The sequence below is a fragment of the Streptomyces sp. NPDC054961 genome, from assembly GCF_053609145.1.
This window is the reverse complement of record NZ_JBSGWY010000002.1, coordinates 110,598-154,650: the sequence shown is the minus strand read 5'-3', so window position 1 is coordinate 154,650 and position 44,053 is coordinate 110,598. Positions and strand designations below refer to the sequence as shown.

Genomic DNA, 44,053 nt, shown 5'->3' with positions numbered 1-44,053 from the left:
GCCCCCGGGCGGCGCCCCCGCCCCCCGGGGGCCCCCGGCCCCCGGGGCGGGCGGGGGGCCCCGGGCGCGGGGGGGGTCGGCGGCCCGGGGGCGCGCCCGCCCCGGACACGTCCTAGTGCCGCGCCCGGCTCCGGGCGCGGAGGGTGTCGGCGACCGCCTTGGCGATCTTCTCGGCGTCCAGGGACAGCTCGCGGAAGTTGCCGCTGATGGGGTTGGTGAACCCGGTGAAGTAGAGGCCGGGGGCCTCGGCCGGGGTCCGGGCGCCGTGCACGCGGGGGCGGCCCCGGCCGTCCAGTACGGCGAGGTTGCCGACGAGGCCCTCCAGCGCGCGGCGGTATCCGGTGGCCGCGATCACCGCGTCCGGGGTGATGCGGGAGCCGTCCGCGAGGACCACCTCGGCGCCGTCGAAGGAGTCGACCGCGGCGACCGGCTCCACGCGCCCGGCGCGGACCGCGTCGATCAGGCCGACGTCCTGGACCGGGATCGCACCCTGCTTCACCCTGCTGTACAGGCCGGTGGTGGGGCGCGGGAGCCCGTACGGCGACAGGTCCGGGACGGAGATCCGGCCGACGATCGCGCCGAGCCGGTCGACGAGGGCGACCGGGAGCCTCCGTACGAGGATCCCCGTGCGCTGGGCCGGCCAGCCGGCGGTGGAGCGGCGCAGGATGTGGGGGGCCGTGCGCACGGCGAGCCGGACCCGGGCGGCGCCGCCCTCGGCGAGGTCGACGGCGATCTCCGCGCCGGTGTTGCCGACGCCGACGACGAGGACGTCGCGGCCGGCGTAGGGGGCGGGGTTGCGGTACTCGGCGGCGTGCGCGAGGTCTCCCTCGTACTGCTCCCGGCCGGGCCAGTCGGGGATGACGGGCGTGTGGTTGAACCCGGTGGCGATCACCACCGCTCCGGCGGCCAGCGTCCGGCCGCCCGAGGCGTGCAGGGTCCAGCCCGCGCCGTCGGCGGAGCGCTCGATCCGGGTCACCTCGATGCCGGTGACGAGCTCCAGCTCGTGGAACTCGGCGTACTTCTCCAGGTACCGCACGACGTTGTCGCGCGCGACCCAGCGTCCGAAGCGGCGCGGCATGCCGAGGCCGGGGAGCGCGGAGAGGCGGCGCGTGGTGTGCAGGTGGAGCCGGTCGTAGTGCCGCCGCCAGGAGGCGCCGACTGCTTCCGACTTCTCCACGACCACCGCGCGGACCCCGCGGGCGCGCAGCGCGGCGGCGACGGCGAGGCCGCCGGGGCCGGCGCCGATCACGTAGACCGGGCGGGGCTGGGTGGACATGTCGAGTGCTGCGGGGGCTCCGGGCATGAGGTGTGAGCGTATCGATCCACGGCGCCGGTGGGTCTCGGACGAGGAGGGAATCGATTGCGGATCGATCACGGGGCCCTTGTGGGATGGGCCCCGATCCGCTGAACTGACGATGCGTCAGGAGCGTTGCTCCACCGACGCGCAAACCAAGGAGCGGAGTGACGTGGTGAGCGACACGAGTGTGACGACCGGTGCGCGGTTCGACCTGCCGGAGATCGACGACTTCACCCGGCCCTACTGGGACGCGGCGGCCCGGGGCCGCCTGCTGCTGCGGCGCTGCGGCGAGTGCGGGAAGGCGCACCACTACCCGCGGGAGTTCTGCCCGGCGTGCTGGGCCGGGGAGGACCGGGTGACGTGGGAGACGGCGAGCGGCCGGGCGGCGCTGTACACGTGGTCGGTGATCCACCGCAACGACCTCCCCCCGTTCGGCCGGCGCACGCCCTACGTGGCGGCGGTGGTGGACCTGGCCGAGGGGCCGCGGATGATGACCGAGGTCGTGGACTGCGACGAGGCCGCCCTGCGCATCGGCATGCCCCTGTCGGTGACCTTCCGCGAGGCCGCCCAGGGCGTCTGGACGGCGGTCTTCACCCCCGCCCCCTGATGCGGGGCCCCGGGCCGCCCGGGGTCAGGGCCACAGCAGGTGGCGGGTCCAGGGGGCGTCTCCCGTACGGGTGTACTGGAGGCGGGTGTGGCGGCGGGCGGCGTCGCCCTGGAAGAACTCGACCTCGGTGGGCGAGAGCACGTACCGGGTCCACGTCGGAGCCGGGGCGTCCGGCTCCGCGCCCGCGCGGTCCCAGGCGGCCGCCGATGCGCGGGCCAGTTCCTCGGGGGAGGACAGCACCTCGCTCTGCCGGCCCGTCAGCGCCGCCGCGAGCGCGCCCCGCGAGCGGACCGCCAGGTCGGCACGGCTCTCCGCCGCGCCGCACGCCGTGACCCGCCCCCGGATCCGGATCTGACGGGCCACGGCGGGCCAGTAGAACCCCAGCGCGGCCTCCGGCCGCCCGGCCAGCTGCCGCCCCTTCGCACTGGTGGAGTGCGAGGCGAAGTGCCAGCCGCGCTCGTCGGCCTCGTGCAGCATCAGCGTCCGCACGTCGGGCCGCCCGTCCGCATCCACCGTCGCCAGACTCATCGTGTGCGGCTCGGGCTGCCCCGCCTTGGCGGCGTGCGTGAACCACTCCTGAAACAGCGCCAGCGGCGCGTCCGGCGCGGCGGCCGCATCGAAGACGGGCAACGGCCCGTCCCAGACGCGCAGGGAGTGCAGGATGGCGTGGAACTCGTCCGGGGAACGCCCGTGATCGCTGGTCATAGACATGCCCCCAGGCTAGAGGGGCGCCCCGAGCCCCCTGCCGCTCCGCGACCGGCGTAACGAGCGGCGCCCCGCCCCGCCCCCACCCGCGCCCCCCTCAGTCCCGCCCCAGGATGACCGTCCCCGAGGAGCAGAACCATCCCCCCGTGCCCGAGGCGAGGGCGACGCGGGGGAGGGCCCCGTCGCGCTTGAGGACCTGGCCCTCGCCCGACTCTCCGCGCAGCTGCCGTACGGCCTCGACCAGGAGGAACAGGCCGCGCATGCCGGGGTGGCAGGCGGACAGGCCGCCGCCGTCCGTATTGACCGGGAGCTCGCCGTCGCGGAGGAGCCGGCCCTTCTCGACGAAGGCACCGCCCTCGCCCTTGGCACAGAAGCCGAGGTCTTCCAGCGTCACCAGGGTCATGTACGTGAAGGCGTCGTAGATCTCGGCCAGGTCCACGTCCGCCGGAGTGAGCCCGGCGCGGGCGAAGGCCTGGCGGCCGGACACCGCCGCGGGGGAGACCGTGAAGTCCTCCCACTCCGACATCGTGGTGTGTGACACCGAGGTGCCCGAGCCCAGGATCCAGACCGGCTCCTTCGCGGTGTCCGGTACGTAGTCCTCCGCCGCCAAGAGCACCGCGCAGCCGCCGTCCGAGCGGATGCAGCAGTTCAGCTTCGTGAAGGGGTCCGCGATCATCCCCGAGGACAGGACGTCGTCGACCGTGATGGGGTCGCGGAACATCGCGTCCGGGTTGGTGGCGGCGTTCGCCCGCGCCTGGACGGCCACCTCGGCGAGCTGCTCGAGCGTGGTGCCGTACTCGTGCATGTGGCGGCGCGCGGCCATCGCGTACTTGGAGACCAGCGTGTGCCCGTACGGCACTTCGAACTGCAGCGGTCCCCGCGCGCCGAAGGAGAGGTTCGATGTCCGGCGGCGCGCCTTGATGTCGGCGCGCGCGGTGGACCCGTAGACGAGGAGCACCACGTTGGCGTGGCCGGCCGCGATGGCGTCGGCGGCGTGAGCCGCCATGACCTCCCAGGTGGAGCCCCCGACCGACGTGGAGTCGACCCAGGTGGGCCGCAGGCCGAGGTACTCGGCGACCTCGACCGGCGCGAGGATCCCGAGGCCGGCCGAGGCGAAGCCGTCGATCACCGAGCGGTCGAGGCCCGAGTCGGCCAGGGCCCGGCGGGCGGCCTGCGCGTGCAGGGCGTACGGGGTGGGCCCGTCCACCCGGCCGCAGTCCGACAGGGCGACGCCGACGACGGCGACCCGCCGACGGCCTCCGGGCGATGCCGATGAAGCCGAGGAAGCCGGCGAAGGCAAGGAAGGCGAGGAAGGCATGGCCCGACCGTACATCTGACGGCCAGTCAGTTCTAGTCCACGCGACGGCACCCGCACACCGAGGTCCGCCACCCCCTGTGCATCTGGCGCCACCCGCCCTAACATGACGGCCCGTCAGATACGGGGAGGAGCCCGACGATGGATGCCGCCTTCACCGCGGAGCAGGACGAGATGCGCCGTACCCTGCGCGAGATCCTGGGCAAACGCTGTGGCCCGGACGAGGTCAAGGCCGCCGTCCGCACCGCTGCCGGACACGACCGCGAGCTGTGGCAGCAGCTCTCCCAGCAGCTCGGACTGCCGGGCATCGCCGTAGCCGAGGAGTACGGCGGGGTCGGCTGCACCCCCGCGGACCTGGCCCTGGCCTGCGAGGAGACCGGGCGGGTGCTGCTGCCCTCGCCCCTGCTGGCCACCGCCGTGCTCGCCGCGCCGCTGGTCGCCGCCCTGGGGACCGGGGCCCAGCGCTCCGCCCTGCTGCCGCCGCTCGCGGCCGGCGGGCTCACCGCCGCCCTCGCCGTACCCGGCCCGGCCCTGGGCACCGCCCTCGCGCTGACCGGGGACGACGCCGGAGGCGACTGGGCGGGCGGCGGCCGCGCCGGCGGGGTCCAGGCCCGCGCGGTGGACGGCGGCTGGCGGCTGTACGGGGAGGTCGCCCAGGTGCTCGACGGGCACAGCGCCTCGCTGCTGCTGGTCGCCGCGCACACCGGAGGCTTCGCCCGCAGCCGTACGCTGCTGTTCCTCGTACGGGAGGACGCGCCCGGCCTTGTACGGTCACGGCAGGCGACCCTGGACGAGACCCGCCCCCAGGGCCGCGTCCAGCTGAGGGACGTGGAAGCCGAAGTGCTCGGCGAAGGCCCGGACGACCCCGGCGTCGTGCTCGCCGCGCTCGCCGCCACCGGACGCACCGCCGCCTGCGTCCTGGCCGCCGAGGCGGTCGGCGCGGCCGGACAGGCGCTCGCCCGCACCGTGGAGTACGTCCGCCAGCGCGAGCAGTTCGGCCGGGCCATCGGCTCGTTCCAGGCCGTCAAGCACCGCCTCGCCGACCTCTACGTACAGGTCCAGGCGGCCCGCTCCGCCGCCTACTACGCCGCCTGGGACCCGGCGCAGGGCGGACTCGCCCTCGCCCAGGCCCTGGAGGCCCTGCGGATCACCTCGGGCGAGGCGATCCAGCTGCACGGCGGCATCGGCTTCACCTGGGAGCACGACGCCCACCTCTACTTCAAGCGGGCGGCGGCCGACGAGCTGCTCTTCGGCCCCGTCCACCAGCTGCGCGCCCGTGCCGCCGACGCGGCAGGCCTGTTCACCCCCGTCCCCCGGAACGAGAAGAAGAAGGAGGTGGCAGCGTGATGTCCACGGCTCCCGGCGAAGGCAAAGGCGCAGGCGAAGGCAAAGGCGCAAGCACCGGCGGCGGCGCCGGCGCCAGTGCCAGCGTCGGCGTCAAGCTCATGCAGAAGGTCTCCTCGACCCTGCTGTTCGCCAAGATCGCACCGCACTTCATCCCCGCCATGGACAAGGCGGTGCACAAGCTGACCCGCGGCAAGGTCATCCTCAGCGCCCAGATGCTCCCCGGCGTGATCCTGACCGCCAAGGGAGCCAAGACGGGCGAGCCGCGCGTGACCCCGCTCGCGTGCATGCCCGAGCGGGACGGCGTGACCTGGCTGCTGATCGGCTCGAACTTCGGCCGCCCCGGACACCCGGCATGGACCGGGAACCTGCTGAAGAATCCGGACGCGGAGGTGAGTTGGAAGGGCGAGGACATCCCCGTGCGCGCCCGCCTGCTGGCGGGTGAGGAGCGCGAGGAGGCGTGGCGCGCGGCGCTGAAGTTCTGGCCGCCGTACGCGACGTACCAGGCGCGCATCGAACGCGAGATCCGGTTGTTCCGCCTGGAGCGACGCTGATCGCGGCGGAAGTCCTGGAGGCGACGCGCAGTTGCCCGCCCTGTAAAGGTGCTGGAGCCCGCACGGTGAGGGTGGTGAAGCCCGCACGGTGAGGGTGGTGAAGACGGCGGGCCCTGTGGTCAGGGTCCGCCGCTACTTCGTCGGCTTCTTGCCCGTGATGCCCAGGTGGACGAGCAGCGCCAGGTTCGGCTTGAGCTCGGCCTGCTTGACGCCCCAGGTCTGGAACCCCTTCTGGTGCGAGGCCACCGCGGCCAGCATGGCGACCAGCGAACCGGCCATCGCCGCCGGGCTGACGTCCTTGTCGACCTTGCCCTTGGCCTGGAGTTCCTTCATCGACTCCGTAAGGGAGTTGGTGACGGAGTTGAGGATCTTCATGCGGATCTTGTAGAAGCGCTTGTCGCCCTCGGCCGCGCCCAGGTCGACGACCCGCAGGATCGCGTCGTTGCGCCGCCAGAAGTCCAGGAATCCCTCGACGAGTTCCTCGGCGGCCGCCCATCCGGCCTTGCCGACCCATGCGCGTCCCTCGACCAACGCGGTCAACTGCGCACCCTCGTTGGCCATGCGCTCCGCGATCTCCAGGACGGCGCCCTCGACGTCCGGGAAGTACTGGTAGAAGGTCGCGGGGGAGGTGCCGGCCTTGCGGGCGACGTCGATCACCTTGACGTCGCGGTACGGCGAGGAGCTGAGCATCTCGCTGAGGCAGTCAAGCAGCTTCTGCCTCGTCGCCTGACCGCGCCGACCGGCAACGCGGCCGTCGACGGTACGTACTTGTCCTGTCATGCCGTCAGCTTACCGAGGGGTGATGGGGGCGCGATTCGGCCGCCTGCAAATGGGGTCACGGGGTGCCTGGCCTGGGCGTACACCGGTCCCACCCGGCCCCGACGGCGATTTCCGGCCGAGCGGACGCCCCGGGCGCGCCCTCCGGGTTCCGGGCGTATCCCCCGAATAGTCTTATCAACAGGCTGTGGACAAGTTTTCGGGCACATCATGATCCGGAGGTGCATGGCCGGGCGAGTGGGGCGGATGCCTCACATCCCCGCACAACGGAAGGAACCGGGCTCATGGCCGCATTCGCGGAAGGCGCACCCTGCTGGGTCGACGCCTCGCTGCCGGACGTGGAAGCGGGCAAGCGCTTCTACGGTGAGCTCTTCGGGTGGACCTTCGCCGAGGGTGCGGGAGCACAATACGGCCATTACACCCAGGCCTACAGCCGCGGCCGCAACGTCGCCGCCCTCGCCCCCAAGCCCGACGGCCGCATGCCCACCGTCTGGGGGGTCTACCTCTACACGACCGACGCGTACGCCTGCGCCCAGCGCATCCGCGCCGCCGGCGGCCAGCTGGTGATGGACCCGATGCCGGTCGGCCCGTACGGGACCGCCGCGATGGCCGCCGATCCCGGCGGGGCCGTCTTCGGGCTGTGGCAGCCCGGCACCCACCACGGCTTCGACGCCCAGCAGGAGCCGTACACGTACTGCTGGACCGAGGTCTACACACGGGCCCGCGACGCCGTCGACGTCTTCTACGCCAAGGTCTTCGGCTACGTCCCCCAGGACCAGGACGAAGCGGGCGGCTCCGAATACCGCGTCTGGTCCCCGCCCGGTTACGCGCCCGGACCGGACAGCGCCGTCATGGGCCGCAGCCTCATCACCGACGCCTTCCCGGCCATCATGCCCGCGCACTTCCTCGTGTACTTCGCCGTCCCGGACTGCGACCAGTCCGTGGCCATGGTCCAGCGGCTCGGCGGACGGGTCACCGCCGATCCCTTCGACACTCCGTACGGGCGGATCGCGGTCGTCGCCGACAACCAGGGCGCGGTCTTCGGTCTGTTGTCGGAGCCGCGCACGAAGCCGGCCCCGTAACCGGACTCCCGGCCACTTCCCGGCCGCTTCCCCACCGTTTCCCCACCGTTTCCCGACCGTTTCCCGACCAGGTCCCGACCGGTCCACCACCAGTCCACCACCGGTCCACCACCGGAGTCCCGCCCGTCCCCGACCACTCGCCCCACCCGTTCCCGACCGCCCCCCGGCCCGTCTCCCGGCCCGTCCCGCGCCCCGCCGCGCACCCGCCCGGGGAGCCCGGCGCGTGCAGCCTCACACGAACCCGCCCGCGTACCCGGGGCCGGACGGAGCGCGGGCCTGACAGAATCGGGGTGCGCGACTGCGGGCGGAGCCCGCGGTGAGACGCCGCACCCGCCGACCGCCGGGTACCGGCGCGCTCGCCGGTGGCGTGCTTGGCGAAGGAGCGGGCCCGCGCACGGAGCCCGTACGGGGATGGGTGTGGAGGCGAGTGGTGGAGCAGCTGACGCAGCACGACCCGAGACGGATCGGCCCCTTCGAGGTGCTGGGACGGCTCGGGGCCGGCGGCATGGGGCTGGTCTATCTCGCGCGGTCGGCGTCCGGACGCCGCGTGGCGATCAAGACGGTCCGCACCGAGCTCGCCGAGGACCAGCTGTTCCGCGTGCGCTTCACCCGTGAGGTGGAAGCCGCCCGCGCCGTCTCCGGCTTCTACACGGCGGCCGTGGTCGACGCCGACCCCCGCGCCGCCGTGCCCTGGCTGGCCACCGCGTACGTGCCGGCGCCCTCCCTGGAGGAGATCGTCCACGAGTGCGGGCCCATGCCCGCCCAGGCCGTACGGTGGCTCGCGGCCGGCATCGCCGAGGCCCTGCAGTCCATCCACGGGGCGGGACTGGTCCACCGCGACCTGAAGCCGTCGAACGTGCTCGTCGTCGAGGACGGCCCGCGCGTGATCGACTTCGGCATCGCCAGCGGCGTCTCCAACACCCGCCTGACGATGACCAACGTCGCCGTCGGCACCCCCGCCTACATGTCGCCCGAGCAGGCGAAGGACTCGCGCAGCGTCAAGGGCGCCAGCGACGTCTTCTCGCTCGGCTCGACGCTCGTCTTCGCCGCCACCGGGCACCCGCCGTACCACGGGGCGAACCCGGTGGAGACCGTCTTCATGCTGCTGCGCGAGGGACCCAACCTCGCGGGCCTCCCGGACGAGCTCCGCCCGCTCATCGAATCCTGCATGCAGATGGACGCCACGAAGCGGCCCACCCCGGCCGACCTCCAGGCGCAGCTGGCCCCGCACCTCTTCGAGGGCGGCGACGAGAGCGGCACCGCCTCGGCGTGGCTGCCCACCCGGGCCGTCGCGATGATCGAGGCCAGGCGGGCCGGCCACCGCAACGCCGCCGCCGCGGCAGCGGCCGCTTCCGCCGCCGCGGCCGCCTCCGCCGCCTCGGCGGCCGTCGTACCGGCGCCCGCCCCGGAATCCCCGGGCCGGCCCGGCTCCGCCCCGCCCTCCGGGCCCGCCACGCACCGCCGCCAGCGCGGCGGAGCCGACCCCTGGACGGACCCGCGGACCGGCCAGGCCGTCCCGCAGCGCCCCGAGCACCCCCCGATGACTCCCTCCGGCGAGCCCGTCCGCCTCGGCGGCTCCCCGGTGCCGATCGGTCCCGGCCCGCACGCGTCCGCGTCGGCGCCCGCCGCGCACGCCGTCGCCGCGAACTCGGCGACCGGCTGGATCCGCCCGCCGGGCGGCGGCCCGGCGTCCGCGGTCTCCCCGGCCTCCGGTCCTTCCGCGCCTGCCGTACCCGGCCCGGGACCGGCTCCGGACAGCGGCCGCTGGCGCCCGTGGCGCTTCCGCATGTCGAACGAGGTCTGGGGCACCCCGACCGTCGCGGGCGACATGCTCTACGTCACCTCCTTCGAGGTCCACGCCCTGGACGTGGCCAGCGGCCGCCGCCAGTTCAAGACGCGCGACGTCGCCTGGTCCATGGCCGTCTCCGACCACCGCATCCATGCCTCCGACGGCCCGTCCCTCTACGCCCTCGACGCCGCCGACGGCTCCGAGCGGTGGCGGCTGTCCACCGACGCCTGGGTGTACGCCCTGCGCGCAGACCGGGGCACGGTCGTCACCGCCACGCGCGGCGGCGGCGTACAGGCCTGGGAGGCGTCCAGCGGGCAGAAGCTGTGGGAGCTCTCGGGCGCGCAGAGCGACTTCGAGACCAACGAGGCGTCCCCCGTCCTCCACGACGGCACGGTCTACGTGTGGCAGGACGCCCGGCTGCGCGCCCTCGACGCCCGCTCCGGCCGCGAGTCCTGGTCGTACCCGGTCGGCGACGCCGGCTCCTGCGGAAACGTGCCCGTACGGGTCACCCCGGCTCCCGACGGCAACGTCTACGTCGCCGCGGGCACCCGGGTGATCTCCATCGACCGCGCCTCGGGCCGGGTCCGCTGGCACTTCGAGGCCCCCGCCGTGTTCCTCGCGCCCCCGGCCTTCGCGCCCGGCGCGGCGGTCACGGGCGGCGGCGTCTACCTCGCGGACTACCTTGGCACCGTCTACGCCCTGGACGCGGCCAACGGCAAGGACCGCTGGCGCATCGCCACCGAGCCGCGGCAGTCCGCCGACCCCGTCCTGGTCGCGAGCGGCAACGTCCACCTGGGCGCGGGCAGCGCCCTGTACACGCTCGACGCGGTCACCGGCACCCCGAAGTGGCGGTTCGCGGCCGGCGGCGAGATCACGGGCGCCCCGGCCGTCATGGACGGCCGGGTCCACTTCGGCTCCGCCGACCACTGCCTCTACACCCTGGACGCGGCGGGCGGCCAGCTCCGCTGGAAGCTCGCCACCGGCGGGGAGATCACGGGAGCCCCGGTGGCGGAGGCGGGCGTGGTGTACGCGTGCAGCAAGGACCGCTGCGTCTACGCTCTGGACGCGGCGAAGGGCACGGGCACGCGTACGGGGGGCTGAGGGGCGGCTCCGCCGGGGCTCCGGACGCCCGTCCGACGCCTCCCGCGACACCCGCTCGGACCGCGTTTCGGGCCCCTCGGACGCGCGCGGCGCACCGGGAGTGACAGGATGGACCCCATGAGCAACGTATTCTTCGACATCACCATCGACGGCCAGCCCGCCGGCCGCATCGTCTTCAACCTCTTCGACGAGGTCGTCCCGAAGACCGCCCAGAACTTCCGCGAGCTCGCCACCGGCCAGCACGGCTTCGGCTACGCCGGCTCCCCGTTCCACCGCGTCATCCCGCAGTTCATGCTGCAGGGCGGTGACTTCACCAACCAGAACGGCACGGGCGGCAAGAGCATCTACGGCGAGAAGTTCGCCGACGAGAACTTCGAGCTGAAGCACACCCGTCCGTACCTGCTCTCGATGGCGAACGCCGGCCGCAACACCAACGGCTCGCAGTTCTTCATCACCACCGTCGTCACCCCGTGGCTGGACGGCAAGCACGTCGTCTTCGGCGAGGTCGTCGAGGGCCAGGACGTCGTGGACGCGATCGAGAAGCTCGGCACCCCCTCGGGCTCCACCCGCGGCAAGATCGAGGTCGCGGCCTCCGGCGTCGTCGAGGCCTGATCCCCACCCGCCTACACGGCTGGCCGGCCCCGCCCCCTCCGGGGGTCGGGGCCGCCGTCATGTCCGCGCGCGGACGAGGGCCGGGGGCCCCGGCGCGGGCCCGGGGTGCGGGTGCGGTGGGCCTGGCGTAGCGTCGGGACCGAGACCCCGTCCTCGGAGGACCGGGCACGATCCGTAACGCACACGGTGCACTCGGTTCGCCGATGGGTCTCATCGGAGCGGCGGCCGCCGTCCGGAGCCCCTTCCGTGCCTGGTGCGACGGCCGTCACGGACGCGATCACCGCGTCCAGGAGCTCTTCACGGCCGCGCGCGTCACCGACGCCACCCGGACCCGTCCCCGCCCCCGCCCCCGGCGGCCTGGCCCACGCCGCCGCGGGACCGGTAGGAGACGGGCCGCCGAAGCGGAACTGAGCCCTCCTGATGAGGGGCCCGAAACCCCTGGTACGGTGCCGCAATTGCCCACGGGGAGAGGGGTGGCCATGAAGGTCACGGGACGGCGTGTCCGGTTCGCGGCAGTATTGGTGGGAGTGGTGCTCGCGCTGACGGGCTTCTCGTCGACCGGCGGAAGCGGCAGCGGGAAGAGCAAGAGCGGTGGGGGCGGCTGCTCCAGCTCCAAGAGCAAGCCCAAGACCAAGAAGCACTCCTCCGGCAGCTCGGGCAACGGCACGAGCACGACCGCCGCGCCCACACCCACCTCGACCGGTCCGCTCGCGCGCGCGGAGGTCGTCACCTGCGCCGGTCCGGGCCGCGCGAAGGCCACGGTGAAGGTCACCTCCGAGTCGGCGTCCGGACGCGCCTTCCGCGTGCCGCTGGTCTTCGAGGGCGCGTCCGGCCGGGTCGACTCGGCCTCCGTCGACGTCGAGCTCAAGGCGGGCGAGAGCCGGACCGTGGAGCTGCCGATGGCGAGTGCGGACAAGGCCGGCGACGTCCAGCGCTGCGTCGTCGGACGGATCGACCTCGTCCCGTCCTCGGCCTCCTCCTCCACGCCCGGCTCCGGCTCCGGCAGCGTCCCGAAGCCGAAGCCCACGAAGAAGACCGGCTAGGCCGGCCGGCTGGGCCGACCGGGCGACGGCGCCGGACCGCGGCCAGGTCGCCGGGACGGGTCACCCCACCCGCGGCCCCGTCACCGCGACCGGATCACCACGGCCCCGTCACCGCGGCCGGGTCACCGCACCCGCGGCTCCGGCCCCGGGCTCCGCCGTCCCGCGAAGAGCTCCGCCTGCCGCTGGGGCGCCAGGTTCCCCAGCGCGATCAGCGCCGGCGCCTGGGACAGTGCCTGGTGCAGCGCCGCCTGTTTGGCCGACCACAGCGCCCGGACCGTGCCCTGCACGGCCTCCGTCGGGAACCCGGCCATGGTCTCGGCCGCCCGCAGGGCCGCGGGGAGCAGCCCGGCCGGCTCGGCCAGCTCCGAGACCAGCCCGATCTCGTACGCCCGCCGCGCGGACACCCGCTCCGCCGTACCCATCAGGGACATCCGGGCGGCCTCGCCGAACGGCATGCGCTGGGCCATGTACACCGCTTCGTAGGCGCTGACCATGCCGTAGCTGGTGTGCGGGTCGAAGTACGTCGCCGTGGTGGAGGAGACGATGAACTCCGATTCGCCCAGCAGGTAGAACGCCCCGCCGCACGCCATGCCGTTGACGGCGGCGACCACCGGCTTCCACAGGTCGTTCGCCTTCGGGCCGATCGCGAGGAGCGGGTCGTCCACCGAGTACGGGGACGAGGGCTGGCGGACCGAGACGCCGCGGTCGATGCCCGTGCAGAAGGCCGCCGCTCCGGCGCCCGTGAGCACGACCGCCCGTACGTCGTCCTCGTAGCGGAGCTCCCGCCACACCGCCGCGAGTGCGGCGGCCGTCTCCAGATCGATCGCGTTGTGCTTGCGCTCCCGGTCCAGGGTGAGCACGGCGACCCCGGTCGCCTTGTCCCGCTCCACCCGGAGCCCCTGGCCGGCCGTCACGACTTCTCCAGCACCCAGCGCGGCACGGCCACCCCGCCCGTCTCGGTGAACACCACCTGGACCCGCGCCCCGATGCGCAGCCGCGCCGGGTCCACGGAGTCCAGCGGCGCGTCGGCCGAGGTGACGAGGTTCCCGACGAGGCGGATGTGCGGGGCGTCGGCGAGCTCCACGAGGATCACGTTGTACGGGGCCTGCGCGGCGTACGCGGGAAGCAGCGGCGGGTGCGGGCGCACGTAGGACCAGATCCGGCCGCGTCCGCTCATCAGGCGCCACTCGGAGTCGAAGGACCGGCAGTGCGGGCAGCAGGGGCGGGGCGGGAAGCGGAGTTTCCCGCAGGCGGGCTCGGCGCAGGCCTGGACGCGGAGCTCGCCCCGGGCCGCGTACTCCCAGAAGGGGGCCCCGTCCTCGTCGGGGACGGGGAAGAGGAGTTCGTCCGAAGCGGCGGCGGTCGTGGTGGTCATGGTCGGCAGCTCCTCAGGCGCGCAGCAGGATCGCGGACGTCGGGACACCCTCGCCCGCCGTCACCAGGCAGGTCGAGGCGTCGGGCACCTGGGCGGTGGAGATGCCGCGCAGCTGCTTGACGCCCTCGTTGATCAGGTTGAAGCCGTGGACGTAGGCCTCGCTCAGGCCGCCGCCGCCGGTGTTGATGGGCAGCCGGCCGCCCATCTCCAGGGCCCCGCCCTCGGTGAAGGCGGCGCCCTCGCCGCGCCCGCAGAAGCCGTAGCCCTCCAGGGAGAGCGGGATCAGAGGGGTGAAGGCGTCGTAGATCTGGGCGACGTCCACGTCCGCCGGGCCGAAGTCGGCCTGCTTCCACAGGTGGCGGGCGGCGGTCCAGGCGGGGCCGGACAGGGGGTCGTCGTTCCAGTAGTTGACCATCCCGTGGTGCTGGGCGGGCAGGCCCTGGGCGACGGAGTGGACGTAGACGGGCTTCTGGCGGCAGTCGCGGGCGCGCTCGGCGCTGACGATGACGCAGGCCAACGCCCCGTCCGTTTCGAGGCAGTTGTCGAAGAGGCAGAGCGGGTCGCTGATCATGCGGGAGGTCATGTACATCTCGCGGGTCAGCGGGCGCTCGTACATCATCGCGGCCGGGTTCTCGTTGGCCCGGTTGCGGCAGGCCATGGCGACGTTGAAGAGGTGGTCGCGGGTGGCCCCGTACTCGTGCATGTAGCGGCGGGCCAGCATCCCGATCTCGTCCGCGGGGCGCAGCAGCCCGAAGGGGCGCGTCCACTGGCCGGGGGTCGGGAGCTGCACGGCCGTGTTCTTCCACGGGCGGGGGCCGGAGCCGCGCTTGCGGGAGCGCCAGGCGACGCCGACGGTGGCCTGGCCGGTGGCGACGGCCGAGGCCAGGTGGCCCACGGTGGCGCAGGAGCCGCCGCCGCCGTAGCCGATCTTGGAGAAGAAGGTGACGTCGCCGGCGCCGATGGCCTTGGCGACCTCGACCTCGTCGGTCTCCTCCATCGTGTAGGAGGAGAAGGCGTCGACCTCGGAGGGGTCGATGCCGGCGTCGGCGAGCGCGGCGAGGATCGCCCGGCACGCCAATTCCTTTTCGGACTGCGGCAGTTGTTTGGCAAAGGCGGTTTGGCCGATGCCGACTATCGCCGTAGCGTCCTTGAGCGTTGCCGCCATCGCCACCTCCGGGGTGCACCAGTACTGACAGCGGCGAAGGCTACAGCTAATCTGACGGTTAGTCAGCTACTGGTGTCGCAGGGAGGGGCGGGCGATGGACGAGGACGGGCACGGGGTCGCGGGCGCGACCGGGGGCGGGGCGGCGGGGACCGGGGCCGGGACGGGGTCCGAAGCCGCGGGTCCGGACCCCCGGCCCGCTGCGGGATCCCCCTCGGGGGACCGGCTCGCGGAGCTCCCCTGGAGCAGCATCGGCGCCCTCGTGCGCGACGCCGCCACCCGCTACGCCGGCCGCGAGGCCGTCGTCGACGGCCGCGTCCGCATCGACTACGCGCAGCTCGGCGAGCGCGTCGAGCGCGCCGCGGCCGCCTGCGTGGCCGCCGGGGTCGCGCCGGGGGACCGGGTCGCCGTCTGGGCGCCCAACACCCTCGAATGGATCGTCTCCGCACTCGGCGCCGTCTCCGCGGGAGCCGTGCTCGTTCCCCTCAACACGCGCTTCAAGGGCACCGAGGCCGCCTACGTCCTCCACCGCAGCCGCGCCCGGCTCCTCTTCGTCACCGGCACCTTCCTCGGCACCTCCTACGTCGCCTCGCTGCGCCGCGCCGCCGCCGAGGGCGAGGGCTCCGGGCCCCTGCCGGGCCTGCCCCACCTGGAGCAGGTCGTGGTCCTGTCCGACGACGCCCCGGACTCCTTCCGCACCTGGAAGGACTTCCTGGCCGGAGGGGACTCCGTACCGGCGGAGGCCGTCCGCGCCCGCACGGACGCCATCCCCGCCAGCGCCCCCTCGGACATCATCTTCACCTCCGGCACCACCGGCAGCCCCAAGGGCGCCGTCATCACCCACGCCCAGTCCCTGCGCTGCTACGACGTGTGGAGCGAGCTCGCCGGACTGCGCGAGGGCGACCGCTACCTGATCGTGAACCCCTTCTTCCACACCTTCGGCTACAAGGCCGGCATCATCGCCTGCCTGATGCGCGGGGCCACGATGATCCCCCAGCCCGTCTTCGACGTGGACACCGTCCTCGCCAACATCGCCGCCGAGCGGATCTCCGTACTCCCCGGACCGCCCACGCTCCACCAGTCCCTCCTCGACCACCCCCAGCGCGACCACCACGACCTCTCCGCGCTCCGCCTGGTCGTCACCGGCGCCGCCGTCGTCCCGCTCCAGCTCGTCGAACGGCTCCGCGGCGAACTGCGGATCGCCACCGTCCTCACCGCGTACGGGCTCTCCGAGGCCAGCGGCATCGTCACCATGTGCCGCCGCGGCGATCCCGCGGAGGTCATCGCGGCCACCTCCGGGCGGGCCATCCCGGGCACGGAGCTCCGGATCGCCGGGGCCGACGGGCGGGCGCAGAACACCGGACAGGCCGGGGAGGTGTGGGTGCGCGGCCACAACGTCATGCAGGGCTACTTCGAGGACGAGGCCGAGACCGCCGAGGCCATCACCCCGGAGGGCTGGCTGCGCACGGGCGACGTCGGTGTCCTCGACGCCGCCGGGAACCTGCGCATCACCGACCGGATCAAGGACATGTTCATCGTCGGCGGCTTCAACGCCTACCCCGCCGAGATAGAGCAACTCCTCGGCCTGCACCCGGACATCGCCGACGTGGCGGTGGTCGGCGTCCCCGATCCGCGTCTCGGCGAGGTCGGCAAGGCCTACGCGGTCCGCCGCCCCGGCGCGGTCCTCACGGCCGACGACCTGATCGCCTGGTCCCGCCGCGAGATGGCCAACTACAAGGTCCCGCGCCAGGTGGAGTTCGTGGCGGAACTCCCGCGCAACGCGAGCGGCAAGGTCCTCAAGCGCGAACTCCGCACCCGCTGACGGCGGGGGCGCTCAGTTCCCGTGCGCCCCGGCCGCCCCGCCCGCCCCGCCCGTGTCGTCCGTCCCGGGCGGACCGCAGTCGTTGCAGCGGCCGCCCCGGGTGGGGCTGCGGTAGGCACGGTCGCACCCGTCGCAGATCTGGAACGGATCCGGCGCCACGAAGGCGGCCCGGCGCGGGGCCGGGACCACCACGGGCGGCAGCTGGGCCGCGAGCCGGTGGGCGATCAGCCCGGCCGGGTTGCGCGGGAGGTCCGGGAGGTTCGCCGTCAGGGCGCCGACCAGCGCGTGCACGCTGACCCCGCGCTCCAGCCAGGCCTCGACCCCGCCCGCCAGGTACGCGATGTCCCGCGCCCCGAGCAGCAGCCGGGGATCGGTGAGGCGGAGCTCGGCGAGGATCTCGGTCGCGAGCCGGCGGCGGAGCGCGTTGTCCCGGTCGAGCGGTACGGGAACACGGGCGGCCGCCGGGCGGGCGGCCGCGTCGGCCGGTGGCGCCGCCGCTCCGGCCGGTGCCGGTGCCGGTGTGGGTGCGGGTGCCGGTGTAGGTGTGGGTGCGGCTGGTCCGGGCTCGGGCGCCGGGGCGGCCGTCGGCTCCGGGGCCGGTGCGGGCTCGTCCGCCGTTGCCGCAGCTGGTGGCGGTGCCGGATCGGGTACGAGGTGGGGCCGCCGCTCCACCGCCGGCGGGGGAGGGGCGTCGATGACGGCACGGGGGTGGTTGTAGGACACCGTACGGGTGACGATCCGCCCGCCCGGCAGGCTCTCCAGGGATCGCTCCAGGTACCCGAACCGCACCAGCTCCCGGAGCCCGCCCGCGATCGAGGTCTCGCCCAGCGGAAGCCGTCTGGCCAGGTCCTTGATGCCGATGGGGGTTCCGGCGGGCAGCGATTGGATGTAAATCCCCAGGATCCGCGCGACCGCCGACATCTCGGGGTGCTGGATCAGGTCGTTGCTGATCACCGTGAACCGGCCGGTGAGGCGGATGTTGGAGTGGCGAACGCCGTATGTCGCGCGGGTGGGCGCGGTAAACTGCACCGAAGCCATAGGGGAAGGTCTGCTTCCTCGTTGGTCAGGCCCTCGATCGGGATTCGCAGTCCCGGCGGGGGCCGTCTCATGTCTGGGTTGTCGGGGCGAGCATATGCCAGACAACCACCCTTAAATCCAGCCTAGTTGTGCGATTCACCCATGTGGGTGACCGGCCGTGCCGCGGGAGGCTGGAGGGGTCTGGCAAGCGGTTCTTTCTCTGAGTACTTCCACCAAAAGAAGCATCGTCCGCCACCGGGACGCGACCCGACACGTCCCGGCGACAGCGCACCCCCGCACCACCGTTCGAATCCGCGGCCCCCTCCCTCCAGCCCTCCCTCCCTCCCTCCCTCCCGCGAACCGGTCAGGAATGGAGAAGCAGGTCCCGGGGGGCCGGTCGTAGCGTGGAACGCATGGACATCACACTCGCTCAGTGCTTCATCGCCGTCGACGACCACGACAAGGCCCTCGGCTTCTACCGGGACGTGCTCGGACTGGAGGTGCGCAACGACGTCGGGTTCGAGGGGATGCGCTGGGTCACCGTCGGGTCGCCCGCGCAGCCCGGGGTGGACATCGTGCTCGAGCCGCCCGTCGCGAACCCGAACGCATCGGCCGCCGACAAGGAGGCCATGGCGGAGCTGCTGGCCAAGGGGCTGCTCCGCGGGGTGGTCTTCGCCACCGGCGACTGCGACGCGACCTTCGAGAGGATCCGCGCAGCCGGCGGCGAGGTGCTCCAGGAGCCGATCGACCAGTTCTACGGGGTCCGCGACTGCGCGTTCCGTGACCCGGCCGGCAACATGCTGCGCTTCAGCCAGCCCCGCGGCCGGTAGGAAGCGCGGACGGAGCGGGACTCCTCGCGGCCACGCCGATCAGATAGACAGAGGGCTCGCGCCCGACGGATGGAGACAGCCAGGATGAGCAAGGCCCCGAGCAAGGCCCCGCACAAGGCCCCGCACAAGGCCCCCGGCCAGGCCGCGGAGGCGGTCGTCCCGCACGTCGCCGACAGCCACGGTCTGATCCGCGTGCACGGCGCGCGCGAGAACAACCTCAAGGACGTCAGCGTCGAGATCCCCAAGCGCCGGCTCACCGTGTTCACCGGCGTCTCCGGGTCGGGCAAGAGCTCGCTCGTGTTCGACACGATCGCCGCTGACTCGCAGCGGCTGATCAACGAGACGTACAGCGCCTTCGTCCAGGGCTTCATGCCGACGCTGGCGCGCCCCGAGGTCGACGTGCTCGACGGACTGACCACCGCGATCATCGTCGACCAGCAGCGCATGGGCTCGGACCCCCGCTCCACCGTCGGCACCGCCACCGACGCCAACGCGATGCTGCGCATCCTCTTCAGCAGACTCGGCACGCCGCACATCGGCTCGCCGGGCGCCTTCGCCTTCAACGTCCCCTCCGTCCGCGCGAGCGGGGCGATCACCGTCGAACGCGGCAACAAGAAGACGGTGAAGGCGACCTTCAGCCGCACCGGCGGCATGTGCCCGCGCTGCGAGGGCCGGGGCAGCGTCTCCGACATCGACCTCACCCAGCTCTACGACGACTCCAAGTCGCTCGCCGACGGCGCGTTCACCATCCCCGGCTGGAAGTCCGACAGCTTCTGGACCGTACGGGTCTACGCCGAGTCGGGGCTCCTCGACCCGAACAAGCCGATCGCCGAGTTCACCAAGAAGGAGATGCAGGACTTCCTGTACCGGGAGCCGGTCAAGGTGAAGGTCGAGGGGGTGAACCTCACCTACGAAGGACTGATCCCCAAGATCCAGAAGTCCTTCCTGTCCAAGGACCGCGAGTCGATGCAGCCGCACATCCGCGAGTTCGTCGACCGTGCGGTCACCTTCGCGACCTGCCCCGAGTGCGAGGGCACCCGGCTCAGCGAGGCCGCCCGGTCCTCGCGGATCGGCGGGACCAGCATCGCCGACGCCTGCGCGATGCAGATCAGCGACCTGGCGCAGTGGGTGCGCGGCCTCGAGGACGCCTCGGTGGCGCCCCTCCTCGAAAAGCTGCGGCAGAGCCTCGACTCGTTCGTGGAGATCGGGCTGGGCTACCTCTCGCTCGACCGGGCCTCGGGCACGCTCTCGGGCGGCGAGGCCCAGCGCGTCAAGATGGTCCGCCACCTCGGCTCCTCGCTCACGGACGTCACCTACGTCTTCGACGAGCCCACCACGGGCCTGCACCCCCATGACATCCAACGGATGAACGACCTGCTGCTGCGGCTGCGCGACAAGGGCAACACGGTGCTCGTCGTCGAGCACAAGCCCCAGACGATCGCGATCGCCGACCACGTCGTCGACCTCGGCCCCGGCGCCGGCCAGGCGGGCGGCACCGTCTGCTTCGAGGGCTCCGTGGCGGGGCTGCGCTCCTCCGGCACCGTCACCGGCCGCCACTTCGACGACCGGGCCGCCCTCAAGGAGACGGTGCGCAAGCCCACCGGAGCGCTGGAGGTCCGCGGGGCGACGGCGCACAACCTCCGCGAGGTTGACGTGGACGTCCCGCTCGGGGTGCTCACCGTGGTCACCGGCGTCGCCGGATCCGGGAAGAGCTCGCTCGTGCACGGTTCGCTGGTCGGCGCGCCGGGGGTCGCGGGCGAGGGCGTGGTGTCGATCGACCAGACCCCGATCCGCGGTTCCCGGCGGAGCAACCCGGCGACGTACACCGGACTCCTCGAGCCGATCCGCAAGGCCTTCGCCAAGGCCAACGGGGTGAAGCCGGCGCTGTTCAGCGCCAACTCCGAGGGCGCCTGCCCCCAGTGCAACGGCGCAGGTGTCGTCTACACCGACCTGGCGATGATGGCCGGAGTGGCCAGTACCTGCGAGGAGTGCGAGGGCAAGCGGTTCGAGGCCTCGGTCCTGGACCTCCACCTCGGCGGCCGCGACATCAGCGAGGTGCTCGCGATGTCGGTGACCGAGGCCGAGGAGTTCTTCGGCTCCGGCGAGGCGCGCATCCCGGCCGCGCACGCCATCCTGAGCCGGCTCGCGGACGTCGGGCTCGGCTACGTCAGCCTCGGGCAGCCGCTCACCACCCTGTCCGGCGGCGAGCGGCAGCGGCTCAAGCTGGCCTCCCGCATGTCGGAGAAGGGCGGGGAGGGGCTCGTCTACGTCCTCGACGAGCCGACCACCGGCCTTCACCTCGCCGACGTGGAGCAGCTGCTGGGCCTGCTCGACCGGCTCGTGGACTCCGGCCGGTCGGTCATCGTCGTCGAGCACCACCCGGCGGTCATGGCGCACGCCGACTGGATCATCGACCTCGGCCCCGGTGCCGGGCACGACGGCGGCCGCATCGTCTTCGAGGGCACCCCGGCCGACCTCGTCGCCGCCCGCTCGACCCTCACGGGCGAGCACCTCGCGGAGTACGTCGGCGCCTGAGGCGGGGCCCGGGGCCGGGGGGCGGGGCGGCCGCCGGGCCGCACGCCGGCCCCGGCCGCCGGGGCAGGCCGCCGGGGCAGGCCGCGCGGGCGCTCCGGCCCGGACGGCGTTCCCCCGGGCCCTCAGGCCGCCCGGCGGGCCAGGACCAGGCGCCAGCGCGGCGCGCCGTCCGGGCGGTGGCCGAAGTGAGAGAGGGGGACGGTCTCGACGGTGAAGCCGGCCGCGCGCAGGTCGGTGCGGACGCCGCCCAGGGGGAAGGTCCGGTAGTACATGACGAACGGCGGCCGCCACACGGCGTTGCGCACCCGCATCGCGGCGTCGAAGCCGGCCACCGCCCACCACGCCGGGTGGCTCGGCGGGATCGGAGCGCCGATGGGGAAGGCGAAGACGCCGCCCGGCCGCAGGGACGCGTGGACCCCGGAGAAGACGGCGGGGCGCTCGGCCGGGAGGAAGTGGCCGAAGGCGCCGAAGCTGACCGCCAGGTCGTAGGAGTTCCCGAGCGCGGCCGGGAGCGCCCGCGCGTCGGCGCGCAGGAAGTCGACCCGGCGCGGGCCGGTCTCCCCGCCCGTCTCCCCGCCCGTCGCCCCGCCGACGCGGTCGGCGCCGGGGGCGTCGCCCGCCGCGTGGGCCCGCTCCGCCTGCGCCAGCATTCCCGCGCTGAGGTCCACCCCGGTCACCCGGCCCCGGCACAGCCGCCGCAGCATGCCGATCCCGGCGCCCGTCCCGCAGCACACGTCCAGCCCGGCGCCGAAGGAGCCTTCGCGGTCCGCGAGGGTCTCCTCGACCGCGTCGAGCATCCGGTCGGGGGTGCGGAAGGGGGTCTGGTCGAACGTGGGGGCCAGCAGGTCGTAGCCCCGCTCGACGGAGGACAGGGCCTGTACGGCCAGTTCGCGGAGGGTCGGGCCCTGGGAGGTGAACACACCGTCAGCCTAATCCTGGCGCACTCGGCGAGCAGGGCCACGCGGTCACCGACGGCGCGGGCCGCTACGGCGTCGGCCCGCGCGAGAGCCGCACGGGCCGCAGGGCCCGCCGGTCTCGGCAGCCGGTCCCGGACAGGGGTGTGCGGCGGGGGGGGGGGGGGGCGCCCCCCCCCCCCGCCCCCCGGGGGCCCCCCCCCCGCCGGCGCGCGCCCCCGCGCCGCCCCGTGCGCCCGCGGGCCGGGGGGCCCCGGGGGGCGGGGCGGGGGGGCGGGGGGGGGGGTGGGGGGGGGGGGGGGGGCCCCCCCCGGGCCCCCGCCCCCCCCCCGTTCCCCCGTGTACCCCGTCGGTCCCCCGTGACCTCCGGTCCCCCGTGGCAGTACGTGCCGTACGACCCGGTCCCCCGTGTCCCCCCGTGGTCCACGACCCGGGCCGTACGCGTCCTGATGGACCTACAGACCCGGACCCGACGCGTGGTTGTCCAGCGTCACGATGTCCTCGCCAGAGGCGTGATTGTCGAGAGGTTTGATCTCGGCACCCGAGGCGTGGTTGTCGAGCGGCTTGATTTCGACGCCCGAGGCGTGGTTGTCGAGCGGCTTGATGTCACCGTCGGTCGGCAGGATGTTCTCGTTCGTCGTCATCGGATCTCCTGATGGATGGGTCGGGCCCGTTCGGCGATTCCCCCGTGGACCGCCGAACGGGTGGTCCTCCAGCCGACTCGGGTGCCCCCCCGGTACCTCGAGTCGGTGAACACCATCCTGTCGGGAGGCGATAAACGAACGATGAACGCCTCATTCAGCGCGGGCGGCGGAGCCCGGCGCCCGGACCCGGGGCCCGGGGAACGCGCCGCCCGGCACGCGCCTCAGGCGGCGATCTCGGCCGCCAGCAGCGCCCGCACCTCGGTCAGCTCCGGCGACTTGAGCTGGGTGAACACGACCTCCGCGTCCCGCCAGCACACCCGCGCCCGGTCCCGCTGCCCCAGCTGCCGCAGCGCCCGGCCGAGCACTGTCAGCACCGTCGCGCGGCGCCACTCGCCGCCGATGCCCCGGAGCGCGATGGCCTGTTCGGCGTGCGAGGCGGCCAGCGTGGGCCGGCGTGCGGCCAGGTGGACCTTGGCCAGCCGGAAGTGCGTGACGCCCTCCCACAGCGGCTGGCGGTTCTCGTGGAACAGCGTGAGCGCCTCGCTGAGCTGCGCGTGCGCCTCGGAGAGCCGGTCGGCCTGGGTGAGGGCGATGCCGAGCGCGTAGCGGCCGTTGGCCAGCCGCAGCGTGAGCCCCATCCGGTCGTAGATGGCGATGCCCTGCCGGGCGAGGTCGATGGCGCTGCTCAGCCGCCCCAGCTCCACGTGGATGCGGGAGAGGTTGCACAGGGCGCTGGCCTCGCCGACGTAGTTGGCGTCGGCCCGGAAGTTGGCGATGGCCTCCAGCAGGTACCGCTCGCCGTCGCTGTAGCGGCCCTCGTAGAGGGCGATGATCCCGCGGTCGTTGGGCGCCCAGCAGCTGGGCAGCGGGTCCCCGGCGGTGCGGGCGAGCAGCGTGGCCTGACGGGCCTCGTCGTCCGCCTCGGCGAACCGGCCCGCGACCAGGTGGGTGTTGGTGAGCGTGGTGCGGGCGCGGCCCTCCGCGTACGGGTCCTTCGCGCCCTGCGCGGCGTCGCGCAGCGCGGTGGCGGCCGATTCGTACTGCTTGGAGTTGGCACCCGACTCGGCGAGGTCCTTGGCGGCCCACAGCAGGTCGACGGCCCGGCGCAGGACGTCCGTCCCGGCGCCCGTCCCGGCGCCCGTCCCTGCGGCCGCCGGTCCATCGGCCCGCTGCCCGGCCGGGTGCGCGGCGGCCTGCCGGACGCACGCGAGCAGCGGATCGGCCTCGGCGTACAGCCAGTCCTGGGCGGAGCGCGGCTCGGTGAAGACCAGCCCGGGGTAGCGGGTGGCGGACAGGTGGGCGACGAGGCGGTCGCCCGGCCGCTCCAGCCCGTACACCCCGGCGGCGGTGGCCAGGTAGAAGTCGAGCAGCCGGTCCAGGGCCGCGTCGCGTCCGCTCGGCGGCTGCTCGTCGCGCTCGGCGCATGCACGCGCGTAGAGGCGTACGAGGTCGTGGAAGCGGTAGCGGCCGGGCGCGGCCGATTCCAGGAGGGAACAGTCGACGAGGGCCTCGAGGAGGTCCTCGGTGGCGTGCTCCGGGCGGTCCAGTACGGCGGCCGCGGCGGCGAGGGAGATGTCCGGGCCGTCGGGGAGGCCGAGCAGGCGGAACGCGCGCTGCTGGGCGGGTTCCAGCTGGCCGTAGCCGAGCTCGAAGGTGGCCTTGACGGCGAGGTCGCCGGCCTGGAGCTCGTCGAGGCGGCGGCGCTCGTCGGCGAGCTTGGCGGCGAGGACGGACACCGTCCAGGTGCGGCGCGCGGCGAGGCGGGAGGCGGCGATGCGGATGGCCAGCGGCAGGAACCCGCAGGCGCCGACCACGTCGAGCGCGGCCTGCCGTTCGGCGCGTACGCGTTCCTCGCCCACGATCCGGGTGAACAGCTGCAGGGCCTCCTCGGGGCTCATCACGTCGAGGTCGACGAGATGGGCCCCCGCGAGGCCCGCCATGCGGACCCGGCTGGTGACGAGGGCGGCGCAGCCGGCGGTGCCGGGCAGCAGCGGCCGGACCTGCGCGGCGTCGCGGGCGTTGTCGAGGAGGACGAGGACGCGGCGGCCGTCGAGGGTGGAGCGGTAGAGCGCGGCCCGTTCGGCGGGGGAGTCGGGGATCGAGGCGTCCGGGGTCCCGAGGGCGCGCAGGAAGGAGCCGAGGACGGCCTCGGGCTCGGCGGGGCGGGCCTCGGTGCCCTGGAGGTCGACGTAGAGCTGCCCGTCGGGGAAGTGCGGGCGCGCGGCGTGCGCGACGTGCACGGCGAGGGTGGTCTTGCCGACGCCGCCTATGCCGGCGAGCGCGGAGACGGCCATGACCTGGCCCTCGACGCCGGCGAGGATCTCGCCGAGTTCGTTCACGAAGCTGGCGCGGCCGGTGAAGTCGGGGACGGTGGCGGGCAATTGTGCGGGCCTCACGTGGACGGGCGCGGCGGCCGGTGCGGGGTCTTCGGCGCGGGCGAGTTCGGCGTCGGCGCGCAGGATGCGCTGCTGGAGGTCGGAGAGTTCGGGGCAGGGGTCGACGCCGAGTTCGTCGGCGAGGAGCCGGCGGGTGTCGGCGTACACGGCGAGGGCCTCGGCCTGCCGGCCGCTGCGGTACAGGGCGAGCATCAGCAGCTCGCGCAGCCGTTCCCGCAGGGGGTGCGCGGCGGTGAGGGCGGTGAGTTCGGAGACGGCCTCGGCGTGGTGGCCGAGCTCGAGGTCGAGGTCGAGGCGGGTCTCCAGCAGCTGGAGGCGCCACTCGGCGAGCCGGGTGCGTTCGGTTTCGGCGTGCGGTCCCGGTACGCCGGCCAGCGGTTCGCCGTCCCACAGGTTCAGGGCGCGGGCCAGCAGCGTACGGGCGAGCGCGCGGTCCCCCTTCTCGTTCCGCGCGGCCTCGGCGTCGGCGGCCACGGCGCGGGCGATGCCGAGGTCGAGGGCCTCGGGGTGGGGCAGGCGGATCGCGTAGCCGCCGGCGTCGCTGACGAGGAGGCCGGGGTCGAGGATCTTGCGCAGGCGGGAGGCGTACGTACGGATGGTCGCGAGCGCCTGCTGCGGGGGGTCCTCGCCCCAGATGGCGTCGATGAGTTCGGGCGCGGTGGCGGTGCGGCCGTCGCGGAGCAGGAGCACGGCGAGCAGGGCGCGCTGCTGCGGGGTCCCGGAGGGCAGCGGATCGGGCCCGCGCCAGGCGCGGAGGGGGCCGAGGACGGCGAAGCGGTTGCGGGCGGCGGCGTCGGCGTGGGCATCGGCGGCGCCGCGGGCCGGGTCGGCGTGGGCATCAGCGGTGCCGCTTCCGGCCGTTGTGGCTCTCGCGGTGGCGGTGTCGACTCCGGTGTCGGCTCCGGGTACGCCTGCGGTCACGACTCCGGTTACCGCGGCGGCGTCACCGGTCTCGGGGTGGTTCCGCTGGTGCGGGATGGCCGGTATGCCGTCCATCTGGTGTCCCCCCTGCCTTCCTTAGGTGTAAGGGTCAGTCTGCCCTGTGTTGCGCGTACACGTCAGCCCGTAGCGGTGCCAGTCCCGGCGGATCCGGAACCCTTACCCGTCCAACTAGCTGACGGTTCGTCAGATTGACGCTACCGTGAAGGCATGGAGACCTTCCCGAAGATCATCTCGGTGGACGACCACACGGTTGAGCCCCCTCACGTCTGGCGGGACCGGCTCCCGTCCAAGTACCACGACATCGGCCCCCGCATCGTCCGCGCGCCCTTGAAGGAAATGACCTTCCTCGGAGGGAAGTTCGCCCCCGTCATGGGGACCAAGGGCGACGACGGACCCATAGGCGACTGGTGGGTGTACGAGGACCTGCACCGACCCCTCACCCGGCTCGACACGGCCGTCGGATACGACCGCGACGAGATCAAGCTCGAAGTCATCACGTACGAGCAGATGCGCCCGGGCTCCTTCTCGGTTCCCGACCGCCTCGCGGACATGGACGTCAACCACGTCCAGTCCGCCCTCTGCTTCCCGACCTTCCCGCGCTTCTGCGGGCAGACCTTCACCGAGGCCAAGGACCGCGAGCTCGGCCTGCTCGGCGTGCGCGCGTACAACGACTGGATGGTGGAGGAGTGGTGCGGCCCGGCCGCCCACGGCCGCCTCATCCCGCTCACCCTCGTCCCGCTCTGGGACGCCCGCCTCGCCGCCGCCGAGGTCCGCCGCAACGCGGCGCGCGGGGTCCGGGCGGTCGCCTTCTCGGAGATCCCGCCCCACCTGGGACTCCCCTCCATCCACACGGACGACTGGGATCCCTTCCTGGAGGCGTGCGACGAGACCGGCACGGTCATCGCCATGCACATCGGCTCCTCCTCGCGCATGCCGTCCACCTCGGCGGACGCCCCGCCGGCCGTCGGCTCCACCATCACCTTCGCCAACTGCTGCTTCTCGATGGTCGACTGGCTGATGAGCGGCAAGTTCGAGCGCTTCCCGAACCTCAAGATCATGTACGCGGAGGGCCAGATCGGCTGGATCCCGTACATCCTGGAACGCGCGAACGTGGTCTGGGAGGAGAACCGCGGCTGGGGCGGCGTCGCCGACAAGGTGCTGCGCCCGCCGTCGGAGCTCTTCGCCGAGCACGTCTTCGGCTGCTTCTTCGACGACGCCTTCGGCCTGAAGAACCTGGACTCGATCGGCGTCGCGAACGTCCTCTACGAGACCGACTACCCCCACTCGGACTCCACCTGGCCCAAGTCCCGCGAGGTCGGCGAGTCCCAGATGGGCCACTTGGCGCCGGACGTGGTCGACCGCATCGTGCGCGGCAACGCGATCGACCTCCTCGGCCTCACCCCGGAAGGCCTCTGGCCGGGGGCGTAGCCCGCGGCGGCGCGCACCGGGTCCGGACCGGACCCGGTGCGGACCCGCCCGCGCGGAGGGCCTGCCGCGTGCGCTCGCGACGGCGGCGGACGCGCGTCACGGACGCTCGGGTGCCGGGCACGACCAGACCTCTGCCGAGGTGACGTGGACGCCCTGCGCGCCGTGGACGGTCCCGCGCTCGACGGCGCCCGCGGCGAGCGGGGCCCCGCAGGAGACGCACGCCCGCCCGAGGGCCTGGTCGTGGGTGAGCCGGGAGACCGAGGCGGGCAGGGGCGCCAGGTGGCAGGCCACGGCCGGTGCGGCGATCACCTGCCCGATCCGCTCTCGACGTGCCGCGAACACTTCACGATCGGCCATCTCACGCTGAAACCCGCGACGAGCGCCTCGCCCGCCGGGATCAGCCCCTCTCCGACGGCACCGCAATCCCAACAGGCCTGTCCATGCAGGCGCTCCACGCTCACGTCCGCGACGTCGGCTACGACCGGATCGGCCATGGGCCCCTCCCCTCTGCTCGTTCCGTGCGGGCAGACCGATGATGGGCGGCGGAATGGGCCGCAACGGATACACGGTGTAGCCCTCGAGCGGTCGGTACACCCGCAAGAGGTGCGCCGCACACCCTCCGGGGGGTGCGCCGCGCTCACCGGGCCGTACGGCTAGACCGCGCCGATCCACTGCGCGAACGAGCTCAGCGACCCGGTGTCGGCGCGCTTGAGCCGACGGATCGTCTCGATGTCCTCCCGGGCCCACGGGTGTTCGCGGACGTGCTGCGGTGCCAGACGGCGGGCGGCCTTCAGCGACTCGAACGCGGCGTCCGGCCGGCCGGCCCACAGCTGGGCGCGGCCGATCTCGACGTGGAAACCGCTCCGGCGTTCGGCGGGGATCTCGTCCCCCGGCGTCCAGCTCCCCGCCATTTCCAGCGCCCGGCCGATGTGGTCGCCGCCGAGGCTGACGGCCACCGCCACCTGGTGGATGCGCACGCTGGACGGGCCGAAGGCCGTACCGAGGTAGATGCCCTCCTCCAGGTGCCCGGCGAACCGTCCGGCCTCGCGCAGGTGGGCGTGCGCCGCGTCCGCCGCACCGGCGCGGGCGGCCACCACGGCCGTCCGCATGTGCAGCGCCCCCCGGAGTGCGGCCGCCTGAGCGGTAGCCGGGCAGGGCCCGGTGTCCAGCGCCCGCTCCAGGGTGATCTGCCCCGCCAGGTGGGCGCGGGCCGCGAAGAACGTCTCCGCGTGGACGTACGCGGCGACCGCGCCGATGTCGGGATCCTCGGTCCGCACGGCCGCCCATCGCATCACGTCGATCAGGCGCGCGGACAGGTCGTGCGCGCCGACCTTGTAGGCCACCGCGTCGGCCGCGCGGGCCGCCGCCACCACCAGACGGGCCGCGGACGCCCGATGGGCACCCGACGCGGCGTGCAGATGCGCCAGTGACTCCGTCAGCAGGCCCGGCGCCTCGCCGGCGATCCGCCCGTACTGGGCGGCCAGCCGCCACCCGGTCGCCTCGGCGACGGCGGACTCGAGCTCGGGGCGCGGGCGCGCGGGCGGGGCGAGCGGGACGTCGTACCCCGCGATCGCGGCCGAGATCGAGGGCAGCGCCGTGTGGACCTTGCGACGCGTGCCCGTGTACGAACGGTCCAGCCTCGAGGGGTCCACGCCGAGCGCCGACGCGAGGGCTTCGAGAAGGGCCGCGGACGGGGTGCGGACGCCACGCTCGATCGACTTCACCATGGCGAGGGAGACATGGGACTCGCGTGCGAGGTCGGCTTGGGTCAGGTGTCGGACACGGCGCCGCGCTGCGATGCGCTGCCCGATGTGATCGGCCATGCACGCACCGTACTGGTCCGCGGACCGGATGGCGCCCGCTATGCCCCGGCGGCGACCAGCCCGGCCAGTTCCGCCAATGAGTCGATCGAGTAGTCCGCGGCCCGCCGCGCGCGCACCGCGTCGGCCCACCAGAACCCCCAGGGGCCGCGCCGCAGATGGGCGGTCAGCAGGCCGGCCGCGCGCGCCGGGACCAGGTCATGGGTCGGATGGTCGCCGACGTACAGGGTCTGTGCCGCGGGGGCGCCCGACACCTCCAGCACCTTGTGGAAGAAGGCGGGTTCGGGCTTGGCCACGCCCCACTCCCCGGACGTCACGACCAGGTCCGCCGGCAGGCCGAGCGCGCGCAGCATCGTGCCGGCCTTCGGGCTCTGGTTTCCCGCGACGACGACGCGGACCCCGGCCGCCCGGAGGGCGGAGAGGGCGGGGCGGACGTCCTCGTACAGGTCCGTCTCGTCGAGCTGCTCGCCGCGGCCCGCCGCCTCGCGGGCCGCGTACTCGGCCTGGACGTCGATGCCCGGACGGAGCAGCCGGAGCGCGTCGGAGTTGTCGCGGCCGTCGATGACGACCGCGCCGACGAGCGCGGACAGCGTGTGCCGGGGCACGCCGAGCCAGTCGGCCCAGCACCCCCAGTAGCGGTCATCGCGGGTCAGGGTCTCGCCTACGTCCAGGACGACGGTGCGGATCATCCGCTCAGCCTACGACCCTCGGACGCCCGCCCCCGGACGCCCACCCCTGGGCAACGGCCCGCTCGGCCTGCGGGGCCGGAGTGGCCGGCGTGGCCGGCGTGGCCGTGAGGAGGGGGCGGACGTGGGTCAGGAGGAGGTCCAGGAAGCGGTCCGGGCGGCGGAAGGAGGCGAAGTGGCCGCAGTCCTCGATCAGCGCGAAGTGCTTGAACGGGGCCTCGACCTCGTCGAAGAACGCGCGGGCGGCAGCCGGCGGGGTGAGGACGTCGTGTGCGCCCTGGAAGACGAAGAAGGGCACCTCGAAGCGCGTGCCGTCGGCCCGGTCGTCGAACCCGGCCGTCCCGGCGGTGATCCGCTCGGAGAAGGACTGCCCCTGGAAGTAGTCCCGCAGATCGCGCAGCGAGTGCAGGGGGGACAGCCACATCGAGCCCAGCACCACCTTCTTGAGGGTGTCGAGCGTCAACGGGTCGCTCTGCGCCGTGAGTTTGGCGTACGTCGCCCGCTGCCGCGGCGACCACCCGTACGGGTCCGGTCCGATCTCCCGTACCCGCGCGAGCTGTCGGTGCTTCCCGGCGGCGCGCAGCCGCTCCAGCAGCGCGTCGTGGGCGCCGGTGTCGCGGCCGCCGGTGTGGATGTTCTGGTCGGTGCCGACGTACGCGGAGTAGAGCTCGGGGTGCGCGCGGGCCAGCCGCAGTCCGAAGGCGCTGCCGTAGGAGTTCGCGAGGAGCACCACCCGGTCCGCGCCCAACAGGCGCCGGGCGTAGCGGGTGACCTCCAGGGCGTCCTCCTGGAGCCGCTCGAACGTGGCTTCGCCCTGGCCCTCCGGCCCGCCCCGGCCGAAGGTCTTGCCGGCGCCGCGCATGTCCCAGCGGACGAGGGTGAAGTGGCGCTCCCAGGCGCGGGTGCGCGCCGTGTAGACGGAGTTGGCGGCGCCGGGGCCGCCGTGGACCTCGACGACGACGGGGTTGGCCCGGTCCTCTCCGCGGACCGAGATCCACTGGTCGATGCCGCCGATGCGGACGAAGCCGCGCTCGTCGATGCCCCGGGGGGAGTCGATCCGCAGGGCGTCGGCGGCCCGTGCGCGGCGCAGTGCGCGGTGGACGAGGAGGCCGGCGGCGGGGGTGGCGAGGGCGGCGGTGGTGAGGGTCGCGAGGGCGGCGATCATTGTGTCCTCCGTAAACTGTTTCCAGTGGATACGGATGAGTGTGGGGCGGGGGCCGTTCGCTGTCAACTGGTCGGGAGGGGGCGGCTGATGAGGTCGGCCGGGATGCGTCTTGCGACAGGCGTGGTCCGCAAGGCATGCTTCGCCAGAGCAAAGTGGGGAGGGGTGTCTGTGGTGGACAAGCGGACCGTGGTGACCGGGGTGTTGTGCGCGGTGGCGGCGCTGGCCGCGTCCGCCGTGATGACGAAGGTGGTGCCGGTCGACGACGGCAAGGCCTCCGCGCACGCGCAGGCGGCGCCTCCGACGACGTCCTCCACCGCCCGTCCATCGCAGTCGCAATCGCCGAAACAGCCTCAGTTGTCGACCGGTTCGACCAGCCCGGGCCCCGGGCCGTCGGCCTCGGCCCCCAAGGCCGGCGGGCCGGCGGCGTTCGCCGGAGCCCTGTTCGAAGGCGATGTGACCGGGGATCACTTCTGCACGGCCACGGTCGTGCACAGCCCCGGGCGCAACCTGATCGTCACCGCGGGCCACTGTCTGCTCGCGGGCCAGGCCGGCGAAGGCGGGGCGATCTTCGCACCCGCGTACGCGGACGGGCGGGCCCCGTACGGCACCTGGAAGATCGAGGAGGTCTTCGAGGACGCCCACTGGTCCGACGACACGGACGATGACTACGACCTCGCCTTCGCCCGCCTCGCCCCCGACGCCTCGGGCCGCACCATCGAGGACGTCACCGGCGCGGCCGTCCTGGACACCACGGGCCGCACGGGCGAGGAGGTGACGGTGACCGGCTATCCGGCGGACCGCAAGGTCCCGCGCACCTGCACGTCGCGCGCGATCCGGTCCACGCCGACGGAACAGCGCTTCGACTGCGCGGACTTCCCGGGCGGCACGAGCGGCAGCGCGTGGATCGCCGCCGACGGAAAGATCATCGGAATCCTGACGGGCGGGGACACGGACGACGTCTCGACGAGCACGATCCTCAACGGCTACGCCGCGGCGCTGTACGCGCGGGCGACGGCCGGGGCGGGCGGGGCCGGAGCGGGCACGGCGGCCGGGGCCGCGGCCGCGGGGTGAGCCAGTACTACGACGTCGGCGACGAGACCGTCTGGAACCCCTCGAACGGCGCCGCCCGGCTCTTCCACGCCCAACTGGGCGTCTTCGAAGCCGAGCTCGGCGTCCCCTCGGGCATCGGTCCGCTGGAGAACGACGCGTGCCGGATCGACCCGGCGGCCCTCGGCGTCTTCAACGAGGCCCTCCTCTCCCGCCACGGGAGCACCGGCCACGCGGTCATCATCGCCCTCTCGCAGGGCTTCGTCGCCACCGTGCTGGTACTGGCGGAGCGTGCGGGCGCGTGCGTATCGCAGTCGCAGTCGCCGGCGTCGGCGGCCGGGTCGGCGGAGGGGGGCCGGGACGTGCGGCTCGGGCCCCGGGCCGCCGGTCCCGCGGCGTCGCTCCCGCCCCCCGCCGCGTCCTCCTCCCCGGCCCCCGGCTCCTACGAGGCCGCGCGCCTGGCACGGGTGCGGTCCGCCGCGCGGGAGCTGTCCGGGGCGATGCCCCGCTGAGCGGGGCGGCGGACCGGGACACCGGCGAACCGGCCGTCCGCACGGGACTCAGGCGATGAGCCCCAAGTGCACCGGCTCGGACGGGGCTTCGCCGAGCAGCTCGGCGAGCCGCGGCGGCCACAGCGGCTCGCCGAGGGTGGCGAGGTTCTGCGGCGACAGCCAGCGCCAGTGGGCCTCGGGGTACTCGGGGACGGGGTCGCGGTGCGGGCCCGTCGTGAGATAGATGTGCTCGTGCTGGCGCACGGGAGTGCCCTGGTACGTGAAGTCGTGCTCCCAGGTGCAGAGCAGCCGCTGCGGCTCCAGGTCGGTCCACCCGGTCTCTTCCCGCAGCTCCCGCCGCACGCACTCCTCGGGCGTCTCCCCGGGATCGATCCCGCCGCCCGGCGGCAGCCAGTGGATGCCGACCTCGATGTTGTTCTCGCGGAACAGAAACACCGATCCGGCGGGGTTGACTACGACAATCCTTGCAGCCTGCCGTGGAGTTCGCATCAGATCAGCGTACGACGGGGCCGCGGGGGACGGCAGGGGTTTGACGGGCGCCCGGTGCGCGGTGGTCCGGGGGTGGCGCCCGGACGGTGTGCGCCGCTCGGCCCCGGTGCCGTGACTGGTGGACCTTCCCGGCCCCGGCGCGGGACCGGGCGGCGCACCCGGGCCGTTCCTACGGGACGTACGCCTGCCCGGAGGCGCAGGTCCAGATCACCGGCTGGGACCGCTGCTGCGCGTCCAGGGCGGTGCCGCCGACCCGGTCGTCGTCCGTCACGGCGAACGCGGCGGTGTAGCCGGCCGGGTCGAGGCCGGGCAGGACGCGCATCGGGCCGCGGCCGGTCCAGTACTGCGCCCTGATGCCCGGGTCGGGCTCGGGCGGCGGGACCGGGTCGCGGTACTCGGCCACACCGACCATCACGCCGGTGTTCGGGCTGACGGCTTCGAAGGTGCCGGTCGAGGCGCCGGCCGCCAGGGGCGCGTCCACGGGCGTGCGGCCCGGCCCCTTCCAGACGGTTCCCGTCGGGCCCGGCTTCTCCGGGTCGACGTGGTAGCCGACGAGCCTGCCGGAATCGTCGACCGCCCGGACGGCGTAGACGTCTCCCGGGCGGTCGGAGGATTGCAGTACGGCGGGAGTCCCGGCCGGACCGGCGGACCAGGAGCCGCCCCGGCGGAGCCAGGGCGGCCCGCCGACGGGGCTCTGCGGCACCAGGACGTTGCCGGCGACCTGCCCGGAGCTGTTGATGCCGGCCAGCCAGGCCAATCGGGTCCCGGCGAGCAGGGGCAGTTCCCGGCGGACCCCGGCGGCGTTCCACCGCAAGGGGATCTCCTGCTCCCGGGCCGCGTCCCGGGCGCTGCCGACGATCACGCCCCGGTCGTTGACGCCGTTCGCGGCCTCCCCGCCGGGCAGCAGGGTGACGGCGGGGTCGCCCGCCCGGTAGCTGAAGGCCCGGGGGCCCTCGGGGGTGCTCAGCGTGCCGACCATGAGGCCGGACCGGTTGACGGCCGCGACCCGGCCGGAGACGGTGCCCGGAGGCATCGGTACGGCGAACACCTTGGTCCCGATCCAGTACACGGGACGGGTCGAGTTGACGCCCACGGCCAGCCGCGCCGGTCCGGGCGCGATGGCGCTGACCTCGGTGCGGCGCACCCAGGGGCTCGGGTGCGGATCGTCCGTTCCGGGCAGGGTCTCCAGCGCCTGGACGGACGGGGTGCAGTGCGCGGCGGATCCCCCCGGAGCCGCGTGCGCGGGTGTGGCCGTCGCGAGTGCGGCGAGGAGGCTCCCCGCCGCCGCGAGGCCCGTGCGCGTCGTTCTCGTTGCCATGGATCCCCCAAGACCGGCTACGAATGAAGTCGAGCGGGGCCATCCTCGCCGCGCCGGTACGAGGAGGAACAGGTGCGTTCCGGACACGAGGACGTTCGTCCGGAACGCTCCTGTTCATCTCCGTCCGCATGCGGTCGTCACCCCCTGCCCCGCCCGTAGCGCCGGCGTCGGTGACGGGCCGCCGCGTGGACCGCCGGGTGGGGGCCGCCACCTGACGGTCGTGCGGGAGCTCACGCCGCCGACCGTCAGGGGCGACCGGACGCTCCTGGGCCATCCGGTGCGGAACCTGCCGGCCCATGCCGTACGTCACAGTCGCACGGGCGGACGCCTGGAGGTGGAGACCTCCTCCGACGGGGTGCTGACGGTGTGCAACACCGGACCGGTGATCGCGCCGCAGGACGTGCCGGGGCTGCTGGAGCCCTTCCGGCGCAGGGCGGAGCGGCAGCACACGGCGGGCGAGGGGGCCGGGTTGGGGCTCTCGACCGTCGCGTCGATCGCGCGGGCGCACGGCGCCGAACCGACGGCGCGGGCCGATCCGGGCCCCGGGGGCGGGCTGACGGTCCGGGTCCGGTTCCCGGCGGCGTCCACGGTGGAGGAAACGCCCGGCCGTTTGACCGGTCAACCAAACCGAAGATCGGCTGTGTACGGTCGGGACAATGAGCAAGCACGCCCGAGCCGGCTCCCGTCCGTCCCGTCCGTCCCGTTCGTCCTCCCGGGGGAGCGGCCCGTTCCGTGAGAGCGGCCAGCCCCTGGAGAGCCGTCCCTCCGGGGGCGGCGGGCGCCGCCGGGGTGCCCGGCGCTCCCGCGCCGCCGGAGAGCGCGCGCTGCGCACCCCGCGCCCGCTCGCGGCCGTGGCCGCCCTCGGCCTCCTCGGCTTCGGCGCGGGCTGGGTGTACATCGTGCACGAGCCCCCGGCCAACGCCGCCCCGCGGGCCGCCGACGCCCGCCCGCCGGCCGGCGCGCGCGCCGCGCGCGGCACGGAGCGCGACGGTCTGCAGGGCCTGCCCGAGGTCAGCGAGCAGACCCGCGCGAAGATCCCCGCGGACGCCCTCCAGCTCGTCCTCGTGACCGGGAAGGCGGCGGACTCCTCGGAGTCCACGGCGGCCCTGTACACGCGCCCGGCGACCGGGGCCGACTGGGCCAAGAGCGCGAGCTGGCCCGCGCGGAACGGGGCGAAGGGCTGGTCCACGGAGCGCACGTACGGGGACCTGACCTCCCCCGAGGGAGTGTTCGCGCTCACCGACGCGGGCGGGCTGCTGCCGAAGCCGCCGGGCACGAAGTTCCCGTACGACCAGGACCGCTCCTTCGTGGCGACGGGACTCGGGGTGGAGGGCGAGTCCCTGCGGGGCTCCTTCGACTACGTCGTCGCCATCGACTTCAACCGCAAGCCGGGGGTGAGCCCGCTCGACCCGACGAAGCCGGAGGGCGAGACCAAGGGCGGCAACATCTGGCTCCACGTGGACCACGACGGTCCCTCGCAGGGCTGCGTGGGCATCCCGAAGGACGCGATGAAGAAGGTCCTGGAGACCCTCGACCCGGCGGCGAAGCCGGTCATCGTGATGGGCCCGAAGGGCTTCTGAGCGCGGAGCCGGCGCCGGGGCGGGCCCAGAGGCCGCCCGCCGCTCCCGCGCGGACGCCGCGCCCGTCCGACGCCGGGTCCGACGCCGGGTCCGACGCCGCGGGGTCCACCGCCAGCAGGGCGACGTACGCGAGGTCGAAGACCGCGCACAGCAGCCCCAGCCCGAGGACGAACGGCGCGTCCTCGAGGACCCCGAAGAGGAAGGTCGGCGCGAGGGTGCCGATCCATTTGGCGACGGCGATGACGAGCGACTGCCCGTGCCGGCCGCGCCGGCTCGCGTAGAGGGCGATGAAGAGCCCCGACATCAGCAGGTTCTGCAGGAAGGCCGAGGAGCGGGACGCGTCGTGCGCGCCGAAGTGGGCGAGGAACAGCCACTGCACGGCGAAGGCCGTCACGAAGACGAGCGCGCTCCACAGGGCGAACAGCGGCCGGGTCACGAAGCCGGGCAACCCGGCCCGCCCGTAGCGCAGGTACGTGTACACGATGACGATGTCGGCGACGGCCCAGACCACGTTGACGACGCCCTGGGCCGAGACTCCGGTACGGAACTCGTTGACGGCGTACGTCGCTTCCCACGCGAAGTTCAGCGCGAGGGCCGCCACGGGCATCGCGTACGTCCGGTCCCGCAGCCCCACCCGGATCGCCTCGACGTACACGACGGTCCACGCCACCCCGCTGACCAGGGTCAGAAACAGATCCACGCGCGCACCCTAGCGGCCGCCCGGCAGCGGCACATAGACCTCGGGCCCGACGTTCCCGCGACTCCTGCCGTCAGACCCCGGCGATCCGGACCCGCTTCCCGCAGAACACGGACAGGTCCTCGGGGTCGGAGGTCAGCAGGGTGACGGGTCCGGGCTGGTCAAGGGCGGTTGCCGCCACGATGGCGTCCAGCGCGTACTTGTGCCCGTGCAGCCCCGCGGCAGCGAGAAGCCTGCTCGCGTGCCGGGCGATGGCCTCGCTCGGGGGGACGATGTTCACGCGGGAGACCGCGTGGTCGAATCGGGCCTGGTTCACCCGGGGGTCGCGCGCCTCGACGAGGGTGACCGAGCTGACGACCACCCGGATGTCCTCGGCTTCCGCGGCCGTGAGCCATTCCAGCAGGCCGGGATCCTGCCGCACGAGCAGGGAGAGACCTTCGCAGTCGAGGACCAGGGCACCGCTCACGCGGCGTCCGATGAAGCCGCCGCGCCGCCGCGCAAGATCGCTCGCTTCGTCTCGACCGCCGCCGGGTCGGCCTGCCCGTTGACGGACTCGGAGTCCTCGATCAGCTCGCGGAGCCGGTCGCGTTCGAGCTGGCGCTGTACGAGCGCTTCGATGTACGCGGACATGCCGCGCTTGCCGGTGCGCGCTTTGAGTGCCGCGATCGTCCCCTCGTGGAGCGAGACGGACACGGGCCGGGTCGGGCCTTCGCCGGGTGCGGGCTGGTCTGCCATGAGCCCATCGTAACAAAACTCCTGTTATTTGACTCACCTCCCGCCCGGTCCCGCCCCGCGGCCTCCGCATCCCGTCCAGCCCCTTGCCTGACGGACCGTCAGCTACGACGATGGCCCCGACCGTCGGTATGACGAATCGGCAGACGAGGACGAGGCGGGTACGGCCCATGGCGCGCGTGTTTCCGGAAGGTCGGCTGGTCTACGGGATGCAGCTCCCGATCCAGTCGCAGAGCACCATCTACGCCGAGCCCTGGGAGGCGGGGGCCGGCGCGGCCGATCTGGCCGCGGTCGCGCGGGCGGCCGACCGGGCCGGCTTCGGCTACCTCGCCACCTGCGACCATGTGGCCATCCCCCGGCGCATGGCCGGCCCCATGAGCACCGTCTGGTACGACCCGGTGGCCACCCTGTCCTTCCTGGCCGGGATCACCGAGAACGTGCGGCTGCTGAGCCACGTCGCGATCCTGGGCCTGCGCCATCCGCTGCTCAGCGCCAAGCAGTACGCGACCGTCGACCACCTCTCCGGGGGCCGGCTGATCCTCGGCGTCGGCGCCGGGCACGTGCAGGAGGAGTTCGAGGCCCTCGGCGTCGACTTCGCGCGCCGCGGGGCCGTGCTCGACGAGACCCTCGACGCCCTGCGCGCGGCCCTCGGGCCAGAGGAGTACCCGGAGTTCGAGGGCGAGCTGTTCTCCTTCAAGGACCTCGGGCAACTGCCCCGGCCCGCCCAGGAACGCATCCCCGTCTGGGTCGGCGGCTCCTCGCCCGCCGCCGTCCGCCGGGCCGCCGTGCGCGGCGACGGCTGGCTGCCGCAGGGCGACCCGCGCGACAAGCTCCCGGCGCAGATCGCCCGGATCAAGGAGCTCCGCGCGCAGGCCGGGGTCGCCGGCCCCATCGAGTTCGGCGCGATCACCGAGGCGCTCTACGTCGGCGAGCCCGGCTGGGACACCGGCCGCCGCACCCTCACCGGCAAGGCGGAGCAGCTCGCGGAGTCCCTGCGCGCGTACGGGGCGCTCGGCATCGACCAGATCCAGGTCCGCTTCCGCAACCGGGACCGGGCCGAACTCATCGACCAGATCACGGCTTTCGGGTCCGAAGTGGGCCCCCTACTCAACGACTGACCACGGAGGGGCGAACACATGGGCAAGCCAGGCAAGCTGGACGGGCGCGTCGTCATCATCACCGGTGCGGCGCGCGGGCAGGGCGAGCAGGAGGCCCGCCTCTTCGCCGCCGAGGGCGCCAAGGTGCTCCTCGGCGACGTGCTGGACGAGCAGGGAACGGCGGTCGCCAAGGACATCGGCGAGGACCGGGCCCGGTACGTGCGGATGGACGTGAGCCGGGAGGAGGACTGGGCGGCCGCCGTCGCCGCGGCCAAGGAGGCCTTCGGCCCGGTCGACGGGCTGGTCAACAACGCGGGCATCCTGCGCTTCAACGAGCTGACCACGACCCCGCTGGAGGAGTTCCAGCAGGTGATCCAGGTCAACCAGGTCGGCGCCTTCCTCGGCATCAAGGCGCTGGCCCCCGAGATCGAGGCGGCCGGCGGCGGCACGATCGTCAACACCTCCTCGTACACCGGCCTGACGGGCATGGCGTACGTGGGCGCGTACGCGGCGACCAAGGCGGCGATCCTCGGCCTGACCCGGGTGGCGGCGCTGGAGCTGGCGGCGAAGAACATCCGGGTCAACGCGATGTGCCCGGGGGCCGTGGACACCCCCATGGCCAACCCGGGGCTGCTGGACCCGGACAACATGACCGACGAGGCCCGCGACGCCATGGCGGAGCTCTACAAGCGCGTGGTGCCGATGGGGCGGGTGGGCCGGCCCGACGAGATCGCGAAGCTCGCGCTGTTCCTGACCGGCGAGGACTCCTCGTACATCACCGGCCAGCCGTTCGTGATCGACGGCGGCTGGATGGCGGGCGTCAGCATCCTCTGAGCGGCCGCCGCCCTGCGAGCAGTGCTCCAGCTCATCTGATGGAGCGTCAGGTATTGACGCTCCCGCCCCCGCGATGGAACAGTCGTGACATCGAATCTGACGCAACGTCAGAAACAGAAGGACGGTGAATCCCCTTGGAATTCGGGCTCTTTGTGCAGGGATACGTGCCTGAGGCGCGGTCCAAGGTCGACCCCGAGGCAGAGCACAAGGCGCTGATCGAGGAGACCGAGTACGTCATTCAGGCGGACAAGTCCAACTTCAAGTACGCCTGGGCCTCCGAGCACCACTTCCTGGAGGAGTACTCGCACCTTTCGGCGAACGAGGTGTTCCTCGGGTACCTCGCCCACGCCACCGAGCGCATCCACCTCGGCTCCGGCATCTTCAACCCTCTCGCCCCGGTCAACCACCCGGTCAAGGTGGCCGAGAAGGTCGCCATGCTCGACCACCTCTCCAAGGGGCGCTTCGAGTTCGGCACCGGCCGCGGCGCCGGCAGCCACGAGATCCTCGGCTTCCTTCCCGGCATCGAGGACATGAACGGCACCAAGGAGATCTGGGAAGAGACCATCGCCGAGTTCCCCAAGATGTTCCTCCAGGAGGAGTACGAGGGGTTCCAGGGCAAGCACTGGTCGCTCCCGCCGCGGAAGATCTTCCCCAAGCCGTACGGCAAGGCCCACCCGGCCATGTGGTACGCCGCCGGCTCCCCCTCCTCGTACGCCATGGCCGCCAAGAAGGGCCTCGGAGTCCTCGGCTTCAGCGTCCAGAAGGTCTCCGACATGGCCTGGGTGCTCGAGCAGTACAAGACCGCGATCCAGGAGGCGAAGGCCATCGGCGCCTTCGTCAACGACAACGTCATGGTCACCTCGACCGCGATCTGCGCCGAGACCCACGACAAGGCCGTCGAGATCGCCGTCAACGCCAACATGAACCGCTTCCAGTCGCTGGTCTTCCGCTACCACGACACCTTCCCGCGGCCCGAGGCCATCCCGGAGTGGCCGGAGACGCTGCCCGAGTACAACGCGGAGATCATCGAGCTCCTGATCGCCGAGGAACTCCTGATCTGCGGCGACCCCTCCGAGGTCCGCGCGCAGTGCAAGCGCTGGGAGGAAGCCGGCGCCGACCAGCTCTCCTTCGGCCTGCCGACCGGAGTGTCCTACGAGGACACGATGACCAGCATCAAGCTCATCGGCGAGCACGTGATCCCGCACATCGACACGGACCCGGTGCACCGCACCACCCGCTTCCGCCAGGCCGTCTGACCCGGCGGGGGAACGGGGGCGGCGTCTTCCCGGACCGCCGCCCCGAACCGGCCCCGGCCGGAGTCATGCCGTGGCTGCGGCCGGCCCGGCGGGCTCCGGCCGGGGCACGCGGGGGCCCGGAGCCCCCGCACCCCGCGGGCGGAGCCCCGGGACACGGCGCGCACCGCGCACACCGGCAGAAGGGACGTCATGCTCGACCACCTGATCAAGGGCGCCACCGTCGTGGACGGCACCGGCGCCCCCGCCCGCGTCGCGGATGTCGGCCTGCGCGACGGCCGGATCGTCGCCATCGGCGCACCGGGGACGGTCACCGAACCGGCCACCACCAGCGAGGACGCGACGGGCCTCGTCCTCACCCCCGGGTTCATCGACCCGCACACGCACTACGACGCCCAGCTGTTCTGGGACCCGTACGCCACCCCCTCCATGAACCACGGAGTGACCACCGTCGCGGGCGGCAACTGCGGATTCACCCTGGCCCCCCTCAACCCGGCCCGCCCCGACGACGCCGACTACACCCGCCGCATGATGAGCAAGGTCGAGGGCATGGCCCTCAAGGCCCTCGAGGAAGGCGTCGACTGGACCTGGTCCACCTTCGGCGAGTACCTCGACGCGCTCGACGGCCGCATCGCCGTCAACGCCGGCTTCATGGTCGGCCACTGCGCGCTGCGCCGGCACGTGATGGGCGAGGACGCCGTCGGCGGACAGCCCACCCCCGAACAGATGGAGGCGATGCTCGACCTGTTCCACGACGCCATGAACGCCGGCGCCTGGGGCCTGTCGACCACCCAGTCCTCCACCCACTCCGACGGCTCCGGCGCCCCCGTGCCCTCCCGGCACGCCCGGCCCGACGAGCTGCTCGCCCTCTCCCGGGCCGTCTCCGAACACGAGGGCACCCAGCTCGAAGCCATCGTCGCGGGCTGCCTCGACCAGTTCGCCGACGAGGAGATCGACCTCTTCGTCGACATGAGCGCGGCCGCCGGCCGGCCCCTGAACTGGAACGTCCTGACCATCGACGCCTCCGTCCCCGAACGCGTGCCGCGCCAGCTGATCCCGAGCGAGCGCGCCCGCAAGGCGGGCGGCCGGATCGTGGCGCTCACCATGCCGATCCTGACGCCCATGAACATGTCGCTCGGCACGTTCTGCGCGCTCAACCTCATCCCCGGCTGGGGCGAGATCCTCGCCCTGCCCGTCCCCGAGCGGATCGCGAAACTGCGCGAAGCCGACGTACGGGCCGAGATGCTGCGCCGCGCCGACAGCAAGGAGGCCGGCGTCTTCCGGCGCCTCGCCCGCTTCGGGCGCTACGTCATCGGCGACACCTACAGCGAGGCGAACGAGGGCCTGTCCGGCCGCGTCGTCGACGACATCGCCGCCGAGCGCGGCCAGGACGCCTTCCACTGCCTGGTGGAGATCTGCGCCAACGACGACCTGCGCACCGTGCTGTGGCCCATGCCCACCGACAACGACCCGGCGAGCTGGGCGCTGCGCGCCGAGACCTGGCAGCACGAGGACGTCATGCTCGGCGGGTCCGACGCGGGAGCCCACCTGGACCGCATGTGCGGGGCCCCGTACACGACCCGATTCCTCGGGGACTGCCTGCGCGGCCGCAAGCTGGTGCCGCTGGAGCAGGCGGTACGGATGCTCACGGACGATCCGGCCCAGCTGTTCGGGCTGCGCGAGCGCGGCCGGATCACCGAGGGGTTCCACGCGGACCTGGTGCTCTTCGACCCGCAGCGGATCGAGGCCGGACCGGCCACGCTCGTGCACGACCTGCCCGGGGACAGTCCGCGGCTGGACGCGCGGGCGGTCGGCATTGTGTCGGTGCGCGTCAACGGGGTGGAGACCATCCGCGACGACGAGATCACGGGGGCGGTCCCCGGGATCGTGCTCCGGTCGGGCCGGGACACGAGGACGGTGAGCACGCGATGAGTTCCCCGCAGCCCCGGAAGCCGCAGGCCCAGAAGCTCTACATCGGCGGCGAGTGGGTCGAACCGTCCGGCGGCCACTACGAGGTGGTCAACCCGGCCGACGAATCCGTCGTCGGCCTGGCCCCCGAGGCCTCGCGCGCCCAGGTCGAGGACGCGGCGCGCGCCGCGGCCGGGGCCTTCGCCGGCTGGTCCCGTACGAGGCCGGAGGAGCGGGCGGCGATCCTGGACCGGGCCGCCGACATCATCCAGCGGGAGTACGAGCCGTGGGCGGCCCTGGCCCAGGCGGAGACGGGCGCCACGACCGGGACCGCGCGGGGCATGCAGGTCGGCGTGGGCGTGACGCGCTTCCGCCGGTACGCGAAGGGCGCCCTGGAGCCGGTCGAGCGCGGGCTGCCGCCGCAGGTCACCGAGGCGGGCCCGATGGGCGCGGCGAGCGTGCTGGGCGCACTGGAGGTGCGCCAGCCCGTCGGGGTCGTCACCTGCATCACCTCGTACAACAACCCGTGGGCCAACCCGGCGGGCAAGGTGGCCCCGGCGCTGGCCATGGGCAACACGGTGGTCGTCAAGCCGGCCCCGCAGGACCCGTTGTCGGTGTTCCGGATGGCCGAGGCGCTGCACGAGGCCGGCGTCCCGGCGGGCGTGGTGAACGTGGTCTCCGGCACCTCGGTGGAGGTGGGCGAGGCGGCCGTGGACTCCCCGGACGTGGACATGGTGTCCTTCACCGGTTCCACGGGCGTCGGGCAGCGGATCGCCGAGGTCTGCGGCCGCACGATGAAGCGGCAGCTGATGGAGCTGGGCGGCAAGGGCGCGGCGGTCGTCCTCGCGGACGCGGACCTGGACGCGGCGGTGCAGGGGATCGGCACCACCTTCTCCTTCTACTCCGGGCAGATCTGCACGGCTCCGACCCGGGTGATCGTGCACCGGTCGGTGTACGAGCAGCTGGTGGAGAAGCTGACGGGCTACCTGGCCTTCATGAAGGTCGGCGACCCCACCGTGCGGGGCACGGTGGTGGGCCCCGTCATCTCGGCGGCGCACCGGGACCGCGTGGAGTCGTACGTGGAGCTGGGGAAGAAGGAGGGCGCGCGGATCGCCTTCGGCGGTGAGCGCCCGGTGGTCGGTGCCGGCGGCAAGGGCTTCTACGTGGCCCCGACCCTGCTGGTCGACTGCACGAACGACATGCGGGTGGTCCGCGAGGAGATCTTCGGCCCGGTCGTCGTGGTGGTCCCCTTCGACGGAGCCGCCGGGGACGACGACGAGGCGGTGGCGCTGGCCAACGACAGCGACTTCGGGCTGCTGAGCTATGTGTGGTCCCGGGACGCGGCGCGCGCCTTCCGGGTGGCGCGGCGGCTGCGCGCGGGCGGGGTCGGCGTCAACACCATCGGGCGGAACATGGAGGCGCCGTTCGGCGGCTTCAAGCGCTCGGGCGTGGGACGGGACGTGGGCTCGTACGCGCTGCAGGCCTACAGCGAGATCCAGTCGATCGTCTGGACGGGCTGACCGTTCCCGCAGGCCGGGCCGGGGGGCGCCCCCCCCGGCCGGCGCTGGAGGCCGTGGATTATTGGGTGCGGGCGCGCCCCGTCACGAGGCCCCCCGCGCGCAAC

Annotated in this window: 39 protein-coding genes and 1 pseudogene; 20 read left to right on the top strand and 20 right to left on the bottom strand. The window is 73.6% G+C overall.

The features are described from left to right. Window positions 1-112 precede the first annotated feature (112 nt). Window positions 113-1,303, bottom strand: a complete 1,191-nt coding sequence (locus tag ACWF9Z_RS02885; RefSeq protein ID WP_453596779.1) for a flavin-containing monooxygenase — start codon at window positions 1,301-1,303, stop codon at window positions 113-115. Window positions 1,304-1,469: 166 nt separating this feature from the next. Between ACWF9Z_RS02885 and ACWF9Z_RS02880 the strand changes: the two genes are divergently transcribed. Next, window positions 1,470-1,904 (top strand): Zn-ribbon domain-containing OB-fold protein, encoded by a 435-nt coding sequence (locus tag ACWF9Z_RS02880; RefSeq protein ID WP_453596777.1) that lies wholly within the window; start codon window positions 1,470-1,472, stop codon window positions 1,902-1,904. Window positions 1,905-1,928: 24 nt separating this feature from the next. Here the strand turns inward: ACWF9Z_RS02880 and ACWF9Z_RS02875 are convergent, their stop codons facing one another. Then, window positions 1,929-2,609, bottom strand: coding sequence for a pyridoxine/pyridoxamine 5'-phosphate oxidase (locus tag ACWF9Z_RS02875; protein ID WP_453597201.1), 681 nt, complete (start codon window positions 2,607-2,609; stop codon window positions 1,929-1,931). Window positions 2,610-2,706: 97 nt separating this feature from the next. After that, window positions 2,707-3,927 (bottom strand): acetyl-CoA acetyltransferase, encoded by a 1,221-nt coding sequence (locus ACWF9Z_RS02870; protein WP_453596775.1) that lies wholly within the window; start codon window positions 3,925-3,927, stop codon window positions 2,707-2,709. Window positions 3,928-4,065: 138 nt separating this feature from the next. Between ACWF9Z_RS02870 and ACWF9Z_RS02865 the strand changes: the two genes are divergently transcribed. Further along, on the top strand, window positions 4,066-5,271 hold the full coding sequence (locus ACWF9Z_RS02865) for an acyl-CoA dehydrogenase family protein (protein ID WP_453596773.1): 1,206 nt from the start codon (window positions 4,066-4,068) through the stop codon (window positions 5,269-5,271). A gap of 98 nt (window positions 5,272-5,369) precedes the next feature. After that, window positions 5,370-5,822, top strand: coding sequence for a nitroreductase family deazaflavin-dependent oxidoreductase (locus ACWF9Z_RS02860; protein WP_453597199.1), 453 nt, complete (start codon window positions 5,370-5,372; stop codon window positions 5,820-5,822). 132 nt (window positions 5,823-5,954) lie between these two features. On the opposite strand, the gene ACWF9Z_RS02855 is transcribed toward ACWF9Z_RS02860, so the two are convergent. Continuing rightward, window positions 5,955-6,602, bottom strand: a complete 648-nt coding sequence (locus tag ACWF9Z_RS02855) for a TetR family transcriptional regulator (RefSeq protein WP_453596772.1) — start codon at window positions 6,600-6,602, stop codon at window positions 5,955-5,957. Between the two features lie 281 nt (window positions 6,603-6,883). Between ACWF9Z_RS02855 and ACWF9Z_RS02850 the strand changes: the two genes are divergently transcribed. The 4 genes from ACWF9Z_RS02850 (at window position 6,884) to ACWF9Z_RS02835 (ending at window position 12,226) form a co-directional block, all read left to right on the top strand. Beyond that, the gene (locus ACWF9Z_RS02850; protein ID WP_453596770.1) at window positions 6,884-7,681 is read left to right on the top strand and encodes a VOC family protein; all 798 of its coding nucleotides are present in this window, start codon (window positions 6,884-6,886) and stop codon (window positions 7,679-7,681) included. 427 nt (window positions 7,682-8,108) lie between these two features. Beyond that, on the top strand, window positions 8,109-10,571 hold the full coding sequence (locus ACWF9Z_RS02845) for a serine/threonine-protein kinase (protein WP_453596768.1): 2,463 nt from the start codon (window positions 8,109-8,111) through the stop codon (window positions 10,569-10,571). A gap of 117 nt (window positions 10,572-10,688) precedes the next feature. Beyond that, window positions 10,689-11,183 carry a peptidylprolyl isomerase gene (locus ACWF9Z_RS02840; RefSeq protein ID WP_453596766.1) on the top strand — a complete coding sequence of 165 codons (495 nt, stop codon included), beginning with the start codon at window positions 10,689-10,691 and terminating at the stop codon, window positions 11,181-11,183. Between the two features lie 479 nt (window positions 11,184-11,662). Then, complete coding sequence (locus ACWF9Z_RS02835; RefSeq protein ID WP_453596764.1) at window positions 11,663-12,226, top strand: hypothetical protein; 564 nt, start codon at window positions 11,663-11,665, stop codon at window positions 12,224-12,226. A gap of 122 nt (window positions 12,227-12,348) precedes the next feature. On the opposite strand, the gene ACWF9Z_RS02830 is transcribed toward ACWF9Z_RS02835, so the two are convergent. The 3 genes from ACWF9Z_RS02830 to ACWF9Z_RS02820 are packed head-to-tail and all read right to left on the bottom strand — an operon-like array spanning window position 12,349 to window position 14,766. Then, a complete protein-coding gene (locus ACWF9Z_RS02830; RefSeq protein ID WP_453596762.1) occupies window positions 12,349-13,140 on the bottom strand; it encodes an enoyl-CoA hydratase/isomerase family protein in 792 nt (263 codons plus the stop codon). Continuing rightward, the gene (locus ACWF9Z_RS02825; protein WP_453596760.1) at window positions 13,137-13,601 is read right to left on the bottom strand and encodes a Zn-ribbon domain-containing OB-fold protein; all 465 of its coding nucleotides are present in this window, start codon (window positions 13,599-13,601) and stop codon (window positions 13,137-13,139) included. Before ACWF9Z_RS02825 ends, ACWF9Z_RS02830 begins: the two co-directional genes overlap by 4 nt. Window positions 13,602-13,614: 13 nt before the next feature. Next, window positions 13,615-14,766, bottom strand: a complete 1,152-nt coding sequence (locus ACWF9Z_RS02820; RefSeq protein WP_453596758.1) for a lipid-transfer protein — start codon at window positions 14,764-14,766, stop codon at window positions 13,615-13,617. Window positions 14,767-14,860: 94 nt separating this feature from the next. Between ACWF9Z_RS02820 and ACWF9Z_RS02815 the strand changes: the two genes are divergently transcribed. Next, a complete protein-coding gene (locus ACWF9Z_RS02815) occupies window positions 14,861-16,585 on the top strand; it encodes a FadD3 family acyl-CoA ligase (RefSeq protein ID WP_453596756.1) in 1,725 nt (574 codons plus the stop codon). Window positions 16,586-16,597: 12 nt separating this feature from the next. On the opposite strand, the gene ACWF9Z_RS02810 is transcribed toward ACWF9Z_RS02815, so the two are convergent. Then, a complete protein-coding gene (locus ACWF9Z_RS02810; protein ID WP_453596754.1) occupies window positions 16,598-17,623 on the bottom strand; it encodes a helix-turn-helix domain-containing protein in 1,026 nt (341 codons plus the stop codon). Window positions 17,624-18,015: 392 nt separating this feature from the next. On the opposite strand from ACWF9Z_RS02810, the gene ACWF9Z_RS02805 reads away from it, so the two are divergent. Then, on the top strand, window positions 18,016-18,432 hold the full coding sequence (locus ACWF9Z_RS02805) for a VOC family protein (protein WP_453596752.1): 417 nt from the start codon (window positions 18,016-18,018) through the stop codon (window positions 18,430-18,432). A gap of 84 nt (window positions 18,433-18,516) precedes the next feature. Further along, the gene (locus ACWF9Z_RS02800; RefSeq protein WP_453596750.1) at window positions 18,517-20,967 is read left to right on the top strand and encodes an ATP-binding cassette domain-containing protein; all 2,451 of its coding nucleotides are present in this window, start codon (window positions 18,517-18,519) and stop codon (window positions 20,965-20,967) included. A 122-nt stretch (window positions 20,968-21,089) separates the two neighbouring features. Here ACWF9Z_RS02800 and ACWF9Z_RS02795 read toward each other — a convergent pair whose 3' ends face one another. The 3 genes from ACWF9Z_RS02795 to ACWF9Z_RS02785 all read right to left on the bottom strand — a co-directional run bounded on the left by ACWF9Z_RS02795 (window position 21,090) and on the right by ACWF9Z_RS02785 (window position 25,917). After that, window positions 21,090-21,887 carry a class I SAM-dependent methyltransferase gene (locus ACWF9Z_RS02795; RefSeq protein WP_453596748.1) on the bottom strand — a complete coding sequence of 266 codons (798 nt, stop codon included), beginning with the start codon at window positions 21,885-21,887 and terminating at the stop codon, window positions 21,090-21,092. A 449-nt stretch (window positions 21,888-22,336) separates the two neighbouring features. Continuing rightward, entirely contained in the window at window positions 22,337-22,525 is a 189-nt protein-coding gene (locus tag ACWF9Z_RS02790) for a hypothetical protein (protein WP_453596746.1), read from the bottom strand. A 221-nt stretch (window positions 22,526-22,746) separates the two neighbouring features. After that, on the bottom strand, window positions 22,747-25,917 hold the full coding sequence (locus tag ACWF9Z_RS02785; protein WP_453596745.1) for a BTAD domain-containing putative transcriptional regulator: 3,171 nt from the start codon (window positions 25,915-25,917) through the stop codon (window positions 22,747-22,749). A gap of 153 nt (window positions 25,918-26,070) precedes the next feature. Between ACWF9Z_RS02785 and ACWF9Z_RS02780 the strand changes: the two genes are divergently transcribed. After that, window positions 26,071-27,291 carry an amidohydrolase family protein gene (locus tag ACWF9Z_RS02780; protein ID WP_453596743.1) on the top strand — a complete coding sequence of 407 codons (1,221 nt, stop codon included), beginning with the start codon at window positions 26,071-26,073 and terminating at the stop codon, window positions 27,289-27,291. 96 nt (window positions 27,292-27,387) lie between these two features. Here ACWF9Z_RS02780 and ACWF9Z_RS02775 read toward each other — a convergent pair whose 3' ends face one another. The 4 genes from ACWF9Z_RS02775 to ACWF9Z_RS02760 all read right to left on the bottom strand — a co-directional run bounded on the left by ACWF9Z_RS02775 (window position 27,388) and on the right by ACWF9Z_RS02760 (window position 30,962). Further along, window positions 27,388-27,648, bottom strand: a complete 261-nt coding sequence (locus ACWF9Z_RS02775; protein ID WP_453596741.1) for a hypothetical protein — start codon at window positions 27,646-27,648, stop codon at window positions 27,388-27,390. Window positions 27,649-27,944: 296 nt separating this feature from the next. Then, a complete protein-coding gene (locus ACWF9Z_RS02770; protein ID WP_453596739.1) occupies window positions 27,945-29,114 on the bottom strand; it encodes a helix-turn-helix transcriptional regulator in 1,170 nt (389 codons plus the stop codon). 38 nt (window positions 29,115-29,152) lie between these two features. Then, a complete protein-coding gene (locus ACWF9Z_RS02765) occupies window positions 29,153-29,800 on the bottom strand; it encodes an HAD family hydrolase (protein WP_453596737.1) in 648 nt (215 codons plus the stop codon). A 4-nt stretch (window positions 29,801-29,804) separates the two neighbouring features. Next, window positions 29,805-30,962 carry an alpha/beta fold hydrolase gene (locus ACWF9Z_RS02760; RefSeq protein ID WP_453596735.1) on the bottom strand — a complete coding sequence of 386 codons (1,158 nt, stop codon included), beginning with the start codon at window positions 30,960-30,962 and terminating at the stop codon, window positions 29,805-29,807. Between the two features lie 171 nt (window positions 30,963-31,133). On the opposite strand from ACWF9Z_RS02760, the gene ACWF9Z_RS02755 reads away from it, so the two are divergent. Both ACWF9Z_RS02755 and ACWF9Z_RS02750 read left to right on the top strand, forming a co-directional pair. Beyond that, entirely contained in the window at window positions 31,134-32,033 is a 900-nt protein-coding gene (locus ACWF9Z_RS02755) for a trypsin-like serine peptidase (RefSeq protein WP_453596733.1), read from the top strand. Beyond that, window positions 32,030-32,521: a DUF6086 family protein gene (locus ACWF9Z_RS02750; RefSeq protein ID WP_453596731.1), complete on the top strand. Its 492-nt coding sequence runs from the start codon at window positions 32,030-32,032 to the stop codon at window positions 32,519-32,521. The genes ACWF9Z_RS02755 and ACWF9Z_RS02750 overlap by 4 nt, the downstream gene beginning before the upstream one ends. Window positions 32,522-32,569: 48 nt before the next feature. Here ACWF9Z_RS02750 and ACWF9Z_RS02745 read toward each other — a convergent pair whose 3' ends face one another. Both ACWF9Z_RS02745 and ACWF9Z_RS02740 read right to left on the bottom strand, forming a co-directional pair. Then, a complete protein-coding gene (locus ACWF9Z_RS02745; RefSeq protein WP_453596729.1) occupies window positions 32,570-33,010 on the bottom strand; it encodes an NUDIX hydrolase in 441 nt (146 codons plus the stop codon). A 169-nt stretch (window positions 33,011-33,179) separates the two neighbouring features. Continuing rightward, window positions 33,180-34,328, bottom strand: coding sequence for a hypothetical protein (locus ACWF9Z_RS02740; RefSeq protein WP_453596727.1), 1,149 nt, complete (start codon window positions 34,326-34,328; stop codon window positions 33,180-33,182). On the opposite strand from ACWF9Z_RS02740, the gene ACWF9Z_RS02735 reads away from it, so the two are divergent. Continuing rightward, a complete protein-coding gene (locus tag ACWF9Z_RS02735; protein WP_453596725.1) occupies window positions 34,327-35,064 on the top strand; it encodes a sensor histidine kinase in 738 nt (245 codons plus the stop codon). The genes ACWF9Z_RS02740 and ACWF9Z_RS02735 overlap by 2 nt on opposite strands. Then, window positions 34,985-35,908 (top strand): L,D-transpeptidase family protein, encoded by a 924-nt coding sequence (locus ACWF9Z_RS02730; protein WP_453596723.1) that lies wholly within the window; start codon window positions 34,985-34,987, stop codon window positions 35,906-35,908. Before ACWF9Z_RS02735 ends, ACWF9Z_RS02730 begins: the two co-directional genes overlap by 80 nt. Here ACWF9Z_RS02730 and ACWF9Z_RS02725 read toward each other — a convergent pair. From ACWF9Z_RS02725 to ACWF9Z_RS02715, 3 genes are all read right to left on the bottom strand, one after another. Continuing rightward, complete coding sequence (locus ACWF9Z_RS02725) at window positions 35,880-36,608, bottom strand: transmembrane-type terpene cyclase (protein ID WP_453596721.1); 729 nt, start codon at window positions 36,606-36,608, stop codon at window positions 35,880-35,882. The two genes, ACWF9Z_RS02730 and ACWF9Z_RS02725, sit on opposite strands and share 29 nt — an antisense overlap. A 70-nt stretch (window positions 36,609-36,678) precedes the next feature. After that, entirely contained in the window at window positions 36,679-37,071 is a 393-nt protein-coding gene (locus tag ACWF9Z_RS02720) for a type II toxin-antitoxin system VapC family toxin (protein WP_453596719.1), read from the bottom strand. Further along, window positions 37,068-37,340 carry a hypothetical protein gene (locus ACWF9Z_RS02715; protein ID WP_453596717.1) on the bottom strand — a complete coding sequence of 91 codons (273 nt, stop codon included), beginning with the start codon at window positions 37,338-37,340 and terminating at the stop codon, window positions 37,068-37,070. Before ACWF9Z_RS02715 ends, ACWF9Z_RS02720 begins: the two co-directional genes overlap by 4 nt. Window positions 37,341-37,507: 167 nt before the next feature. Between ACWF9Z_RS02715 and ACWF9Z_RS02710 the strand changes: the two genes are divergently transcribed. The 5 genes and pseudogenes from ACWF9Z_RS02710 (at window position 37,508) to ACWF9Z_RS02690 (ending at window position 43,949) form a co-directional block, all read left to right on the top strand. Further along, window positions 37,508-38,455, top strand: coding sequence for an LLM class F420-dependent oxidoreductase (locus ACWF9Z_RS02710; protein ID WP_453596715.1), 948 nt, complete (start codon window positions 37,508-37,510; stop codon window positions 38,453-38,455). Between the two features lie 18 nt (window positions 38,456-38,473). Beyond that, window positions 38,474-39,268 (top strand): SDR family NAD(P)-dependent oxidoreductase, encoded by a 795-nt coding sequence (locus ACWF9Z_RS02705; RefSeq protein ID WP_453596713.1) that lies wholly within the window; start codon window positions 38,474-38,476, stop codon window positions 39,266-39,268. Window positions 39,269-39,402: 134 nt separating this feature from the next. Then, window positions 39,403-40,524 carry an LLM class flavin-dependent oxidoreductase gene (locus ACWF9Z_RS02700; protein ID WP_453596711.1) on the top strand — a complete coding sequence of 374 codons (1,122 nt, stop codon included), beginning with the start codon at window positions 39,403-39,405 and terminating at the stop codon, window positions 40,522-40,524. 159 nt (window positions 40,525-40,683) lie between these two features. Continuing rightward, window positions 40,684-42,453: pseudogene (locus ACWF9Z_RS02695) on the top strand (N-acyl-D-amino-acid deacylase family protein); the annotation flags it as partial. Beyond that, on the top strand, window positions 42,450-43,949 hold the full coding sequence (locus tag ACWF9Z_RS02690; protein WP_453596709.1) for an aldehyde dehydrogenase family protein: 1,500 nt from the start codon (window positions 42,450-42,452) through the stop codon (window positions 43,947-43,949). The pseudogene ACWF9Z_RS02695 and the gene ACWF9Z_RS02690, both read left to right, overlap by 4 nt. Window positions 43,950-44,053: the final 104 nt, after the last annotated feature.

Coding starts and splice junctions, on each gene's coding strand:
- ACWF9Z_RS02790 (WP_453596746.1), bottom strand. CDS start 22,525: ATGACGACGAACGAGAACATCCTGCCGACCGACGGTGACATCAAGCCG.
- ACWF9Z_RS02800 (WP_453596750.1), top strand. CDS start 18,517: ATGAGCAAGGCCCCGAGCAAGGCCCCGCACAAGGCCCCGCACAAGGCC.
- ACWF9Z_RS02765 (WP_453596737.1), bottom strand. CDS start 29,800: ATGATCCGCACCGTCGTCCTGGACGTAGGCGAGACCCTGACCCGCGAT.
- ACWF9Z_RS02885 (WP_453596779.1), bottom strand. CDS start 1,303: ATGCCCGGAGCCCCCGCAGCACTCGACATGTCCACCCAGCCCCGCCCG.
- ACWF9Z_RS02805 (WP_453596752.1), top strand. CDS start 18,016: ATGGACATCACACTCGCTCAGTGCTTCATCGCCGTCGACGACCACGAC.
- ACWF9Z_RS02780 (WP_453596743.1), top strand. CDS start 26,071: ATGGAGACCTTCCCGAAGATCATCTCGGTGGACGACCACACGGTTGAG.
- ACWF9Z_RS02735 (WP_453596725.1), top strand. CDS start 34,327: ATGGATCCCCCAAGACCGGCTACGAATGAAGTCGAGCGGGGCCATCCT.
- ACWF9Z_RS02825 (WP_453596760.1), bottom strand. CDS start 13,601: ATGACCACCACGACCGCCGCCGCTTCGGACGAACTCCTCTTCCCCGTC.
- ACWF9Z_RS02760 (WP_453596735.1), bottom strand. CDS start 30,962: ATGATCGCCGCCCTCGCGACCCTCACCACCGCCGCCCTCGCCACCCCC.
- ACWF9Z_RS02710 (WP_453596715.1), top strand. CDS start 37,508: ATGGCGCGCGTGTTTCCGGAAGGTCGGCTGGTCTACGGGATGCAGCTC.
- ACWF9Z_RS02715 (WP_453596717.1), bottom strand. CDS start 37,340: ATGGCAGACCAGCCCGCACCCGGCGAAGGCCCGACCCGGCCCGTGTCC.
- ACWF9Z_RS02740 (WP_453596727.1), bottom strand. CDS start 34,328: ATGGCAACGAGAACGACGCGCACGGGCCTCGCGGCGGCGGGGAGCCTC.
- ACWF9Z_RS02835 (WP_453596764.1), top strand. CDS start 11,663: ATGAAGGTCACGGGACGGCGTGTCCGGTTCGCGGCAGTATTGGTGGGA.
- ACWF9Z_RS02690 (WP_453596709.1), top strand. CDS start 42,450: ATGAGTTCCCCGCAGCCCCGGAAGCCGCAGGCCCAGAAGCTCTACATC.
- ACWF9Z_RS02850 (WP_453596770.1), top strand. CDS start 6,884: ATGGCCGCATTCGCGGAAGGCGCACCCTGCTGGGTCGACGCCTCGCTG.
- ACWF9Z_RS02770 (WP_453596739.1), bottom strand. CDS start 29,114: ATGGCCGATCACATCGGGCAGCGCATCGCAGCGCGGCGCCGTGTCCGA.
- ACWF9Z_RS02705 (WP_453596713.1), top strand. CDS start 38,474: ATGGGCAAGCCAGGCAAGCTGGACGGGCGCGTCGTCATCATCACCGGT.
- ACWF9Z_RS02855 (WP_453596772.1), bottom strand. CDS start 6,602: ATGACAGGACAAGTACGTACCGTCGACGGCCGCGTTGCCGGTCGGCGC.
- ACWF9Z_RS02860 (WP_453597199.1), top strand. CDS start 5,370: ATGCAGAAGGTCTCCTCGACCCTGCTGTTCGCCAAGATCGCACCGCAC.
- ACWF9Z_RS02815 (WP_453596756.1), top strand. CDS start 14,861: ATGGACGAGGACGGGCACGGGGTCGCGGGCGCGACCGGGGGCGGGGCG.
- ACWF9Z_RS02730 (WP_453596723.1), top strand. CDS start 34,985: ATGAGCAAGCACGCCCGAGCCGGCTCCCGTCCGTCCCGTCCGTCCCGT.
- ACWF9Z_RS02785 (WP_453596745.1), bottom strand. CDS start 25,917: ATGGACGGCATACCGGCCATCCCGCACCAGCGGAACCACCCCGAGACC.
- ACWF9Z_RS02820 (WP_453596758.1), bottom strand. CDS start 14,766: ATGGCGGCAACGCTCAAGGACGCTACGGCGATAGTCGGCATCGGCCAA.
- ACWF9Z_RS02865 (WP_453596773.1), top strand. CDS start 4,066: ATGGATGCCGCCTTCACCGCGGAGCAGGACGAGATGCGCCGTACCCTG.
- ACWF9Z_RS02745 (WP_453596729.1), bottom strand. CDS start 33,010: ATGCGAACTCCACGGCAGGCTGCAAGGATTGTCGTAGTCAACCCCGCC.
- ACWF9Z_RS02875 (WP_453597201.1), bottom strand. CDS start 2,609: ATGACCAGCGATCACGGGCGTTCCCCGGACGAGTTCCACGCCATCCTG.
- ACWF9Z_RS02775 (WP_453596741.1), bottom strand. CDS start 27,648: ATGGCCGATCGTGAAGTGTTCGCGGCACGTCGAGAGCGGATCGGGCAG.
- ACWF9Z_RS02870 (WP_453596775.1), bottom strand. CDS start 3,927: ATGCCTTCCTCGCCTTCCTTGCCTTCGCCGGCTTCCTCGGCTTCATCG.
- ACWF9Z_RS02810 (WP_453596754.1), bottom strand. CDS start 17,623: ATGGCTTCGGTGCAGTTTACCGCGCCCACCCGCGCGACATACGGCGTT.
- ACWF9Z_RS02840 (WP_453596766.1), top strand. CDS start 10,689: ATGAGCAACGTATTCTTCGACATCACCATCGACGGCCAGCCCGCCGGC.